This window comes from Bradyrhizobium sp. U531, assembly GCF_051710265.1.
Lineage (GTDB): Bacteria > Pseudomonadota > Alphaproteobacteria > Rhizobiales > Xanthobacteraceae > Bradyrhizobium.
In genome coordinates, this window is record NZ_JASVEN010000005.1 from 1 (window position 1) to 57,671 (window position 57,671).

A 57,671-nucleotide genomic window follows, 5' to 3' on the forward strand; every position below is an offset into this window, starting at 1 on the left:
CTGTCCATAAGGGCTGTTACACAGCACTCCTCTTAACCCGGCAAGACGGCCCTCACCGGAGGGAGACGGATCAGCTCCCCCTCAAAAACACTTTCCTGGAGGCCGATGCCCGCGTTCTTGAAGCCACGTATCAAAAACGGATCGGGGACGCCCCTCTGCCCGACAACCATTCGGCGGACCAGCAGCCCGGGTCCTCCGCAACCGCTCTCCCCGACGAAGGCCCTGCGAACGATTCCAGCAACATCGACGGGGCTGTCGTCCCCGCTCGGCAAGCACAAGCCGGCCTTGCCTTCCCGAAAAAACCGCCTCGAAAGCGGAGCAAGGATCACCTCGCCTTCATTCGCAGCCAGGGGTGCCTCGTCTGCCAAAAGACTCCCGCCGATGCGCATCACCTTAAGTTCGCCCAACCACGCACCTTAGGACGCAAGGTCAGCGACGAGTTCACAGTACCGCTCTGCCGATCTCACCACCAATCCCTGCACCGGCACTGGAATGAAAGAGCTTGGTGGACCAATCTGCAAATTGCGCCCTTGCCGATCGCGAAGGGCCTTTGGGATGCCAGCCCCGTCCATCTGACGGCAGGCATACCGGTCGCTCTACCGCCGCGCCCGCCACTGGAGACGCAAGGTCAATGAATGGTCCGGTCGATCTGCGCAAACCGCACCCGGCGAGCGTCTTGCCACCTCAATATGAAGCGTTATGTCCTCCGCCCCAACTTCTGCCTGGAGAGAACATCGAGTGCTATCACTCTCTTCAAACCGCAATCTTCCGCGACCTCGATCCTCGATCTGCCATCGAGTGGCTGCTCGCGCGATCGATGCCGCTGAGTCGTCTTGGGAGATCCAACGGTACCGAGTATTACGTCATAGATTCTTAAACACGTCTCGCCACAAGGCTATTGAGACAATCCTTCGGCGCCTTGATGTCACGGGCAATTCATCCTCACTTCAAAGCCTTGCCGAATTCCATATTGTTCGGAATGCATTAGACTGGCAACTGGATCCGAATGCCGCAACCGAGATCGACGCCCGTCTTCAAGCCCACGGCTTCGATCAACACGCGGTAAGTATGGAAGCCTATGTCCAGGCGCGAGAGGTCCTCTCGCTATTCGAAGCACTGCTCAGTGGAGCCCAGTTGCGGCGGCTGACGCTGCTAAAAGACCTCAACTCATTTCGCCAGACTAAGTTGAGGGTCAACGTTGCAACGCGGCGTCGTTTCCCGATAACGGTCGTAGCGGAAACTCACCAAGGCACGTAAAAGGCGACAAAAATCACAACCAAAAGAAGAAATGCAAACCAGAGAAAACTTTTTGTATATGCAAAAACTTCACTTGCCCCGGCCCGACACTCCCCCGGTGGTCTTTGGGATTGCAATTGAAGATCGCCTTCCATCTGTACCTTTCGACTGGCCGTCCTTAAGAGCATGCTGGAATTGACAGCTAGCTCATATTGACCAGCGACTTCCAAAAAAGCATTCTTTTCAAGCTCTGTCGAGGCGGCTGACGCTTGTTCCAAGCAGACGAATTGCAACCGCCGGAATTCCCTAAGTTGCTTCTTCATTTGCGCAGGCCTCTTTGCAGATTGACACTTACACTGCTAAACGGGCAACGCCGATAAAATCTGACGGGGAATCTGCTAGAGCGGCTAAGGCGGATGAGGGCCGATTCTTACTCGAACACACATTGGCCCCGTAAGTTCCGTCGGTAGCGGCATTTTAGTCGCATGGATCCTTACGGCAGCTTATAGACATGAAAAGCTGTCTTGCTAGAGCGAGGTTTGGGCACATTAGCCGGGTCCAGGCGTCGAGCCCTTGCTGCACGTATCGCCGCTTGTGAGGCCGACCGAATGATCAGCTGAGCCCACGACACGCGCAAAATTGCTCCTATGGACTAGAACATCCCAAGCCGTCTATCGGCGGTCGAACTTATAAAGTCGTTCTCAGGACCTCGTATCGCCCTGGCTTGGAGGCTTTTGTGACGGCACTTTTGCGAGAAACCACAGGCCAGATGCTGCGGCGTCGTTTTCGCAGCCCAGCAGCGTGGGGCGAGACGGCCGATCTTTTTGCAGTTCTTACCGTCGCGTCGCTACCTTGGTCGACGTCCCTCACGGCCATCTTCAATGGCATGTTTTGCTTTGCATGGTACCGTTCCTTGAGCTCAGGGCGTTCCTGAAGTCGCTGACACGTCCGATCTGTGCGGCCCCTATCGCTCTCGTTTCGCTCGCACTGCTCGGCACACTCTGGTCGGACGCGGCTTCGAGCCAGCGCCTCCATGCCATCAGCCCGACCGTCAAGCTTCTAGTACTGCCCGTGTTGCTCTACCATTTCGAACGCTCGGAGCGCGGCCACTGGATGTTCATCGCCTTCCTCGCATCCTGCGCAATCCTATGTTTGATGTCCTGGCTGGTCGTCCTCTATCCGGGTCTATCGTTAAGACCTTATGATCCGCTTGAGCGCGGGATCTTTGTCAAAAACTACATCGACCAGAGCCAGGAATTCGCCTTGTGTGCGGTTGCACTCGCCTATCCTGTGATGACGTTGCGGCGCGACAAGCGCTATTGGTTTGCCGCTCTATTTACCGCGCTAGCACTGAGCTTCGTGGTCAACATGGCTTTCGTCGTCATCTCCCGCACCGCGTTGGTTACCATGCCGATCATGCTCGGTATGTTTGGTTTGCTTCATCTAAGGTGGCGCAGCATCGCTATCATCACCGTATCTCTGGTCGCCTTAGCCGCGATCGCATTGCAAGTCTCACCCCAACTGCGTAGGACGGCCGACACCTTTTCGCTGGACTACCAACTCTACATGCAAAAGAGTGTCCCCACATCTATGGGCGAGCGTCTAGAGTATTGGCGCCACGCCGTTCAGTTTTTGTGCAGGCTCCATTGAAAGGGCATGGCACCGGCTCCTCGCAAGGACTGTTCGAAAGGGCCTCGAAAGAGCCCTCTTGGGTTCCAGGCGTCAGAGTGTTTCCAAACCCGCATAGCCAAACGCTGCATGTCGCCGTGCAGTGGGGCATAATGAGCATTGTCGTTCTATACACGATCTGGATGCTACATTTCTTGCTGTTTCGCGGAGACGGGTTGGCCTGCTGGATCGGTCTGCTGGTGGTGGTGCAAAACATCTTCACCTCCCTACTCAACTCCCATCTCTTCGACTTCCACGAGGGCTGGATGTACGTTATTGGCGTGGGTGTCGCGGGGGGCACGGTGATGCGAGCCAACAATTAGGGCATCCGAAAGCGAGAAGGGTCGTTTCTGAATATCGCGAGGATGATAATCGCGCCTGAGTGACCTGTGAGACCGACTGGCATTTTAGCAGCAAGTTCCGTCGCGCGAAGGCGATCCGCAGAGCGTTGGTGCTTGCCCGAAGCGCACGCTGGATGATGTCTCCCAGCGGCGCCCCGAGAAAGGACTCCAGTCAAGGTGAAAGCCAAATGCGCTGAAAAATCGAAGCGCGCGAGCCGCAATCAAGTTTCAGGTCGCGCACCTTGCTCTATCAGAAAAGCCTCGTATGCGAGCCTTAAGCCGTCGTGAAGTGAGGTCGTTGCGCGCCAACCGAGCCAGGCTAGTCGGCTAACGTCAAGTCGCTTGCGCGGCGTGCCATCAGGGCGCGAGATGTCAAAACTAAACTCGCCGCGATAGCCGACGATATCAGCGACCGCGCGTGCGAACTCGGAAATCGCGACGTCCTCCCCGGTGCCGATGTTGATCGGCTCCACTCCCGAATAAGTCTTCATGAGATGCACGCAAGCATCCGCCATGTCGTCGACATATAAGAACTCGCGGCGCGGTGTGCCGGTGCCCCACACAGCGACGGTCTTTGCACTCGACAGCTTGGCTTCATGAAAGCGGCGGATTAGGGCAGCAACGACGTGACTCAGCTCGGGGTGATAATTATCGCCGGGACCGTAGAGATTGGTCGGCATTACGCTGATGAAATCGCAGCCAAACTGGCTTCGATAGGCTTCCGCCATCTTGATGCCGGCGATCTTGGCGATGGCATAGGGTTCGTTGGTCGGCTCCAGCGGGCCTGTCAGCATCGAGTCTTCACGCAGCGGCTGCGGCGCGAGTTTCGGATAGATGCAGGACGAGCCGAGGAACATGAGCTTCTGGACGCCGTTCAGATGCGCAGCCTGGATCACGTTCGCCGCGATCGCGATGTTCTCGTAGATGAACTCGGCGCGGAGCGTGTTGTTGGCGACGATGCCGCCGACCTTGGCGGCCGCCATGAACACGACCTGCGGCCGCACCCTGGCGAACCAGTCGAACACGGCGGCCTGGTTGCAGAGATCGAGATCGCGCCGGCCCGCCGTGATGATCTCAACGTCCTCCTGTGCCAGCCGGCGCGCGATCGCGCTGCCGACCATGCCGCGATGGCCGGCGACGTAGACGCTCTTGTCCTTCAGCTCAAACGCTGCGTTTGCCATGGGTCGCGTCCCGCTTCGCCTCCGCTAGATCGCTCGCCATCATCTCCTCGACCAGCTGGGCAAAGGTCCGCTTGGGCTTCCAGCCCAGCACCTGCTGCGCCTTGCTGGCGTCGCCGATGAGGAGGTCGACCTCGGTCGGGCGGAAATAGGTCGGATCGACTTTCACCACGGTCTTGCCGCTGACGACATCGATGCCGGTCTCGTCCACGCCCGTGCCGCGCCATTCGATGCGACGACCGACATGCGCGAAGGACAGCTCGATCATCTCGCGCACCGAGTGCATCTCGCCGGTCGCGAGCACGAAATCGTCGGGCTTGTCGGCCTGCAGGATCCTGTGCATGCCCTCGACGTAGTCCTTCGCATGGCCCCAGTCGCGCTTGGCTTCGAGATTGCCGAGATAGAGCGTCTGTTCGAGACCGACCTCGATGCGCGACACGCCACGGGTGATCTTGCGGGTGACGAAGGTCTCGCCGCGGATCGGGCTCTCATGGTTGAACAGGATGCCGTTGGACGCGAACATGCCGTAGGCTTCGCGGTAGTTCACCGTGATCCAGTAGCCGTAGAGTTTGGCCACGCCATAGGGCGAGCGCGGATAGAACGGCGTGGTTTCCTTCTGTGGAATCTCCTGCACGAGGCCATAGAGCTCGGAGGTCGAGGCCTGGTAGAACCGCGTCTCCTTCTCCATGCCGAGGATGCGGATCGCTTCCAGCAGGCGCAGCACGCCGATCGCATCGGCATTCGCGGTGTATTCCGGGCTCTCGAAGCTGACGGCGACATGGCTCTGGGCCGCGAGATTGTAGATCTCGGTCGGCCTGATCTGCTGCACCAGGCGGATCAGATTGGTCGAGTCCGTCATGTCGCCGTAGTGCATCAGGAACGGCACGTTACCGGCATGCGGGTCCTGGTAGAGATGATCGACGCGCGCCGTGTTGAACGAGGACGAACGCCGCTTGATGCCGTGCACGACATAGCCGAGCGACAGCAGATATTCGGCCAGATAAGCGCCGTCCTGACCGGTCACGCCAGTAATCAGAGCAACACGTTGAGTCATGGCCGACCTTGTTCCCGCAGCATTTGAAATGGGTGGATGCACACAAAGTGCCGAACGAAGCACGTTTCCACGCTCCTTCTTGGCCACATCGTCCCGTACGGGTCAACCCCGGGAACGGCTCGGGGCCGGCCAGCGAGAGGCGCCGAGACGGATTGGACCTGGAACACAATCGTGATACTGAGCGCACAAGGCGACCGGGCCGCGGCGGCGGTTTCGCGCCTTCCTACAGAGACCACGAACTCGAGCCGAAATGTCCCGCGACAGAGAGAGCCCCGCGATCGACCGGACGCTGCGCCCGGCTGTTTTCTTCGATCGCGACGGCGTCTTGAATGTCGACACCGACTACCTGTTCGAGATCGACAAATTCGTCTGGATCGACGGAGCGATCGACGCGGTCAAGGCGGCCAACGATGCCGGCTATTTCGTCTTCGTCATCACCAACCAGTCGGGCGTGGCCAGGGGCTTCTACGAAGAGACCGACGTCCATCGGCTGCACGACTGGATGGCGCGCGAGCTGGAGGCCAGCGGCGCCCGCATCGACGCCTTCGAGTATTGCCCCTTTCATCCTGAAGGGCAGATCGAACGTTATCGACTCGTCAGCGAGCGGCGCAAGCCGCAACCCGGCATGATCGTTGACCTCCTGAGCAGGTTTCCCGTCGATACGAACAGGAGCTTCGTGGTCGGCGACAGGCCATCGGACATCGAGGCGGCGCGCGCCGCGGGCTTGCCGGGTCACGCCTTTCCAGGTGGAAACCTCCGCGACTTCATCCTGCCGCTTCTGGCAAGCGGATAACGACGTGACGAAAGCTCCCAGCTTCATCCTCGCGACGGAGTTCTATCCGCCGGACCCGAGCACGACGGCGACCTATCTCGGCGCGATTGCAGACGCGATCGCCCTCGACGTGCAGACACTTGTCCTCTCGGGAACGCCGAGTTCCGCAAAGTCGGCGAGTTCGGGGAACGACACGCCCGAGGTGATCGAAATCTCGAAGCGGCCGTACTACTGGCATCGAGGGCTGGATGGGCCGCGCCAACCGGACCAAAGGTCAAGGGCATGTTCATTCGCCCAGAGCAGGTCGCCGAGTCGGCAAGCGCCATTCAGCGCTCCGCTGCCTGCGCCTCATCGTTAAGCGACAGGACGAAGCCGACGCGATGACGCTGAAAGCCGAGACGAGTGCATCAAGCGATGCACTGCGGGAGGGGATCGCCGGTACACTGCGCGCGGTGACGAAACTTGGCCGCAATGTCGAACTGGTCAGCCCCGGGCGCGCTGCCGAACGACGGGAAAGTGGGCCTGACGAACGGTAAGCGCCCCATTGCAACAGGAATTCGCGCAGAACGAGTACGGACGGGACGGCGCAGCGGCATCCGTTCTTGCACCCCATGGCCGCACGGACGCGCATATGTGTTTATTGGCCGCGGGAAATCAAGGGACGCAGAATCCGAGTCCTGATGCACGCTCTTCCGTCAGGCAGAGAAATCGCCTGTCCTGGTGCCCCGCCAGGCAATTCCTGTACATCCGCTTCTCAAGCGCAAGGTCGAGAAGGCCGAAAAAGGTGATTAGGACGAGCACGACCCCGCCGGGCCATCCCGACTGAATAGATTGCCACACGTCGAACCTTCGACGTATGGAGATAGTCCTTCCACCGATTATTCAAAACGATCCAAAAACGACTATTGCAAGTTGCCATTACCGTCATAGACCACCATTCAGGTCAATCAAGAAGTAAGGGCTTGCGGGGTGGATTGATTCGTCCGCCCAGATAGCGCAAAGCAAGCTCCCATGACAGACTACATCCTCGAGGCATTCCGGGGCCTGGGGCATCCTTCGGTCACATCGGGTGCCATTCTCGCACTATTCTTCGTATTGGCGGCGCTGATCGTCTTTCCTCGGACGATCCTTATCGTGGCGGCGGGCGCATCGTTCGGGATCGGTGCGGCTCCCATCATCTTGGTGGCCGGCACGGCGGGAGGAACGCTGGCGTTTCTGCTTGCCCGCTATATCGCGTCCGAATGGTTTCGGCAAAAGCTTGAACGACGATCCAAACTGGAAGCGATAGCCCAAGCGGTCGACAAGGAAGGATGGCGCATTGTCGCTCTCATGCGACTGGGTGCCCCGCTGCCGAGCGCGTTACAGAACTATCTCTTCGGGCTTACAAAGATCCGCTTGGTGTCGTTCATCCTGGCTACCCTGGTGTTCAGCGCCCCGCAGGTTTTCCTGTTCACCTTCCTCGGCGCGACCGGACGAGCGTCGCTACTCGATGACAAACCCATCGAGCTCGCAATCCTGCCAATCATCCTGACAGTCGCGATCATCGCCCTCATTTCGTGGCGCGTCCAAAAACTGTTGAGATTTCGCCGCGGATCGCTCGACCGCAACGTGACCTCTCATCCGCTCCACCAGCATCAAAGGGGCGAACGCCCGCGTCCTTGACCAACCACTTGCATGGAAAGATCAGAACTCATAGGGGCAACAGATGACAGCGACAACGGCGCGCCGCCCGGCCGTCCTTTTTCGACCGCGACGGCGTGCCCGATCTAGATCGAGGCTACGTCTGCGAGGCAAGCAAGTTCGAGTGGACCGAAGGCGCTCGTGAAGCAGTCAACTCGCCAACGACGCCGGCTAATTTGCCTTAATCCTCATCAACCAGCCAGGTGTGGCTCGCGGATTCTACGAAGAGAGCGACGTCCAAACTCTCCATCGTTTGATTAACGCGGAGCTTGCATGGATCGGCGCGCATATCGATGCGTTTGAATAGTGCCCAACCATCCCGATGCGGTGATCGAGCGCTATCGGCGCTTTAGCGACCGCCTCAAGCCGGCGGTCGGCATGATTACCGACCTCATCAATCGCTTCCCGGTGCCCCCACAGAAGCATCCTGATCGGCGACAAGCCAAGCGACCTCGATGCGGCCGAGGCTGCCGGCATTCAGGGCCTATCGTTTCAGGACGGACTTTTCCAAACATTTGTGCGGCAGGCCCTCTCCTTGGACCAAACGTGAGTGGCTCAATCCAATTCTGACTCGCTCATTTTCGGCGAGGGATGCTCGTCATCCATGTCAGCGCACGTATTGTGACAAGCGGGGCGATCAACCAAACCAGACCGTAACTATCCAGCAGCGTCGCCGTAAGAGGAACCTGCGTTACGTAATACGCGTAAAGGCAGGCCGCCACCTGCATGGCAATGCTCATGGGATCGTTGCCTCTCGCCAAGACTGAAATCAAACCAATCAGCGAACCAGCAATCACGGTCGCCAAAACAGCGTAAAAAAGCCCTCCTTCCGCATAGCCCGATAGACTCACACCGGCTGGCTGCGAACCCGTCGTGTACGTGATGACGGGATAGATTGCCGCGAACACTTTGGTGGCCGGATAGCAAGGCTGCGGAGCAAGAATTCCTCTCACGACCGGCCGCACTATTCCGCAACGTTGATCGGGGTCCGAAAAGATCTGCACATAGTATGGAATTCCGACCGCCATCCTGAAGATACTGGCTCTCAATATCTCGGTCGCCTTCCGCACCACTTCATGAATTTCGCGTTCCCTCGACTTTCCGTCGGAGGTCGACTGCGAGCGGGGCTCGGACGTTTGCGGACCGAGCGTGGATGAATTGTCGGGGCCGGCAAGCGGCATCGAGTGCGGCTGTATTTGCGGACTCGCGAGTGGCGCCGGCGGCCGGACGGGCTTTTCCGGCTCTGGCACTACGCAAAATTGACTAAGCGCGAGGGCCAGGTAGATCGTTCCTCCCGCCGCGACCGTCACGATCGCGGTGCGCACGAGGCCGAATCCGGAAAGCGCCAACGTCAATCCGAGCACCAGCACATAGAGAAGCGCGGGCGCCTTCTGAATGGTTGCGACATCAAGCCAAAGAACGACCAAACTCAGCGCCGCGCAGGCTCCAAGGCTGAGCTTTTCGCGCTTAAGCAATCCACGCGCCAGAAGATAGCAACCGACGATGGGTAGGCTCGAATAGACGAACGAATAGTACTTGTTGCCAAGCAGCTTGAATAATTCGACCCGCCTCAGGATCTTCTGTTCGTAACACATGCTCTGATTCCACGCCTCACTTGCGGACAAGCCGCCGGCCTGGGCAAGCTTGTAGACACAGAAAGCTATCATGGCGCCCGCCAGCGCGAGTGGAATCCACAAAGGGACCTCATCGGAGAACGAGATGCCTGCTGACGAAAAGGCCCTCTCGGTGGCAATCGCGGCTATCGGCACGACTACGGGGGTCAACAAAAATAAGAACCAGTAGGTCACAGATCCGAGCGAGGTCATCCACGCGTAAGGAACCTTTTCAGGAAAGAACAATAGGCCGAGTTGCTCTTGTCCAACCGGAAACGGAATGAGAGCGGCTGCACCCGAGGTCATGATGTAGGCGGCGACCGCCACACCGACGGCGAGACTGACCCGTCGTGTTCCGCTGAAGTTCATGAAAACGCTCTGATGCTGTATTCGTCGGACAAACGCTCTCAGATCCTTCACCAACTCGGGCAATTCACGATTAGCTCTGACACAAACGGCGAACTGCGTCATCGGTCCGTGCAGCCATCGGTCGGACCGATTCTTTTGTCTAGCGTGGCTTTGACAGCCGGTAGTTACCGAGGTACAGCACGTCCAGCCCCGAGCAGAAATAGGTGTGCAGCGCTTCCAGTGGTGCGTTCACGGTCGGCTGCTCGTTGATGTTGAGGCTGGTGTTGATCAGGACCGGCAGTGAGGTCGCCTTCGCGAACTCGCCGATCAGGCGGCTGTAGAGTGGGTTGCTGTCGGGGTGGACGCTCTGGATACGCGCGGTGTTGTCGACATGGACCACCGCGGGCATGGTCTCGGCGACCTTCTCGTTGACCGGAAACGTCACGACCATGAACGGCGCGTCGAACGTGTCCTCGAAATACTCGGCCTGGCGCTCGTACAGCACCGACGGACAGAACGGACGGAATTCCTCGCGGTACTTGATCGTGAGGTTGATGCGGTCCTTCATGCCGGCCTGGCGCGGATCGGCCAGGATCGAACGGTTGCCGAGCGCACGCGGACCGTATTCCATCCGCCCCTGGAACCAGCCCACGGTCTTCTGGTCCGTCAGGTCGCTGACACAGCGCGCCACCGGATCGTCGAGTAGCTCGAACTTCGCACCGATCTTGTCCAGCGTCTCCCGGATCGTGTCGTTGGAATATTCCGGCCCCCAATAGGCGTGGTTCAGCGGCGCAATCGTATGGCCGGCCTCGGCGCATTTCATCATGGCGCCCCCCAGCGCCACGCCCGCATCGTGCGGCACCGGCGGAACGTAGAGGCGCTTGACGGACGGCTCGGCCGCGATCTCCATGTTCATCTTGCAGTTCAGCCCGACGCCGCCGGCGATGCAAACGTCGCCGCAGCCCGTCTCGGCGATCGCGGAGCGGATCACCTCGGTGGCGACGATCTCAAGCTGCTTCTGGCCGCTCGCGGCGATGTTGGTCAGCCGCTGGTCGAGCGGCGCGCCACGCAGGCGCCGCGGACCCAGGATTTCCTCCATCTTCTCGGTGAAGATGCGTTCCTGTCGCGTCGAGAAATCGCTGGTGAATATCTCGGCGTCACGCCTGCGCTTGTCGAGCTCGGGATCGAGTTCGTAATTGATGCCGTTGGGACACAGGAGTTTGGCGAAATTGTCCAAATATTCGGGATTACCGTAGGACGATAGGCCCATGACCTTGTACTCGTCATTGGTCATTTGATAGCCGAGATACTGCGTCAGCATCCCGTAATAGAGCCCAAGACTGTTGTGACGAGCGAAGCGCGTCAGCACGCGGAAGTCGTTGCCGCGCACATGGGCGACGAGGCCCGCGCTGGAATCCCCGGAGAAGTCGAAGCAGGCAACTGTCGCCTCGGAAAAGCCGGAGCCATAGAACGAGCTCGCAGCGTGACAGAGGTGATGGTCGTAAAGTTCGATCTTCGGGCTGTGGCCGAACTGGTAGCGGAAATATTCGGTCAGGCGCTGGGCGTAATTGGTGTAGGTCTTCAGCGGCGAGCAGATCCAGTCGACATCGCGCATGGTGATGCCGGCCTGCTTCAGGCAGAAGCCGATTGCGCCACGCGGCAGCTCGCCGCGCGCATGCTTGGCCAGCGTGAAGCGCTCCTCCTCGGCGGCAGCGATCAACTCCCCGTCGCGCAACAGCACAGCCGCGCCATCGTGGTGGCCGTGCTTGATGCCAGAGCTGATACCGATCACGTACATTCGTTCACACCTAGAAAACGCGCCGCCGCTTCGAAATTCTCAAACTCAAGCGGGGCATACATCAATCCTTCGACGATGTCCGAGCACCACGACAGAACGAGCCCCCTTACTCGGTGAGCTGCTTTTCGACCGCGAAACTGACCCGCGTCGCAGACACCTGATCGGCCAGCGAGATCGGCCATTTGCCGCCCGGATGGAAGGCCTCGGCGAGTGCCGCCAACTCCTCGAGCTGCCCCTTTTCAATGGTCATGCCCTTCCAGCCCCCCTTTGCGCCGGTGACATCCAATCGCTTGTAGTCGTCGAGCACGAGAACTTTCCCGTCCACGAAGATATCGAAGCGCTCCTTGGGGAACTCCTTCGAGCCCAGCGAGGTATAGGTCAGCGTGCACAGCGAGCCATCGGCGTAGCGCACCGTGGCGACGAAATTGTCGTTACGCCGCCAATGGCCGCTGGCAGGTACAATGGACCGGGCCTGAACCTCGACGGGCTGGCTGCCGGTGAGCGCGTTGAAGAGATCGTAGATGTGGCATGCTTCGCCGATGTTGCGGCCTCCGCCATGTGGGCCATGCACCCAATGGTCTGCGGGAATGTACCCCGCATTCATGCGGTAGTTCACGATCATCGGCGACAAACGGGCCTTGAGCACTTCGCACGCCGCAGCGACAGCCGGCGCGAACCGCCGGTTGAAACCCGTCATCAGAAGCGGTCCGTTCGGGTTGGCCGTGTAGAATGCCTCGATCGCGTCCAGCCCCTCTTCGGTCATCGACGTCGGCTTCTCGACGAAGACGTGTTTGCCAGCCTTCAATGCCGCCAGCGTCATCTCGGCGTGCAGGTCGTGTCGGGTCGCGATGAGGACCAGATCGATCTGCGGGTCGTCGAGAACAGCCTGAAAATCGGTGCTCGCAGTGCCGAAGCCGAAACGCTCGGCGGCCGTTCGCGCAGAGAGGCCGGTGCGGCTCACGACGCTGCGAAGTTCGAACTTGTCGCCGAGCTTCTTCAGGTTGGGCAGATGCATGCCCTGCGCAAAGCTGCCAGCGCCGACAACCGCGATCTTGATGCGGCCATCGACGGGCTTCGGAGGCGCGATCTGCAGGACGGACCGTATGGCCACTTCACGGTGCGGATACTGCAACAGGACCAGCAACGGCTTCTCGCCCTCGCCCGCCAGCCGGCTATACGCCTCTTCGGCACGGTCGATCGCATAAGGCTCCTGCAACATGTTGTCGAGCCGAATGCGGCCGGCTGCAATCAGCCGCAGATATTCGCCCATGTTGCGGTTCTCGGTCCAGCGGACATAGGCGAGCGGATAGTCTGTGCCCTCCTCCTCGTAGACGGGATCGTAGCGCCCGGGTCCGTAGGAGCAGGAGATCAAGACATCGAGCTCCTTGGTGTAGATGTCCGATCGCGCCATGTTCAGGCCGACGTCGCCGACAATCACCACGCGCGCCTTCTTGCGACAGGACTGAAAAGCCTGGGCGAGAATGTCGCTGGATGCGGCCGCTGCCGTGATGATTGCAACGTCGGCACCGAAACCATCGGTCAGCTTGACGATATTATCGACCAGATTGCCGTCGTTCGGATTGATGCCGTAATCAAGGCCGTTTTCCAGTGCGGTCGCAATGCGCTTGTTGTCCACGTCAGTGCCGATGACGCGGCAGCCATTGGCGGTCAGGAGCTGCGCCGTGATCTGCCCGAGAATTCCGAGCCCGATCACCACGGCGGTCTCTCCGAGCGTGGGCTGCGCGCGGCGCACGCCCTGCATCGCGATGGCCCCCAGCGTCACCGTGGCAGCGGCATCGAACGAAACCTGCTGCGGGACGGGAACGCAGAGATTGACCGGGACGTCGATGACCTCGGCGTGGTTAGCGACACCTGCGCCGGCGCAGGCAACGCGATCGCCGACCGCGATCCCGTCGACCTCCGATCCGACGGCAATGACGGTGCCGGCGGCCGAGTACCCGGTCGGCAATCCCGCATCGAGCTTGCCCTTGACCTGCTTGTAGACGCGCGCCACGCCCTGATCGCGCATGAGCTGAAGCACGCGCTTGACGTGGTGCGGCTGCTTGAGGGCGCGGCGATACAGCGGGAGGCCCGACATCTTGACGCCGGCCATCTCGGTGCCGACGCTCACGCAGGAACGCTCCACCCGGACCAGCACGTTCTTCGGACCGGCGACGGGCGCCGGGACATCCTGCAAGAAGACCTTGCCCGACCGGACCAGAAGCTGCTTCACGACCATACTCCGCGCGTGTCGATTACTACCTTGCCGTTCAATTCGGCCGGCGCGATTTCATTGTAGGCACGATGGTTGACCAGCATGACGACAATATGCGCCTCGGCGATCGCCTGAGTGATGTCATGAACCATGCGGACGTTCTTGTGCGTGGCGAGCTTTCCCGGCAACAGCTCGGCGAAGGGCTCCGATATCAGCAGCTCGCAGCTGTTCCACTCAGCCACTTCTTCGGCGATCTCAAGCGCCGGACTTTCGCGAAAATCGTCGACGTCGGGCTTGAAGGCAAGGCCGAGCGTCAGCACCTTCGGAAAGGCGCCGAGCGACCGCGCGCCTGCGATGGCAGTCTTGATCTTCTCGACGACGTATGTCGGCTTGCCGTCGTTGACTTCGCGCGCAGTACGGATCAGGCGGGACTCCTGCGGAGCCGCCTCGACAATGAACCAGGGATCCACCGCGATACAATGGCCGCCGACGCCAGGGCCCGGCTGCAGAATATTAACGCGCGGATGATGGTTGGCGAGCCGGATCAGCTCCCAGACGTTGATGTCGAGCTTGTCGCAGACGATCGACAGCTCGTTCGCAAAGGCAATGCCGACGTCGCGGAACGAGTTTTCGGTCAGCTTGCACATTTCCGCCGTGCGGACGTTGGTCTTGAGCAGGCTGCCGGTGCAGAAGATGCGATAGAGTTCCTCGGCGCGCGCCGAGCATTTGGCGGTGATGCCGCCGATTACACGGTCATTCTCGACCAGCTCGACCAGCACGCGTCCCGGCAAAACGCGCTCAGGGCAATAGGCGACGTGAACGTCGCAATCGTCGTCCTCCGACACAGGCGTGCGCAGATCGGGCCGCAACGCCGCAAGCTGAGCTGCCATCCGTTCCGTCGTGCCCGGCGGGGAGGTCGATTCCAGCACGACGAGATCGCCGCTCTTCAGGACCGGCGCGATGGATGCCGCGGCGGCCTCGACATAGCTGAGGTCCGCCTTTCCATTATGGAATGGCGTGGGCACGGCAATGATGAAGGCATCCGCCGGTGCGGGCTTCGTGGCCGCGCGCAACTTTCCGACCTGAACCGCGCGCGCGGTCACCGCGTCGAGGTCGGGCTCCACGATGTGGACCTGGCCGCGGTTGATCTTGGCGACGACCGCCTCGCTGACGTCGACACCCACGATCGACACACCCCGCGAGGCGAGTACGACCGCGGTTGGGAGCCCGATATAGCCGAGCCCGACGACACAAATCGTTTTTAGCTTTACGTCGCTCACAGTTGATCCTCGATCACCTTGCGAATTCGCTTTGCGGCGACGCCGTCGCCGTAAGGATTAATCGATTGCGCCATCCGCTCGTAGTGATCGCGGTCGGTCAACAACCTGGTCGTCTCTTCGACAATTCGCTCGCGGGACGTGCCCACGAGAATCACGGTCCCGGCGTCGACAGCCTCGGGACGCTCGGTGGTTTCGCGCATCACCAGGACCGGCTTGCCCAACGACGGCGCCTCTTCCTGCACGCCGCCGGAGTCGGTGATGATGAGACGCGAACGCTCCATCAGATGGACGAACGGTTCGTAGTCCAGAGGAGCGATCAAGTGAATCCGCTTCTGGGCTCCGAGCAGGCGCTGGACCGGCGCCAGGACGTTGGGATTGGGGTGGACAGGATAGACGATCTGCACGTCGTGCCGTGTGACAATGTCAAGCAGCGCATTGCAGATATTTTCGAACCCGTCACCGAAGTTCTCCCGCCGATGTCCGGTCACGAGGATCAGAGGAAGATCGGGATCGAGGTAGCTGAACCGTCCGCGCAATTCCGCGCCGGCCGAGGGCGAACTCCTCAGCCGCTCCACCGTCTCCATCAGCGCATCGATGACGGTGTTACCGGTCAGATGGATGTGCGAAGGATCGACCGCTTCAGCGAGGAGATTCTGCCGCGACCGCTCGGTTGGCGCGAAGTGAAACCGGGTCGCAAGAGTTGTGACCCGGCGGTTCATCTCTTCCGGCCAGGGCGCGGACAACGAGCCGGATCGCAGACCCGCTTCCACATGCCCCACGGCCAGCCTGCGATAGAACGCAGCCAGCGAACCGGCGAGCGTGGTCGAGGTGTCGCCGTGGACCAGGACCAGGTTCGGCTTCTCCTGATCCAGCACCTGTCCGATTCCTACGAGAAGCTTGGCCGTAAGTTGGTCCAACGCCTGGTTCGGCGACATCAGGTTGAGGTCGTGGTCGGGCTTGATTGCGAAGAGATCCAGCACCTGATCGAGCATGCCCCGATGCTGACCTGTCACACAGACCCGCAGATCGAGGCTCTGGCTGCGCCGCAGCTCAGTCACGACCGGCGCCATCTTGATGGCCTCCGGACGCGTTCCAAATATTGCAATGACTTTTCGCATCTTCGGGTTTGCTGTCCGCTCACGCTCACCCGGGGAGCCCCGGCGGCGCTGTGTAACCAGTCGCGCTGAAATATACAAACTCAAATGAGAGGGGAACCCGGCGAAACGCCGGGAATTGGCCACTCCAAAAAGTTGTTAAATTCCAGATAGTTGGAAGCATTTTGCGGCGACTTGCCCAGCTAGTTCGTCCCGTCTTGAGCGAGACCGCGATCCGACCGGCCCGATTCTTCGGGTTTCCCGGGGCACAGCCGTTGCAGGGCTTCCAGCATGCTGTCGGCCAGCGCCCTGCGCTCGTAGCGCTTGCCCCCGGTAGCGGCGTTAGCTGCAAGCAAATGCCGGCGCGCCGGATCCCCTGCGAGTTCGCCAATGGCGTCCACCAATGCTTCGACACTATCCGGCTCGATGATCTCCGCGGCGCCCAGCGGCTCCAACAGACGTTCCAGCTCACCGAGCACATTGGTTATGATCGGTGTGCCGGTCGCCAGGGCCTCGAAGACTTTCGATGGCAACACCGTCCTGAACAGCGGGGTGTTTTTCAGCAAGACCAGCGTGACGTCGCTCAGACGCCAATAGTCGATCGTCTCGTCGTGCGAAACGCGACCGACAAACACCACGTTCCGCAGTCCCCGGCGTTCGGCCTGTTGCTGCAGCTCCTCGCGCTCCGCACCGGATCCGACGATGATAAATTGAGCCTCGGGAACGCGGCTCAGACACGCGTCTGCCGCGTCCAGGATGAGCTGCAACCCGTGCGCCATGCCGACAGTGCCTATGTACGAAAAGACGACCTTGTTCTCGACTCCGAGCTTCTGGCGCAACGACGTTGGCGCGCCCCCAGGGGCGAGCTTCGCGGTGTCTGCGCCGTTGGTGATGACGACGATCTTGTCGGCGTCGATTCCCCGCGCCACCAGCACATCGCGGGTCGCGTGAGTGACCGTAACGATGAGATCCGAGCGTCTATAGAGAAAGCGCTCCACACGCCGGACAAAATTCACCACCCGCCCTTCCTTCATGGCGCCGACGGCGACAATCGAGTCCGGCCAAAGATCGCGCACTTCGAACACGAACGGTCTGCGGTGAACCCGGCTCACGATCCAACCAGCGATCGCGGCAAAGATGTGCGGCGACGTCGCAATGACGACGTCGGGCCGCGCAACGAAGGCCGACGCAAGGCTCGCCGTCACGACGAAGCTCAAATAGTCGAGTATTCGCAGGATGGAACCACGATTCGGAAATACCAGCGTAGGTATGCGCAGGACGTCCACGGTTTCGTACATCTCGCGCTTGTAGAGCGATTGCCGATAGCCGCCGAACACCTTGCCATCCGGGTAATTCGGAAAATTGGTCAGCATCGTGACCTGATGCCCCCGCTCGATCCAACGCTTCGCGTGCGTGCTGCAGCGGATGGACGCTGCACTCGCCTCGGGGGGATAGTGATCAGTGACGAAAAGTATGCGCAAATCAGAGCTCGAACCGGGTTTCGACGTCCATCGGTAGCCCCCCCGTATAGCGCCATGCGAGGACCGGTCGCAAGATTCGCTGGCCAAAGCTCGGAGCATAGTACCCTTCGTTCAGCGAGAATTGCGACGCTCCGCTGGCTGACACACGAATTCGCTGTCCGCCCGGCAACTCGATTGACCAACCCGGCCCGTCCGGAAGAACGCGACCGACCAGGGGGTGCAGCGGAAAGCGACCGACGATCGCGTGGTTTCCGTCGCCCGTGACACGATCCCGAATGACCAGCGAAGTCGGAGACACCGTCACGCTGCGATAATGGACGGGGTGGCCGGGCAGCCAGCGATACCCGTCGTGGCTCGCAGAAGCCGACTGGATTTCACCGGTCGCAGATACCGATCTGCCAAGCGGATGCGCACGCCGCCCGACGCGGAAGCTCGCCCACACTTCGGTGGAATTTTCTCCATCAATCTCGACGGTCGCGTGCGCGCCAGTCGATCGCTCTTCGTCGCGAATAGCATCGTGGGCATAGGACGACGTTCCGGAGTTGGTGATCAGGCGCTGACCGTCAAACGACACTTCGAGCGAGAGCGTGTCCGCGTGTGCATGTCCAGGCAGGTAGGACGGACCGACTTCAGCCGCATCGACGATCGCGAGCCAGGGACCGGAGCACAGCCGCACGTAACCGCTGTCAGCCAGCAAACGACCTGCCCCCTCGCCCGCGCTTCGTGCGACGTTCAACGACGCTGCATAGTCGGCAAGCTCCCCTCGCGTCCTCGCGATGCCGAACGCTGCGTCATTGAAGAAGGCGATCTCCCCGTCCGGATGGACCATTTCACCAAGCCACGCCAGCATGCGCGCGGCCAGCATCGGCCACTGCGACGCCGCTTCAGCAAGCTCCTGCGGGTAGATCCTCGAAAGCTGAATGAGATCCAGCACATCCTCGAGCAGGATGGCGTGATACATCGGACTGAGTTCAAAGTGGCCGCCGTCCGAAAGCACCTGTTCACGCCACTCCCGTTGCAGCAGATCGAGGCCAGTGCGCCGCCATCGGTCGGCTTCGGCTCCCGAGAAATAGCAACCCGCGAACACAAGAGCCTTCGCGTTCGCGAGCAGATGGTTGCCCAGCAAATGATACTCGAGCGACGCGTTCAGCGCGCGCGCCTGCGTTGCCAGACTGTCGCGTGCGGCAGAGCCCAGGTCATTGCCCGAAAGCGCCCATGCGACCCAGTTCACGATGCGCAGCGATACCGGATACGGCTCCCAGCCGTTTCCCGTCATGGGACGATTTTCGGCGATCCAGGCGTCGATCAGGTCGCGATGCCATGAAGCACGAGCCTCGCAGGCCTCGGCGCGCAAATCGTCGAAATAGTGCAGGTTGTACAACCACAGCTTCGGCATTGCCGGATTGTTCCAGCCGGCACCGTCCCGCAGCTCCGCCACCTGCCCAAGAATCCGGAAGCGCCGGGGGGACAGCATGCTGACCGGCCGTCCGGCAGCGTTCCGCCATGTCACGGTCGGCATGCGAAAAACGGGCGCGGGTCCATGCGAGATTCTGGGCGGAAAAATTCGCCGTTTGATGCGATTGACGATCTGTTCGGAACGCAAATGGCGCACCGTACGGACGAGGCGCGCGGGATCCTCCCATAGTTTCCCAAACATTCCACATTCCGGCTTGATTTCGCCCTGCGCTGATAGCATTTCCGGCGCCGAGTTCAATAGCGCGGCCGGCGGGAGACAGCGCGCCTGTGGCTTACCGATCGATCTCGAAGGCCGACGGTCCCCGGGGCTGCCGGCGCGGAGGCTTCGGAACTCCGCCAAGCCAGCAGGTCGCTGGTGGCCTTTCTTGTGCCAGGCTCGTGGCGGGGATACAGTTGCGCCATGATGAGAGCGCTCCCATGAACAATCGAGTTGTCCGCGATTTCTGGAACGAGGCGGCCTGCGGCGAGACCGCCTATGCCGTCGGCGTCGACGCTTCAAAGCGCTTCTCCAGCCAGCGCGAGACGAGGTACGAGCTCGAGCCCTTCATCAAGCCCTTCGCCCGCTTCGAAGAGGGGCACCAGCAAGCCGTGCTCGAAATCGGCGTTGGCATGGGTGCGGACCATGAACAATGGGCGCGCAGCGGGCCCGCTCGCCTTTGCGGCATCGACTTGACCCCGCGCGCCGTCGACCTGACACGCGAACGTCTCGCCCTCGCCCACCTTGAGTCCGAGCTCCAGGTGGCCGACGGCGAACGGCTTCCCTTTCCGGATGCGACGTTTGATATCGTCTACAGCTGGGGCGTTCTGCACCACAGCGCCGATACAACGCAGGCGTTCAAGGAAGTTGCACGGGTGCTGAAGCCCGGGGGCACCGCGCGGATCATGATCTACCACAAATGGTCGATCGTCGGCCTCATGCTCTGGCTTCGCTATGGACGCTTGTCGTCGAGCCTTGCCTCGATCTATGCGAACCATCTTGAGAGCCCCGGCACCAAGGCCTACTCGACAAGGGAGACAGCCGCGATCGTCGAAGCCAGCGGCTTGCGGGTGGCCAAGATGCAGGTCGAGCTGAGCCCGGGTGACTTGCTCTCCGGCGCAACGGGCCAGCGTCATCGCGGAAGTCTGCTGTCGATCGCCCGGCGCCTTTGGCCGCGAAAGCTCCTGCTTGCTGTTGCGCGCCAGCTTGGCCTCTATCTCATGATCGAAGCGATCCGTCCGTCGGACTAGGTTGCTCGCGGCGCGGCTCCCGTCGGAGTGGGGCGCCTGCTTTGCAGGTCATCCGGAAAGCAGGACGGCGACGACGTGCTCCGCGTCAAATCGTTGCGTCAGGGATCGGCAGAAAGGCCAGACCTGAAGCTGTTGAGAAGCAGCCAGACACAGACGAATCCGGCACTCGCGCTCTGAATCCACGCCAGACCAACGGCACCGAACTGTCCGAACAGCGCAACCGAGAGCACGGCCTGCAGGCTCGCCCCGCAGAGCCAGGCCATGACCTGCGACCAGGGAAATCCGCTCGCCGACAGAAACTGGGAGGCTGCGGAGGCGACGCCGATGAAGAATACACCGGGAAGCAGCGGGAGAATGATGGCCACGGCCGGCTCGTACGCTTTCCCGAAAATGATCGTGACGATCGGGTTCGCCACCACGGCGCTGGCCATGCAGACCAGCGCCATCAGCAAGGTGATCTGTAGCAGCGCGACTTTGTACTGCTGCATGCGCGCCGGACCTCTGGCACGCACGAGCGCGGGAAACAGCAGAAGGCCGATCGTCGAGGGCAGGATCAGCAACGCGTCGGCAATCTGTGCCGCGATCGACCAGTAACCGATATCCGCAAACTCGCCGAATTCCCTGAGCACCATGACGCTCATGCGACCCATGACGAATCCCAGCAGAGTAGCGACATGAGCCCGCAGCGCAAATGCGATACCGTCCCGGAACAGCCCGAAGTCGAAACGCCACGGAATGTCGACGCCCTTCGCCAGGACAGCCCAGGCGACGATGCAGGCGACGAACGATGCGACGACCGCAGCAACGAGAAATCCCCCGAGTTGCGGAGCAAGCCAGGAGGCAAACAGCGCCGCACCGATGGCAGCGACACCATTGAGGATGATCAGACCGTTGAACGTCCGGGGGCGATTGAGAGCGACCGCGATGTTGGACAGATAGAGGAACAGGAGCAGCGACGGTGTCAGAGCCATCACGATGGCGACGAACATGAAGCTCTGCTCGAGACCGCCGATCGCCAGATCGAATGCGAGGACGCCCCCCGCGGCCGCAAGACCGGCCAGGACCGCAAGCCACAGCGAGTTGGCCATGGCCTGCGCGAGTAGCGACGGTGTCCGCGCAATCAGATAGGTGTTGCTCGACTGGATGCCGAGGGAGGCAATCTGCAGGGCAATCGCGGCAAGCGTCACGATGTAGTAATAGCGCCCGCGCTCGACGGGACCGAGCATGCGAGCGGTCATGATCGCCACACCGAACGAGCCGAGGATTGCGAGGCCTCGCGCCAGCAGCATCTCGGCGTAGGTATGGATCAGGGAGGGCACGAGGTATCGTTCCCGTCCGGCTGGATCGTTACCGCCAGCTTCGCCGGCAAGGCTCCCTGCCTCCGCCACACCAGCCGGTGGGACGGCTCGACAACGCCGTAGCTCGGCGAGATCGACGTGGGCTCGATCGTCAGTTCCCAGCCGTCATCGGATGCCGACAGGGAGAACAGGCGTCCCGCTGAGGAAAGGCGGATCGCAGCTCCGCTGCGGTCGACACTGACGGAAGGCGCCAGATGCAAGGGTACGGCGATCTCGTGCTCGCCCTGGCCATCAATGGTATCGACGATCTCAAGCCGGCCCGATCGCCTGTCAAGGCTGATTTCGCGCGTAACGTCGACGCCGAGGCGTCGGTAGCCCTGGTGCCTGCCCGCAAACAGGTCCTGCTCGTCGCCGGTCCGCCAGGTCGTGCATTCGGCCTGCGCATCGTTCTGGAGGTTCCAGAGATTGCCAGGATCGAAGCGGTTCATCTCCGCACCATCGAGTCCCGGCGTGTTGTGGGACGAGGTCGAACGAAACTCGTTTCGCTTCTCGAACGAGGCCGTATAGACGAACGAGCCGCGGTCGATGACGACTGGCACGCCGGCGAGCCAGGCTTCGAACGACAGCGCGTCGTTGTGTCCGTGGCCGCCACGGCCGGCGAGGCCAACCGGGCCGCAATCGATGAACACGTGATGATCCCCGGCGCGCATGACGTAGGCACCGCCGTCCGGGAAGGCCATGGACGACGCCGGCGAGCGAGCGGCTGGCGCGAATGATGCCGCTCGTTCGGGCCCGACCACCCAGACGAGTTCGGAGCGAGGCCCCTCTGCTTGCGCCACCAGATCGGTATCGCCGAATGCGAGCACGATCAGGCTGACCAGATAGCGATGGTCGCCTAGTTTCTGTCCGCCGAATGGCAGGGCTCTTGCGTCGTCGGCATCGCCCCATAGCGGGCTGGTGCCGTCGCGACGCGAATAGGCCGCGGCAAATCGCGCCATCGCGCGCAGCCGCTGGACGTAACTGTCCGACAGGCTGGCGCCACAGGCCTTGCGGAACAGTGCCGGCCACAGGAAGAGCTCGCAGACCAGCCGGTGATAGGGCACCGACGCCTCGAAATCGACCCCGTCGGCGAAGACCTGCTTTTCGATTTCCTCTTGCAGCCCGCGCCAGCCGACATCCTGCCAGCGACCGGCATTCCCAACGTCGCCGAAAAAATGGCCGGCCATCACCAGGCCAGCAAGATCCGCGGTGTAGTGGTTGCCGTTGACATCTGCTTTCTCGATGTGCCTGAGCGTGAAGTCGCCGTGGAGGTAAAGGCAGGCCAGAAACTTCGCACGAAAGTCCTCGTCGCGCCACGAGGGGCTGTTCGCGAAGACATGAAACAGCCAAGTCCAGGCAAAGAGCCGCATCGCGGCTTCCATCGTGCAGGACCAGTTCACAGTGTAGCCGAGCGGATTGCCGTCTATCCACTCCTGCAGGATATCGCGGGCGGCGACGGCATATTGCTCGTCGGCGTCCAGAAGGTAGGCCTGTCCCGCCGGGATCAGCCATTGCAACCGCGAAATCTCCCAGGGCACCTTGACGTCGCTGGGACGATCGCGGTTCACGTAATCGATCGATCGCGCGAAGCCTCCCGGCCACCCCATCGCCACCCGGTAATCGCGGGCCCAGTCGATCGGACTGCCGAGCACGACCGGTCCAGTCCCAAGCAGGTCGACCGTTCGTGCGCAAGCAAGGCGGGCGGCGTCGCGAATCCGCGCGCTCTCGCCGGGCTCGACGCGGTCGAGCGCGGTGGGATCCATCGCCGAAGTCCAGGCCGGATACGGGCGCTGGCGCAGCCGTGTCCACAATTCATCAATGGAGGAGGCCCGCGCCATCGCAAGCAGCCGCCCGCGTGAGAGGCTTCGCTCCCGCATCGGCGCAAGCCAGCGGTCGAGCTCGCGCTCCCCCTCCTGCCAGGCGCGGCTGGCAACGTAGGCCGGAGATTTGCCGAGAATCCTCCTGGCGCGGCGCGCCGCGTCAAGCAACCGCATCGGACAACTGCGACGTATCGACTGCCTTGCGATCGATCCACAGATCATACCAGGCGGTCAGATTGTAGATCGCCCAGAGATACAGGCTGGTATCGGTCCGCCCCGTGAAGTGCCAGTCGAACAGCTTCTCAATATAGGAGGCATTCAGGAAGCCGCGCCGCATCAACCCGGAAGAGAACACCGACGTCCGGACCGCACGGCCGAAATCGCTGCGCATCCAGTCACTCATCGGTGCGCCGAAGCCCATCTTCTTCCGATAGATGATGTTGTCGGGGATCAGGCCCTCGACGGCCTTCTTCAGAAGATATTTCGGCTCGCCACCCTTGGTCTTCCATTCCTCGGGAATGTCCATCGAGAACTCGACGAGCTTGTGGTCGAGGAAGGGGACGCGCGCTTCCAGCGATTCCGACATGCCGATCTTGTCGACCCGCATCAGCAGCAGCTCGGGCAAGCGCAGCCTAAACTCGCTGTGGATCATGCGCGTCAGCGGATCAAGGTTGGGAAACTTGGCATCCAGAGGATCCATGAAACTGCGGACGATGTTGAAGCTGTCGAGCTTCAGATATTCGGGATCGAGCAACCCCGCCGCATCCGGGTGATCGTCGTTGGCGGCTGCGATGGCGGCGGATTCAACGAGTTGGCTCTTCATCAGGTCGGGGAACACCATCGCACCGGACCAGAAATGCTCGCGGCTTCGGGCCGCGCGATCGATGACGTCGGCATAGACCGGCAGCTTCGGATGAATCCCCGAAAGCAGATTGGCGGTGCCCGCCGCCAGGCGCTGCGCCGGCTGCGGCAGGTACTTGCGGAATGGCGCCCAGTATTTGTGATACATCTTCAGGTACGTCATGTAGCCCGAATAGCCGCAAAACTGCTCGTCCGAGCCTTCGCCGACCTGGACCACCTTCATGCCGTTGTCGTGCGCGAGCTTGGAGACGAAATAGAGCGGGATGCAGACCCAGTCGGCGATCGGCTCGTCCTGCGAGTGCAACATCTGCGGCAGGTAGTTGATCATGTCCTTCTTGCTGATCCCAATCTCATGATGATTGGTGCCGAACTGACGCGCGATCTGATTGGCCTGCTCGTATTCGTTCAGATGCTTGTAGTCGCTGAATCCGATCGTGAAGGTCTCGACCGGGCGGCTGGAGAATTCGCTCATCAACGCCACGTTGGTGGATGAATCGACGCCTCCCGACAGGAACACGCCCATCGGCACGTCCGACATCATCCGCTTCTCCACGCTGGCGCGGAGCCGGTCGCGAATGCCGCTGACGTAGAACTCCTCGAGCGCAGCCGCCGAAAGATTGGCGGTCTCGCCCGGGTCGATGCCGCGTCCGGGCACCGCGTCCCAGTATCGCGAAATCGTCGCCTTGCCGGAACGATCGATCGTCATGCTGCATCCGGCCGGCAGCTTGTAGATGCCGCGCATCATCGTCAGCGGCGCCGGCGTCGTCAGGAACGACAGGTAATGATACATCGCGGCGGTGTCGATCTCGCGCACGAAGTCGGGATGCTCGACCAGCGCCTTCATCTCCGAGGCGAAGGCGAAGCACCCCTTGATCCGGGCGAAATAGAGCGGCTTGACGCCGATGCGGTCCCGCGCCAGCGACAGCAGCCCCTTGCGCTCGTCCCAGATCCCGAACGCGTAATCGCCTTCGATCCGCTCGAGCAGGCCGTCGAGTCCCCACTCCTCGTAGCCGTGGACCAGCACCTCGGTGTCGCTGTGATCGGTGCGAAACTTGTGCCCGCGGGCGACGAGCTCGGGCCTGAGCTTGGCGTGATTGTAGATTTCACCGTTGAAGGTGATGATGACGGCGCCGTCCTCGTTGCGCATCGGCTGCGTCGCGGCGACGTTGAGGTCGACGATCGAGAGACGGCGGTGGCCGAGCCCGATTCTGCGGTCGTCCGAAACCCAGCCGTCTCCGCCGTCCGGCCCGCGATGCGCCATCGCGTCGCGCATACGGTCCACGACGCTACGATCGACCCTGCCGGCGTCGCCGTAGGATAGCAAACCCACTATTCCGCACATTCAGAACAATCCCCTTGGTTCGGAGACGAGATCATGCCGCGTCGCGATCCGGCCGGCGCGCGAGCAACCCGTTACGGGCCATCGCGGCGAGAATAGCATCGACATGCCGCTTCCAGGTATAGCGATTCAGGACCTCGACGCGGGCCGTCCTCGCCACCCCGGCTGCCGCCGGCATGTCGTCCACGACCCGCCGCAACGTGTCCTTGAAGGCCTGCGCATTGCCCGGCTCGTAAAGGAATCCGCAAGGCGCCCCCGCCCCCGCCGGCAACGCCCCCAGCCGCGTGGCGCCGCGTCCGGCGATGACATCCTCGATCTGGCCGAGCGCCGACGCGACGATCGGCTTTTCCATCGCCATATACTCGAACAATTTGGTCGGCGATCCGAAGAATCCGGAGCCGTCCGCGTTCGGCGCGTGAGGCGAGAGCAGCAGGTCCGCGCAGGCCAGATATCGGGGCGCCTCCGGTTGCGCCACCAGGCCGGTCAGCGTGACAAAGCGTGCAACCTCGGGTGGTCCGACCAGCCGACGCACCTCGGGCATCTTCAGACCGTCGCCCACCAGCATGAAATGCAACTTGCTCCGCTCGAGCCATGCGGCATCGTTGCGCGCGAGGTCACTGATGCATTCGGCGAGAAACTCGATGCCGTGCCACTGCCCGAACGTTCCGATGAACCCAGCGACCAGCGCATCTTTCGGGATGCCATGGTGCCGCTTCAGCTCGGCGAGATCGTCCGCCGAGAATCTCGTGGAATCAAAGGCGGCCGGATCGACACAGTTGGGATAGACGAGAATCCTGCTATCGGGAATTCCTCTCCGCGTCAGTTCATCCCCCAGCTCATCCGAAACGGTGACGATCAAATCCGCAGCTTCCAGCGCGACTGATTCCGCCCTCTCTGCGGCCCCGTGCAGGCGAAGCCGCGTCCCCCAATTCGCGGACGCCCAGGCCTCGGACCCGTTGAATTCGACGACGACCGGGACGTTCAAGCGGCGCCCCAGGTAAGGCCCGGTGAAATCGTGCAGAGAAAATCGTTGATAGATGAACGACCATGGATTGGAGCTATGCAGCGGAGCTATCGTCTTCCCAATCGCCTCCGCATACGGATAGAAATTCAGCTCTGCCGGCATCGCAAGCAGCGAATCGGGCTGCAGCTTCAGCCAGCGCGCGCCCGCGCGATGCGTAGGCAGCGACTTGAGACTTGCGTAATCCACCTCGAAGGCGTTGTCGAGAAATCCTCCGATGACGCCCGCCGTGTGACCGACCGAGCCGCCGACGGCCGCACCAAGCGAGATGTTGGCATCGAGATAGAGAATCCGCGCACCGCGGCTGGGTGGGACCTGACGGGGCATTGGCAACCGTCTCATCGCCTCTCCCTCGCGCAAACGCCGGGCAAGAGCACGGCGGGACGATAGTGTGTCAACGCCGAGCTGCAGCAAGTTCTGCAGCCCGCCAAGCCGCCCGAGAGCCTCGACCCGCAAATCGGGCCAGACAACCGCAAGTGAGCCTACCCGGGTCAATGAAGCCGCGATCGAGAGCGGCGCAATCAGCGCCGTCGAGACCTCGCTTTCCAGAGCGATGACCAGCTTTTCGGCACGGAGACTGCGCAATTGCCGAAGCGCGGCGACGGGCGACAATTTGCGCAGGTTCGCCGCGTCATAGTAGCTGTCCACCGGTCCGCAGACCTCCGTGATTCGATCGGCAAACGATCTCGTCACGGGATGGAAGCTCATGACGATCAGCTTGGGTCTTGCGGAGAGGTCAGGACGCATCAGTTTCGTGGATGGGTTGGACATTTGGGGTCAGGCTATACAAGCAATACAGCGTCAAGACCAGCTCCCAGGGAGTCTGCGGTTCGCGCGCCGCAGTGCAAGGGCATTTAGTTCCCGCGACTTTGCCGGAACTCCGAAGACTGGATTGAACGACTGGCTGCCATCCGGCCCGCGTACCGCGACAGAATATAGCAACCTCGTCGGCCCGCCAAAGCGCCACCAATGCCGTCCGTGTGCTTGCCGGGCACCCGGGCCGCTGAGAAGTGCTGCGAGAAGCGTTGAACGGGGGCATTGGGACGACATCTTGAGCATCCCACGCGCGAGAGCGCTCCTTGAACGGCTGCCTCACACCATAGTTGGTGCGGGCGGGACGCCATATCAACCTGTCGAACGAGCAGCTGGACGCAAGCGCTCGAGTCTACCCGCTATTGCTCGGACATCGTGATGCGCGCCGGGACCAACTAAATAAGCCATGCTGCTTGGCAGGTCACGACCGCCGCGATCCCCGCTGAGTATCAGCAACTTTGTGCGGCTGCTGTCGACGCCTTGAGCAGACCAGCTTGATCCACCTCTGTGCGTTGAACTACACCTGTTCTCAGGGTACGGTGTTGGGGGTTGTTCAAGTGAGATCAGGAGTAATGGCCAAGTCCGTCAATGTCGTGCATCGCGGGCTTGCAGCCTTGTTCGATCGGGAGCCAAAGCAGCCGCTGCTGCTCGCACTCCTGATCAGTCTTCATCTCGTCATCTGCGCCGCCTCACTTCGCATGTCGTATCCGTTCTATCGATCGGAATATGTGATGTACGACCCTGCGGGCCTCGCAAACGCGATAGCGGCGACCGCGATCTTCTGCCTTATTGCACCGCTCTTCGTGTTTGCGCGCTTCAGCTTCGGTTATCTCTGCGGGTTCTACCTATTCACCATGGTGGCCGGCTTTCTCTGGCTGAACTCGTTCTCGAAGCTTCAGTACGATCATGTCGCTGCAGGTATCTCCGCGGGCTTGTCTTGCCTGACCTTCCTGCTGCCTGCCCTGCTCATCACTTCCTGGATCGGCCGCCCCATCGAGATCTCGGAGCGCAGCTTCGAACGCATCCTCTACGTCATCGTCGCGTTCTGTCTCGCGACGTCGATAGCAGCGGCCACATACGGCTTCCGCGTCGTCGCGATCAAGGACATCTACCGATATCGCAGCGAGTTGCAATTTCCCACCGCACTGAACTACGCCATTTCGTCGACCATGACCGTGCTACTGCCGTTCGCCTACGCATGCTTCGCTCTGCGACGCAGATACTGGCTGGCAGTGGCGATACTGGCCATCTCGATCTCATTTTATCCGAGCACACTGAGCAAAATCGCGCTGTTCACGCCAGCATGGCTGCTTTGCATGACGCTGCTTTCGATGTTGCGCGGACGGGTCGCGACGATCATGTCCCTGTTTCTGCCGGTTCTGATAGGCGTGCTTCTCATCAGCACAATCGGTGAACCGATTAGGCGCTATTTCGATATCGTTAATGCTCGAATGCTGGCCGTTCCGTCGGTGGCCATGGATGTCTACAACGAGTACTTCGCCCAGCACGAACTGACCCATTTCTGCCAGATTTGGCTAGTGAAGCCCTTCATAGCCTGCGCACTGAAACAACCACTCTCCGTGGAGATGAACAGCAACTACCCCCTAGGCTTTCTCAACGCTTCCCTGTTTGCCACGGAGGGGATCGCATCCGTCGGTCTTTGGGCAGCCCCACTCGCGACGTTCGCCTGCGGGTTGGTCATCGGCTTGGGCAACCGGCTCTCGGCAGGCCTGTCGACCCGTTTCATCCTGATATCTGCGGCTATCATGCCACAGGTCATTACGAACGTACCATTCTCGACACTGACGCTGACCCACGGCCTCTGGCTTCTGTTCTTGCTTTGGTACGTGACCCCTCGAACGCAGTTCGGTAGCCCTGCAAACAATGAAGCATGGTCGTCGCGGTAATATTTTACTACCAAAAGATGGAAGCTTGGGGTGTCCGCTGACGAGATGGAACTCGCCCCGGCAAGCTGTTGGAGGGCTCAGGCGAAGATTCGGTACCTTCGAATCATGCATTGATGCTTGAAGGACCGGGTTTCCAACGATTGCATTAGACTGGATCAAGCTCGGTTCGGTATGGCGAAATCGGTGACACCAGAAGAATTTTCATTACTGTCTAGCCTGGCCGGCTCGCCGGGAGGCATTGGCCGGCTCTTGCTAGAGCCAAAAGAAGCTCAAACGCGACGCCAGACAGCAAGAGAAGAAAAATCTTGACCGGAGCAAGATAGAGTTCCGTGTAATGAAAAAGGCCCGCTTGCCCGAGAAAGGCGGCAACAAATACGGCGCTCACGGCGAATACTGCGTCGTAGGGCGACCAGCCTGGAGAGGTGCGCACAAGTGACCGCCGCGCCCAAGCGAAGACTGCAGAGACGACTATGAGGAGGTAGATCATATTATAGGTGGCGAGCGCCTTCATCACCTTCTTCAGATAGATCGCGGCCACTTCGATCGGGTGGTGAAGGACAATTTCGAAATATTTGCGCTTCAGTATCGAATAATATTCAGTCGACAGATAGATCGTTGTGGGGCTTGCCTCCTTGACGGCTCGTATTCCGTCGTCATCGTTCCACACGATTCCGAACGGGTTCTCGACGACCCCCAGCCCGATATACAGATTGTGCCACGCCCCGTGCTGCTCCATCCGGCTGGACGGCGCGATATCGAAGACAGCATCGCGAGCGCGAAGGATGGAGTAAGGCGCCCAGATCGTCAGAACTGTTGCAGTGGCAACGGCGAGGTGGGCCAGCCCCACAAGCCGCATCTTCATGAGAGAACAAAAAAAACTGACGCCAAGGGCAAGAAGCGCAATCAAAACCGCCATAAGCCCGATCGCCTCGCGGAAGACCATTCCGACAGCGAGACCAAACAGACCGGCGATCATCCATAGCCACCAACTTGAGCGCGACGGGCCGCTGGCTGAAATTCCGAGAATCGCCAACGGCAGCAATGCGACCAGACAGGCGACACCAAGGTGCCCTGGATGCGGCCCAAGCGAATGAAGTATATTGGCAATCACGGTTCCGACTGTCAGGACGAGAAACGAGAGAAACGGCAAACGCAGACGAAAAAGCAGACCTGCCAGACTTACAATCCCGATATAGTTCAAGATGGTATTCACTCGCGAAACGTCAGTGTCGGTTACGACCGCACCGCTGAGGGCCGCATAGAGATCCAAAACAAGAGGCAGCCCCGGATCGTCACCGGCTGAGACGTCCGCGATAGGTAAGAGACGGTCTCCCTGACAAATCGCCAGGATGGCCTTCGTTGTTCGCGCGCAATCGGCGCTTTTCACCCAAACGGCGGCGGAGGACCAGGAATGCTCGAGCTTGCCGGCCTTGCTCAAGGAAAGAACAAAGCTCGGAACGGAAAATAGCACCAGAGCCGCCAAAAGCAGCACGACCTGAATGCGATCCAGTCGTTCAATAAGCTCGCGCAACGATCCGGCCCTCTCCGTTCGGAATATTAGTCGTGACTAGCGCCGCACTCTGGCTCACGGCTGCTTTGACGATAGACGTAGGCGGTAACGCCTCCCGCGCTGCCTTCCGCAACGTACTGATTGTCGATACGCGGCCCAGGCGTGATCTCGCGCGGCGGTCGCGTTCGCACCAGCAGTGCGGGACGTTCAAAAACCTTGCACCGTGCAGGAGACGAGAGATAACCCCGATAGCGTTCGATGATAGGAGCGACACTTTGCTCGAGTTCTGCCTGACGCACCTTGCGGTTGTCGCTTGCCGGATACCATGCATCGCGAAAGCTGAACAGGTAGCTCAGATTTGGTCCAGCCCGTTGCTGGATTTCTGCGCCCAGCAACTTCTCTGCCATCTCGGGGCTCGCATCTGTTCGGAACCAGTGCTCGAAGAGCTCATTCTCGTAACGGCTGGGATCGGCGCTCTTGGCCTCCGGCGCCATGTTCGGAATGAAGTCCATGGCAACCCGGTAGAAAGTCAGAACGACGTTGTAACGGTTGTTCGTTCTGACCTGCAGCATCGGCGCAATGCCCGCGTTATCCAGTACCAGGCTCGCCTGGCTCGCGGTATTGGCGTCGACAGCCTGCAATGCGCGGAGAATGGCGATGGACTCCAGGTTGTTGGCCCGCCATGCCAAGAACGAGGTCTTCTCCGCCTGCACAACGACGACAGCAATGAGGGCCGAACATATCCACAACACCGGTGCAGGAATCGACAGGCGCGTGGTGTAGGACGGCGCCGTGACGGAAAGGGCCGTGACAACGCCGAACAGAAGTACCGGATAGCTGACCGTGCGTTCCCAATCCCTCGCACTGAACATCACTCCGGTTACGATCTGCTGATTGCTCAACACCAGGGGCATCACCAGACAACCGAAGGCCAGGAACGCCAATGGCTCCCTGCATCCTCGCAAGATCATCCAGATACCAAAGGCGACGCTGAAGGTGAGGCTGCCGATGACGGCAGGCGTTATGATCGGCAGACGCGTTGGGTAGGTAAGGCCGGCGAGCATCCCCGTCGTTGTCTGACCGCCATTGTGATCCCAATAAACGGCGCTGAGCGACACCAATGCGGCTCCCAGCAGCCCGACTGCAATCGGGATCGCCGAGATCTGCCGGAAATACCCCTGCACCAGCAGGAATCCGCCGGCAATAGCCGCCACCGGAAGCGTCACGAAGGTGTACCCGATCGGAAGCAGAGCGATGGTGATGACCGCTGCCGCAAGAGCTGCCCGTTCTCGAATTCCGATGACGACGGCGAATCGCGCGAGAAGCCCGAGAGTCAGGAACATGAGCACAAAGCTCACCTGCGGCTCCGGCGTCCTGAAAACTGCGAGAAAGCTCGTCTCATAGGACGGGACAAGCTTGGGGTGAACCAACCCTACGATCTGGGAAAACCGCGAAATATTGAACTGGCCCGATGTCCAAAGAATCAGATTGCCCAGAGAAAACAGATCATTCGCGAAAACGAGCATCAGGGCCGCCAAAATCCTTGCGGATCGGCGGGATACCACCTGACTGACAGCGAAATATGCTGCGCAGCTCGCAAGGAATGGAAAGACGAAATCCGATGCGGCCAGCGTCGCGTCCAGTGAGGATGCGCAGATGCGATAGATGGTAACGAGCGCAAAGCCGGACAGCGCGCGCGTCGACCTCAGCGTTCCCAGCAACCAGCTCAGAACATAAGTGTCCTCGTCATAGGCACCCTGAAAATATCGAAACTCGCCAATCTCTCCGGCGAATTGCAGATGCGGCCAGAGCCCCAGGATTCCGACGAAGGTCGCTACCAGGCCGGCTGCCAGCAGGTCAGCTCGGGACCAAGCGTAAGGCAATGGACAGTTCTTTGTCACGTCGACTTTCAGTTGAAGGCAAGAGCGTTGGAGGCGAATGTAAACTGCCGCTCAGTTCGCCTTTTCTGCGGGATCGCCTCGTGCATAGGCCCTTTCACCGAACTTAGCACACCTGCATCCATGGACCGCAAGCCGTGGAGCGGAGCACCAATCAAGTCCCGGCCGTTGCGAGCGCCCGTTTCAGGTCCTCCTGCACCGCTAGCAAGCCCGAAACGTCCCACTCCAGAAACGCCGCGTCTGTCGCACCCGTTACCTGAGACAAGAACGCTCCAAGCTCAAGTCGCAAGGTGCTCTCCATCGCCAACATGCGCTGATCAAGCGCGTGCGGCTGGCTGTTGATCGTCATCAGCCCGTGGACGCCACTGAAGTCGACCGACGCATGACCGGATTTGGTCCGGATATCCAGAAACCTTCGACGCGCCTTTGCCTTGGTGTGACAGCAAAATTCGTGGCGCCCTCCCCGATCGTCGCGGAATTCGATGCGTCCCTGACGACCATCCGGGCTCTCCAGTGCTGCGCCAATCCGAAGCCCGGCGTTTGGGACAAAGACCCCGAAGATCGAAAAGGCATGGGGCAACAGGTCGTACAGCAACCCTGTCTCCTCGTGCCGGGTCTTTGTCGCACCATGTCGCACTTCGTTTTCGACGTCTTCCCATATCAGCGTCATATCCGCGGTACCGGCGCCGACGAGTTCCTCGGACAATTGATGGAAGGCTGGAAGGTAGGCGAATTCCGTGCCCACCACGAGAATACGCTTCATCTGCTGGGTTGCAGCCACAAGCGTCCGGCCGCTTTCCGGATCGACACCGATCGGCTTTTCGACAAGAATGTGCAGACCATGGCCGAGCGCGTCCATTCCGTCGCGTACATGATCGCGTGGCCGGCTCGATATGATCGCCGCTTGCGGCTGCCGATCGACAAGCATGGCCTCGGCAACCGTCGACACGACCGTCAGGCCTGCAAGCTCGGCGCGCGCAGCGGCCCATGTCAGCACCTCGTCGGGCCGGCTGCGGGCAGCCAAGACGACGCCTTCCGCAGAGCCGCGCGCGGCGACGACGACCGAAAGCCAGGTCCGGCCCCAACGACCGCCGCCGACGATCACAAGCGGAATAGGCAAGGCCGCCGCGCGCCAGAAGTCAGCCAGCTCCAAAGCGATCGCGGTCAGGTGCGTTCCTCCCGCTTCAGGACGACGGTTTCACGCCGCTGAGGTAATATTGGGCGCCGAACGGAAGATACCCCAAAAACGAGTCGAGGCGGCTGAGGTATGGGCCGGCCGGCGGCACCGAAATGATCGTCTTGGTTTCGACCTCGGCAAAGCCGGCGTCCGCGAACATCCGCCGCAGCGTCCCGGGCCGCAACAACACCGCGTCCTTGTCGATGTCGCAGGTCTTCACGATGTACTGGGTCGCCGGGTTATAGGGATTGTGCTCGAACACGAGCACCAGCCCGCCGGGCTTCGTCACGCGATACATGTCCGCGACGAACTGCGTCCATTGCGGCGGCGGCACATGGTGCATGACGCAGACGGTGAACACGATGGAGAATTGCTCATCGCGATAAGGCAGCCGCACTCCGTCAAATGTCGAATAGTGCACGAAAGGATGCCGCGCCGCTGCGAGCTCGACGCTTTGCGCCGACACGTCGATGCCATGCAGTTCGCGGAACTTGCCTTCCAGGCCGGAATGATACGCGCCGAGCCCGCAGCCAAGGTCCAGAACATCCAGCTCTGTCAGATCAGAAAAATGCTCTCTGCCGAGCCGCAAGATGTGCTCGCGCTTGACGTCGATGTAGAACGAGTGCTCACGCCCGGCAAAGGCAAGTGCCGAATTGATTTTTTCCTCGTAGTCGCCGGCGACGTTGTCGAAATCCGCCGCGACCTGTTCCTGCGTCACTTGAGGATTCTTCTGTTCGCTCATTCCGACTCTCCAGTCGCAACAATACGCTCGCGGCTGCCGCGGGTGCCAAACACCCAGCCGCGCATCAGGAAGAAATTCAGCGCGGGTATGGTCACGCAAACGCCGATCGCACCGGTCAGGTAGGGCCAATGCAGCATGTCGACGGTCAGCGCCATCACGCACCAGGAAACCACGAGCCCAGCAAGGGACATGACCATAAAGCGCACAACCTGATCAAGGGAATCGCCATTGACCCGAAAGGTTAAGCGACTCTGCATCAGGTACGAGATGGCGACCGATATGACGTACGCGCACACCGACGAGAGGACCGACGTCATCATGCGCGAGAGCACGAACACATTCGTGAGCACGAAGTACGCGAGCGTGGTCGTCAAGCCCGACACGCCAAAGCGCAGGATAAGGCGCATGGAGGATGACGTGACCAGTGCGAATAAGCCGGATGTGGCGCCGGTGCCGTTCATCGGAGCAGATTCCGTTCGACGCTGTCGATTTGTTCATTGAAATTGATCAGGTCCGAAATGATCGTCGGCGGCCGCATGCGAACCTGATCGTAAATTCGCCCGACATAGATACCCAGCACACCGAGGAAAAGGCTATTCAACCCTATCCCGAACAGAATGAGAATCTGTGTGGTCGTAAATCCCGGCGGAACGACCTGGTGAGAAAACAACCTGACTATGAGATAAAAGCTCGCAAGCAAGACGGCGGCCAGCGCGATCACCAGGCCGATATAAAACGACACCCGCAAAGGCAGGCTTGAGTGCGCGATGATGCCGTCCATGGCGAGGCGCACCAGGCTTCCAAATCGAAACTTGCTTTCGTTGTGCAACCGCGCGGCGCGGTCGAAGGGAATGCCGGTCTGGCGTCTGGCGAGCGAGGAGATGAGACCGCGCAGATACATATGCGGCTCGTGAATCGGACGGAGCCGCTCGATCACGGATCGGTCGATCAGCCGGAAATCGCCGCCATCCGGAATGAGATGAGGCCCGCCAATCCGCCGCATGAAGCGGTAATAGGTCCGCCTGGCGCGCCGCAGGAGCAGGCTCTCTTTCCGGCTTCTCCGCACGCCGACCACGACGTCGAAACCCTCGCGCCATTTCTGCAGGAAGGGAGCGAACATCGATGGCGGATCCTGAAGATCCGCGTCGATCTGGATTGCCGCCGCTCCGCGCGCCAACCGATAGCCGGTCAGAACGGACTGCTGAAAACCGAAATTCCTTGCAAAGCGGGCGACCCGCACGGCCGGATCGAGGGCGGCAATGCCGGAGAGCTTCTTGAAGGTGGTATCGGTGGAGTGATTGTCGGTAAACAGAAACTCGAACTGATAATCCTTCAGCTCTCCCGTAACCCGCTTCAGCTCCGCATATGTGCGGTCGACGTTGTCTTCTTCATTGAACACGGGAACGATGATCGAGATGAGAGGCCTGCTCGAGGACTCAGGTCTCCCGTTCGCGGATTCGGCGTTCTCTCCTGACGTCGTTTCAGCCATCAAAGCCATTCCCGTCGCGCGCAGCACTAGGCCCGCTCAAACTCCTCTGGCGAAAATAGATCGATGATCTGGCCGTCATATCCCTGCTTGCGCATGTACCCGTGAATTTCACCGGAGATGTGCCAGGCCAGATTGAGAAGCGGCACATCCCGGTTCGGGCGCTTGTCGAAATCGTTGTCGGAAAGAATCGGGATGCGGGTGCCCGGGATGTAGTTTCCGATCTTCATCGAGCCCGGCTTCTCGTAGACCCCTTGCAGGATGGACTGATCGAGATCGAGCAACTTCACCAGGATCGCCGCACGACCCGGAAAGGCCTTGCCGACGAGTGGGCCATGGCGAGAAACAGCCGCTTCGATTTCGGCGCGCTTGCTCTTCTGCCACGCAGGTATCCGCTTCGCCATGTCGAGCAGGCGCTGCTCGAAGCCGCCTTCCGCGGCGTCCATCTTGGCGAGTTCGGGAGCAGCCTGCTCCTCACCGTCGCCTCGCCGCATCATGACGCGGATGTTGCCGCCATAGCGTGCCGGGAACTCCAGCGCCTCGATCCGCGCCTGAAGCGATTTGGCGATGTACCGGAAGGACGTCAGGCTATAGGTGCGCGGATGCTCGTGATAGAACGTATCGAATTGATAGCGATCGAGCACGGAGCCGAGATAGTGGTTCTCGATGACCAGCAGCGTGTTCGGCCCCATCAACGCGCCGACGGCCGAGAGAACGCTGCGCAGATCCTCGATATGCGCGAAAACATTTGTGAACGTGATGATATCAGGCAGACCACCGCTCGCCGCAATCTTTTCAGCCAGCGAAGGCGCGAAGTAGTCCTGATAAACCGTGTGGCCGGCCTGCTTCGCGTCTGCGGCGGCGCCGGTCGGCTCTACGCCAACGGTTCTCGCGCCTCGTTCCCTGAAGATCGACAACAGGCTGCCGTCATTGCACCCCACGTCGAGCACCAACAGATCTTTCAGTGAGCCGACCTGCTTTTCGCATCGCTCCACCAACTGTCGCATTCCGTTCATCACGTCTGCGGTGTGCCGTGCCCTGTAGTGGTACGTACTCGGAAACAACGTCCGTTTCGGAACCTGATACGCCTGGTGCGCCGTCTTGCAGGTCGGACAGAATACGATATCTATCGGATATGTTTCAGGAATCGCCGGATTCCCGACCGGCACGAGATCGTCGCACAGCGGATGGCGTCCAAGATCCAGAACATCCTTGAGTTCGGATCCGCCGCACACCTCACAGCCTTTGATTGTACGCGCCATCTACAGTTCCAAATCGGGGAGGGGAAGTAGGTCGCCTTATAAGTGAAGTCCGCGACATTGCAAATATCTTCGCCACCCCGGTGAAACCAGCGTTTCTCGCGACAGGACCGGTGGTCAAGTACAGGCCACGCTTCTCCGTGCCCCTATCGTCGCCACGCATGTTAGGGCTATAAGAATCGGCAGCAGCAACGTTGAGATTATGACGATATACCGTCCCGACATCGATGGGTTACGCGCGGTCGCCGTATTCCTGGTCCTTGGTTTTCATGCCTTTCCGGAAGTTGTCCCCGCCGGTTTTGTCGGAGTTGACGTCTTCTTTGTCATTTCTGGATTCTTGATCACGGGCATCATTCTCGCAAATGACTTTTCGTTTGCGGGCTTTTACGCGCGCAGGGCGCGTCGTCTGTTTCCGGCGTTGCTGTTAGTGACCACGACCGCGCTGAGCTTCGGCTGGGTCTTTTTGACGCCCAGTCTTTTCGAAGCGCTCGGGAAACAAGTGGCCGCCGCAGCCTTATTCCTACCCAACGTGCTGTTCTGGTCTGAAACGGGCTATTTCGATCTTGCCGCATCGACAAAGCCGCTCCTGCACCTCTGGTCGCTCGGGGTCGAAGAACAGTTCTATCTGGTCTGGCCGGTATTGATGCTTGTCGGCGTAAGATTCCGTCTCCGAATGGAATGGATGCTTCTCGCCATTACTCTGCTGTCACTTCTGCACTGCTGGAGTCTCAGCCATTTCGGCCACACCTCTGCAGCTTTCTACTCGCCGCTTGCGCGGGCTTGGGAATTGTCGGCGGGGGGCGTGTTGGCGGTGATGAAAACGGGAAGCGCCAAGCCTGCCAACTCTACAATCGGTCTCATCGCGGGGTTGGCGATGATCGCGCTCGTCGCCTTCTTTGGCGGCGGCGAAGCGGCTTGGCCGAACAAGTTCGCGCTGGTGGTCGTTGCCGGATCGATGCTTGCGATCGGTTTCGGCGCAACATCGAGATTTGCGATGCGGACGCTGGGTAGCGGCTTGATGGTTTTCCTGGGCAGGATCAGCTACCCGCTCTATTTATGGCATTGGCCGATCCTGGTTTTCGCCTACATCAAGAATGGAACTACACTGGCGCTGTGGCAGGCATCGGCGTGTTTGGTCGCAAGCATCTGCCTTGCAATCCTGACTTACCTGGCGGTCGAAGTGCCGCTCAAGAAGCATCTTCGACTTTCGCCTCTCGCGCGGGGCGCTGTCGCCTCGCTTGCCGTTGTCGGACTGGCCGGCTTTTCAATTGCATTTGCGCATGGAGTCCCCGGCCGGCTACCCGACGCATTGCAAGCCGCCCTCGCCTACGAGCGCTATGATTTCAAGACGGATGCCTACAATCCAGGGTGCTGGCTCGGAAATGAGGAGGATACTTCCAAGCTGCTGCCGGTATGCCTGAATACAAATCGAAGCGACTCCATCGTGATCTGGGGAGACTCGCATGCTGCGCGACTCTCGCCAGGTCTTCGAGAGGTCTTCGGTGCGGACCGTATTTCGCAACTCACGCGGAATGGTTGCGCGCCCCTGCTCGGACTTGGCGAACCCGCGTCGTCGGGATGTCGCGACGGCAATGCGGCGGTCTTCGAGCTAATTCGGAAACATCCTGCCCAGACTGTCATCTTATTTGGTGCCTGGCAGAATTATCCGAACGATTGGAAGACCGGCTCAGCATATGTAGCTATGCTTGAGGACACGATCGCGAAGATAAGGGCAGCCGGCGTAGCCGAAATACTCGTCCTTGGGCCTGCTCCGAGATTCGATCCGAGCCTTCCCTCGCGCCTGCTGCAATCTTGGCTGCAGCACAGGTCGGATATGTTGCCGGGCCGCTTGCAAATTGACCTCAGCAAGACACTTGCCATCGAGAACGGAATTGAACGCGTCGCCAGAGAGAACGGGACGCGGTACATTTCCCTGATCAAGCTGTTTTGCAACGACGAAGGTTGCCTCACCAAAATTCCAGGCTCAACCAGCGATCTGGTCACCTGGGACTACGGTCATCTGACAACGAATGGCGCAATCCTTGCTGCTCAGGCGATCCAGAAGATGGACACCGCACTATCGACGGCAAGGTGAATGGCGATCGCGTGGCGCGACCCCCCCTGCTGCCGCGATTTTGTCGTCGCTCGGGTCGAGCGCACCAAGACGTTCCGGTTCATGAACGCAGGACGCGAACGACGGTCAACTAGAAAAAGAACCCCGAATGCTGCTCCCCATTCAAGACTGCCCCGGGGTGAGCTCCAATAACACCGTCCCCGTCCAGGTCTTGATGGAAATTGCTCTCTAAAGCGGCCAACGAAGCTATTGAGCCCAGCACCCCACCAATCAGGTTGCCCGCCTGACCGTCCGCGGATGGCAAACCATCATGCTTCAGTTCCGGGCCAGCGCCGCCATTTCCAAGGTCGCCGAAATAGAACTTGGCAGAGGCCAGCTTGTTCGAACCAAAAGCTTCGATCCCCGCCGTCGGTGCTGGCGACGCACCAATGACCCCGTCTCCGTTTAAGTCTTGATGAAAACTGCTCTCGAAGGACACCAACGAAGCGCTCGTCCCTGACACACCACCGATCAAGTTGGAAATGTAGTTGCCATTGCTGTCGGTGCTCCATACCGAGTAGTTATCGGCGCCGTCCACTTTCCACGCTACCTGATATCCGGAGCCGACCTGCTCGACCCCGATAGGACGCCAACCGCCCGCCTGGCCCGCCACAAACGGAGAACCGTTGTATTTCAGTTCTGGGCCCGCGCCGCTACTAATGTTGTCGAGATAGAAATTACTGCCGACCTGGACCAGCTTGGTCGAACCGAAAGATTCGATCACCGCCGTCGGTGCTGCCGCCGCTCCAATTACTCCGTCTCCGTTCAAGTCCTGATGAAAACCGCTCTCGAATGACACCAACGAGGCGCTTGAGCCCGACACGCCGCCGATCAGGTTAGAAATGTAATTGCCATTGCTGTCGGTGCTCCACACCGAATAGTTGTCAGCGCCGCCCACTTTCCAAGCGACCTGATAGCCGGAGCCGACCTGCTCGACGCCGATCGGGGTCCATCCGCCCGCCTGCCCGTCCACGAATGGCGAACCGTTGTATGTCAACTCCGGGCCTACGCTGCCGCTGCTGACGTCGCCAAAATAGAAATTAGAACCCACCTTGACCAACTCTGTTGATCCGAAGGACTCAATCACCGTGCTCGGTGGTGAACCAATGATGCCGTCCCCATTCAGGTCTTGGTGAAAAGCGCTTTCGAATGACGCCAACGAAGCACTTGAGCCAGAGACGCCACCGATCACGTTGGAGATGTAGTTGCCGTCGCTATCGGTGCTCCACACTGAATAGTTATTGACGCCAATCACCTTCCAGGCCACCTGATAGCCGGAGCCGATCTGCTCAACTCCGATCGGAGTCCAGCTGCCAAACTGCCCGGCCACATAAGCCGCGCCCTGATATTTCAGCGTTGGCCCTGTGCCGCCACCAACCGGGTTAAGATTATAGAGGCCGCCCGACTGGACGAGCGCAGTCGTGCCCATTGCTTCTATCGTGACGGGGATCAACGACGAGCTGGCGACCGTGCCATCCGCGAATTGAAGGTACTCAATGCCCGTGTCGGTATCCTGGCCATCGGGCGAGGCGCCACGCAAATCCGTGACGGTGAACGTCTGCGTGCTCGCATTGAACGAAATAGAATAGTTCGCCCTATTGCCCGAATACACCGCCGTATCGGTACCGGCGCCGCCAATAATGGTGTCGTTGCCGCCGCCGCCAGTGATCGTATCGTTGCCGGAGCCGCCGTTGAGTGCGTTGGCGATGACATTCCCGATGATCGTGTCATTGCCGGACCCGCCGGTGGCGTTGTCGATGTAGGAGCGCGCGTCGTTGTTGTAGAGATAGGCGTTGTAGACGTTGCCCGAGGCGGAATGGCCGTTGCCGAGATTGGCCAGTTGCACCGACGAGAACAGTGACGACGCACCGGGATTGAGATTGATGCTCAGGTTCGTCGTGTAGTTCGACAGATCGTAGGTATCGACACCGCCGCCGTCCCACACCGTCTCGTAGATGCGGTTGGCCGAGCCTCCGGCGCCACCGCCCGGCGCGAGCTGTCCGACGCCGTTGATGAACTCCTGCCCCGTGGTCGGGTTCCAGCTGTAGACCGTGCTGCCACTCTGGGTCGTGTAGTTCGCGCCGTACATCGTTTGTAGCGCGAGGATATCGTTGGCCATGTAAGTCTGCGGATATCCATACGCCTCGTTGGTGTACCCGCTCGTGGTCGAAGCACCGACATAGCTGCGATAGCTCATGACGGTATATTCGCTGTCGTCGTGGGCCGTGGGAACTGCGACGTTAGCGACGCCGCCAGTTTCCTGACTGTGCTTGAGGCCAAGGGCATGACCGAGTTCGTGCAACGCGGTCGTGAAATAGTAGTTACCGAGCTGGGCCAGCGAATAGTTATACTGCGTTCCAAACCACACATCGCCGCCGGATGCATAGTTGCCGGGGTAATAGGCATAGGAGGTCGGATTGGCCGACGGCGACTGCGCGATCATGATGTCGGCGCCGTTGGTCCCTGCGTACTGGATGCTGGCGTTGGTATAGCCAAGGATCAACCCGATCGCGTAGTTGATCGCGGCCTGCATCTGGCTGGGCGCTGAAGCAAAGCCTGAGGTCGTCGGCTCGCTGTCGCCTCCCGTGTACGGGTTCGCGTAGTCGCCAGGCGCGTCCGGAAAGCTGTAGGTGATGGTGCCCGACCATTTGTAGCCTGACAGCATACCGTCGATATCGCTGTTATTGGACTTGCTGATCGTGACTGCGGTGGCCATTGGACTCTCCAGAGCGGCTAGGCACGCTCGACGTTAGGCGCAGAATGCTCATTCTAGCCTCAGAGGTATACGTTCGGTTTAATTTTAGCGGTCGCGGCGCCACCTTGGTCATAATGCCTGCCATGTATCGAATTCCGTAATTATACGGACCATGGGTGGAAGCCAGATCTCGGTTTCGGCGTAGGGAAATCATGAGAATATACCTGTTCGCGGCCGGCCTTTGTGGGGCTCTGAACAGCGATGGCCGAGCTGCATCCGCCGCTCTTCGGAAGAAGAGTGCCTGTCACGGTCGGAAAAGCCCGTGCTGATGGGAGCAGCAAGGCTGATTCAATGCGTCGGTGAAGGCGCAAACGGCGGGGTCGGGCCGAACCGGTCTCGCGTCCGATATCGAGCGCGCCATCCTCGCGCTCGTCGTCCTGCTCAAATCTTGTCTCGCGGTCCGCAAGGATCTCCTGCGCATTCGCGCCACCGCAAGACCGGTCGAGACGCGGCGGTCCGCTTTCTTCGGCCCCGGCCGCCGCGAGCCGTCACATCACGCGACCGTCCTCGACGACGCGCCGACGACCTGATCGAGCTGGTCGAGCGAGATTTTGCGCAGGTCCCGGCCCTCGCGCAGCGCCTGGTACCAGTCGACGGTGAGACGCAGACCCTGGGCCAGATCGAGCCGCGGCGTCCAGCCGAGCTCGCCACGCGCCTTGGCGCAGTCGAGCCTGAGATAGGCGGCCTCGTGCGGATGCGGGCCGGCATCCACCGTCCAGCGTGCGCCGTCGCCCCACAGCGCGATCAGATGCTCGACCACGGTCCCGACCGGCACTTCGCTTGCCGCATCGGGCCCGAAATTCCAGCCGCCGACGAAATGATCATCGCCCGCGAGCCGCTCGACCAACGTGAGATAGCCGAGCACCGGATCGAGCGCGTGCTGCCAGGGCCGCACCGAATTGGGATTGCGGATGCGCAAGGCCTCGCCCGCAAGGAACGCCTGCATTGCGTCAGGCACTAGACGGGCGCGCGCAAAATCGCCGCCGCCGAAGACGTTGCCCGCGCGCGCGGTCGCGACACGCGCCGCGCCCTTCGCGTTGAAGAAGCTGCGGCGATAGGAGTGCGTCACGAGCTCGGCGCAGGCCTTGCTGTTGCTGTAGGGATCGTCGCCGCCGAGACGGTCGCTCTCGCGGAAGGCCTCGCCGGTGCCGTTGTTCTCGTAGCATTTGTCGGTGGTGACGATCAGCATCGCCTGAAGCGAGCGCAGATGCCGTGCCGCCTCCAGCACGTGCACCGTGCCCATCACGTTCGCCGCAAACGTCTCGACCGGCTCCTCATAGGACGGGCGCACCAGCGCCTGCGCGGCCATATGGATGACGATGTCGGGGTCCGCCTCCGCCATCGCGGCGCGCAAGGCCGAGAGATCACGGATGTCGGCAATGCGATGCTTGATGTCGTCGGCGATGCGTGCCGTCACGAACAGCGCGGATTGATGCGTCGGCGGCAGGGCGTAGCCGTAGACGCTGGCCCCGAGGCGACGCAGCAGCAGCGAGGCCCAAGCGCCCTTGAAGCCGGTATGCCCGGTCAGGAAGACCTTCTTGCCGCGCCAGAATGCCGGATCCGTCACCAGACCCTCCATTTGGCGCGGTTGCCCGCCCACTCGGCCTCGAGGAAGTTGCGATCGCGCAGTGAATCCATCGGGTGCCAGAAGCCGGGATGCACATAGGCGCGCAAATCGTCGCCGCGCACGAGCTGCTCCATCGGCTCGCGCTCCCAGATCGTCTTTTCGCCCGCGATCAGCTCGCCAACCGACGGCGACAGCAGGAAGAAGCCGCCATTGATCCAGCCGCCATCGTCGTTGGGCTTCTCCTCGAAATTGACCACCCGGTCGCCTTCGATCGCAACTGCGCCGAACCGTTTTGCGGGCCGCACCACCGAGACGGTGGCCCTCCGCCCATGCGCCTTGTGGAAGGCGATCTCGGCGGCGAGGTCGATGTCGGCGACGCCGTCGCCATAGGTCAGGGCAAAGAATGGCTCGTCCGCGACATAGGGCAGCACCCGCTTCAGACGGCCGCCGGTCTGGGTCTCCTCGCCGGTGTCGACCAGAGTGACCCGCCACGGCTCGGCGGTTTCGCGATGCACCTCCATGCGGTTTTCGGCCATATGAAAGGTCACGTCGGACATGTGCAGGAAGTAGTTCGCGAAGTACTCCTTGATCATGTAGCCGCGGTAACCGAGACAGATCACGAAATCATTGAAGCCGTAATGGCTGTAGATCTTCATGATGTGCCAGAGGATGGGACGGCCGCCGATCTCGACCATCGGCTTCGGCCGCGTGCTGGTCTCTTCGGCAATTCGGGTTCCCAGACCTCCCGCAAGAATTACGACCTTCATCAACCTGCTCCGAACGAGAGGCGCTCCCGCGCATTCCAAGCGGCTTCTATACGAACCCGCGCTGGCTGGAAAATCGTCCCAGCACGAACCCCACGGATTTTAACGGTATTTTATTACCTAAATCAGCGCTATTGGCGTTTATGGCCATAGCCGATACCACTCTGCGGGCCGTGCCCCCGGCAACGTGCCGCGCCCGGTCACCATGCTCACCCATGTCACCGCGATCCTGGTCCTGCTCTGGTACGTGACGCCCCGCAGCCTGTTCGAACCGAAGCCGTGACCCCGTGCGCATCCTGATCCTCAACGCCGACTATCCGCGCTTTCTCTCCTGGCTCTACCGGCGCCATCCTGGCCTCGAGAACGAGTCCTACGCCGTGCAGATGGCGGCGCGGAACGCCAGCCTGTTCGGCGTCGCAGATTTCTACTCGCGCAATTTCGCCGGCCTCGGGCACATCGCCGCCGACATCCATGTCAACAATCCCTGGATGCGGGCGGCCTGGGCGCGCGAACATGGCCTTGCCGTCACCGAGCCGCCGCCGCCCGGCGCGCCGGCCGCGCGCGATACCGTTCCCGGCTGGCTGCAACGCACGGTCGCGCCGTTCAAGCCGGTGCTGAGGCCGCTCGCGCGCAAGGTCGGACTCAGCCCGCGGCTCGATGCGGAAGCTGAAAATATCCTGCTGGCGCAGATCGAGGACTTCAAACCCGATCTCGTCCTCAACCAGGATCTGTTTCACGTCGACACGCTCCTGGCGCGCCGGATCAAGCAGATCGGCCGCCCGGTCCTGGTCGGCCAGGTCGGCATCTCGCCCTCGCGCGGCGAGGACTGGTCGGTCTACGACCTCATGATCTCGCAGATGGCCGCGGTGGTGGATTTCTTCCGCGCCCACGGCGCACGCGCCGAGGTCGTCCATCTCGCTTTCGAGCCCGGCATCCTCGACATCCTGCCTCCGCCGCCGTCGCAGAATTTCGACGTCACCTTCGTCGGCGCGGTCTCGGCGGATCACCAGCTCCGCGTCGCGCAGCTCGAAGCGGTGGCACGACGCTACGATCTCAAACTGTTCGGTAGCGGCCTGCAATCCCTTCCCGCCTCCTCGCCCCTGCATCGCTGCTATCAGGGCGAGGTCTGGGGCATGGAGATGTATCAAGCCCTGCGCGCCTCGCGCGTCACGCTCAATTCGCACATCGACATGGCCGGCCGCGAGGCCGGCAATGCGCGGCTGTTCGAAGCGACGGGCGTCGGCGCATTCCTGCTCACCGACTTCAAGGACAATCTGCATACGCTGTTCGAGCCCGAACGCGAGGTCGCGGCCTGGCGCACGGTCGAGGACTGCCTCGCGCAGATCGAACGCTATCTCGGAGACGACACGGCGCGCAGGTCCATCGCGACGGCGGGACAAGCCAGGACATTTGCCGCCCATACCTTCCGCCGGCGCATCGAAGAGATCCTGGCTTTCGTCGGTTAAATCCCGCTCGCGCGCACGCCGTTTGTCATGTTCGGTCCGCCCTTGACGGTCCCGGCCAAAATGGCCAAAGTGCACGGCAGCGCAACTATGTCACTCTAATTACAGCATTTTTTGTCGAGGCTAAGGATGGAACACGTCGAACATGTTCGATTCGGCGACCAGCTCTACGCGATCATCGTGCGCGCCTCGTTCCGCGAGCCGGGTATTCACTTCTTTTCGTCGCCGGAACTGTCGCAGCAGCTCGCCTATATGAGCCATCCGAAGGGCAAGAGCATCGAGCCGCATCGCCACAACAAGGTGACGCGCGAAGTGCACTACACCCAGGAAGTCCTGCTGATCCAGAAGGGCAAGCTCCAGGTCGACTTCTACACCGTCGAGGAAGAATATCTCGAAAGCCGCGTGCTCGGCGGCGGCGACATCATCCTGTTGTGCAGCGGCGCCCACGGCTTCAAGGTGCTCGAACCGCTCGAGATGTTCGAGATCAAGCAGGGTCCCTATTCCGGCGAGAACGACAAGACCCGGTTCGCCGAAGTCTCCCCGTCCGAAATCCGGATCAAGGGTCCGGGCCAGTGACCGCGCCGTTCATTCCCGTCAACACGCCGCTGCTCGACGGCAACGAAGCCGACTATCTCGCCGAATGCGTCCGGACCGGATGGATCTCCTCGGAGGGACCGTTCATCAAGCGCTTCGAGCAGGCGATGGCCGAGGCCGCGGGACGGCGCCATGGCATCGCGGTGACCAACGGTTCGGTCGCGCTCGACATCGCCGTTCATGCGCTCGGGCTCGAGGAAGGCTCCGAGGTCATCATCCCGACCTTCACGATCATCAGCTGCGCCGCCGCCATCGTGCGAGCCGGCCTCGTGCCCGTCGGGGTCGACTGCGACGCCGCGACCTGGAACATGAGGGCAGAGGGCGTGGAAGCCGCGATCACGCCGCGCACGCGGGCGATCATGCTGGTTCACATCTACGGTCTGCCGGTCGATCTCGATCCGATCCTCGCGCTCGCCCGCAAGCACGATCTGAAAGTAATCGAGGACGCGGCCGAGATGCACGGCCAGACCTATCGCGGTGCGCCCTGCGGCGGTTTCGGCGACGTCTCGACGTTCAGCTTCTATCCCAACAAGCACGTCACCACCGGTGAAGGCGGCATGATCCTCACCGACGACGATGCGCTCGCCGATCGGCTCCAAGGCTATCGCAATCTCTGCTTCCAGCCGCAGCAGCGCTTCGTCCACGAGGAGCTCGGCTGGAACGCGCGCATGACCAACCTCCAGGCCGCGCTGGGCGTCGCCCAGATCGAGCGCCTGCCGCGCACGGTCGAGCTCAAGCGCCGGATCGGCCGGCTCTATGACGAGCATCTCGGCGGCCTCAACAGCATCCGCCGCCCGGTCGCCCGCACCTCCTACGCCGACAACATCTATTGGGTCTACGGCATCGTGCTGAACGACGACGTCCCGTTCGATGCCAAGGAAGCGATGCGCCGCCTCGGCGACAAGGGCATCGGAACGCGGCCGTTCTTCTGGTGCATGCACGAACAGCCGGTGCTGCGCCGGATGGGCCTGATGCTCGACGAAAGCCATCCGAACGCGGAATACATCGCCCGCCGCGGTTTTTACCTGCCGAGCGGACTTGCCTTGACCGACGACGAGATCGCTCGCTCCGCCCAGGCGCTGAAGGAGATTTTGGCGTGACGGTGTTCGCCGACTACGCGCCCTGGTACGACCTCCTCTATCAGGACAAGGACTACGGCGCAGAGACGGCGTTCGTCGAAGCGCGCCTGCGCGACCACGGCGTTTCCTCGGGCAGGCTGCTCGATCTCGGCTGCGGCACCGGCCTGCACGCGCTCGCCTTCGCACGACAGGGGTGGAGCGTTGCCGGCATCGACCTCAGCCATGAGATGATCGCGAGCGCCAAGGCGCGCGCCGAACAGGCCGGACTATCGATCCCGTTCCGGCAGGGCGATGCCTGCGAGAGGGGCCCTGAACGCGACTTCGACGCAGTGGTGTCGCTATTCCATGTCGCGAGCTACCAGACCAGCCGCGATGCGCTGACGGCCATGTTCCGCACCGCGCATGCTGCGCTGAAGCCTGATGGCACGTTCTTCTTCGACTATTGGTATGGTGGCGCCGTGCTCGCGCAGGGCGTCGAGACGCGGGTCAAGGTGATCGAGCAGAAGCCGCTGCGCCTCACCCGCATCGCGCAATCCGACCATGACGAGCAGGCCGCGACCGTCACCGTGAACTACACGCTGTTCTGCGAGGACACCGACCGCGCCACGATTCGTCGCGTCGATGAAGCGCACCACATGCGCTACTGGTTTCCGTTCGAGATCGACGCGGCGCTTGCCGCGAGCGGCTTCGAGCCCGCGCTTCAAGCCGCGTGGCTGACGCAGGACGCCCCACACACGAAGAGCTGGGCGGCCTACGCCGTCGCCAGAAAGAGCGGCACGCCGTGAGACCGCTGCGGCTCGCCGTCATGCTGGAACAGGCGCTCGAGGTCGGCGGCGGCTTCCAGCAGCCGCTCAACGATCTGCTCTGGCTGCGCGACTGGGCCGCCAAGTCCGGCAACGAGATCGTGGTGTACTCGCCCTATCCGAAGACGCTGGAGATCCTGAAGGAGTTCGGCGTCGCGGCCAGCCTGCGCAAGTTCGGCGTGCTCGACTATGTCTTCCTGTTCCTGAAATATTGCGGGCCGTTCGATCTCGTCCAGATCGCGCTGAAGCTGAAATCGCCGTTCGAACGCGCGCTGATCCGCGACGGCATCGACGTCGTGCACTTCACTTCGACCTCGAAGCGGCACTTGCTGCTCTACGAGCTACCCTTCATCATCACGATCTTCGACGGCTGCCATCGCGACGCGCCGGAGTTTCCGGAAGCGAGGACCTTCGGCGAGTTCGAGCGCCGCGAGATGCTGTTTGGTCTTGCCAGCACCAAGGCGGCGGTGGTGATCGTCAACGCGCCCGAGCTGATCCACGACCTCTCGCGCCGCTACGCCATGGAACGGGATCGCGCGGTCTGCATCCCGTTCTCGCCCTCGGCCTACGTCGGCCAGTCCGCGCCTGCCGCTGCTGATGACGCGGCGGTGCTGGCGAAGTACCGGCTCGAGCCCGGCTACCTGTTCTATCCGGCGCAGTTTTGGCCGCACAAGAACCACATGACGCTGCTCGCAGCCCTCGCAAGCTTGCGCGAACGGGGCATCACCGAACGGCTGGTGCTGTGCGGTTCGGACCGCGGCGGCCGCGACAAGATCAATGCGGCGATCCGTACCTTTGGCCTGTCGAACCAGATCTCCATCATCGGCTTCGTCGAGTCCGCCGAGCTCGGCGCTCTCTATCGCGGCGCCGCAGCGCTGGTGATGCCGAGCTATTTCGGCCCGACCAATCTTCCGCCGCTGGAAGCCTGGGCGGTCGGCACGCCGGTGATCTATCCCGAAGCCTTCAGGGCCCAGGTCGGCGACGCCGCGATCCTGTTCGACTATGACGATCCGCGCTCACTCGCTGATGCGATCGTCACCCTCCGCACCGACGGCACGCGCGAGCAGCTGTTGGCAGCCGGCCATCTCCGGCTCGCGCGATTTGCTGAGGAAACCAAGGCCGGCCATCAGCAATTCGCCTGCCATTTGGAACGGCTGAAGCACCGGCTGGCGCTGACGCCGCGTTGACCCTAGATTTCTAGACACTTTCTTGGCCGAAAACGAGGTCAATTTCCGAATGCGGCCGCAATCATCATGTCACACAGACATCGCTGCGACCTTTCGTCCAGAAAAATATATGCCCGGCCCAGTTAAAAGCATCCTTCACAACTCCGGCGGGATTCGAATGATGGTCACCATCATGCCCTGCAAGCCATCCGAGCCACCCGTATACAAGCGAGTATTGAGGCATTCAACTTCTGACGCTTGTTGAAATGGATCGTGCCGCTGCCAAGGAACCCTTTCAGGGCCTGCCGCGGCTCCGGCGCAAGCTCCTCCGCATAGCTCAGCGGCGCATCCTTGTACTTCTTAAGGAAGCCGCCTCGGAGATGGTGGGGTCGCCATGTTTCGATCCGGCCCCTCATCGCATGGAGCCCGACTTCGATGGAGTTTGGCTACCCCTCGGTCGGTCGAACAGCGACGTGCCATCGCTCAATTTCGCCTGCGCCCGGAAACCTTTGTCGTTATGGTTCTGCAACGACTGTAGCAGATCCGACAGCTTGAAGGCGGGAACCTAGTCGTTCTGCGCACGTGCCAAAAAATGCTTTGAATGATTTGAAAGATCAACCTTGTCCACCGGATCGCTCGAAGAGCCGGATGCTGCGGCTGTCAATACGGAAACCTGCATCATCGCTCACGTCGCGGCTTCCGCAAGACATGACGCTACGGTGTCGGCGGCAGCAATTGTCCCGCTAATCGCACTCATGGTGGGTATCCTGCTATCTCGTCACGAACACGAGGGTTCCGTCAATCTTCGAATGTGGCAATCAAGGATTGCGTTACTTCCCGCGGCAACAGTGTGCGACGAATTAAAAAGACTAGCCGCGCTTCCAGTCGTGCGTAATTGGAACCAGTGGGCATTGAATTCTGCAAGAGCTGCCCGGCAGAGCTGGGCAGCAGGCTCACAGAGCTTGGTCAGACCAAGTTCTTGCTCGTAGTCGTGCGTTGGGGAAACCTGCTTCGCCTGCCGAACGGAGACGCAAATGAATACCGACCTGCTGCCATTGAGCACTAAGTGGGAATCAGCGCCCGCATTCGCTCGCGCAGGGTCGCATTCAACAACGGGCAGGCGAGCATGCCGATCGCAGCTAGCCAAATCGCGCACTCCACGACAAAATGGAAAGGCCCGCTTCCCGGCACGAGCGCAATGATGGCGAGGCCGATCAGCCAGCCTGACGTGACGATGACGACGGCCATGAGCAGTAGAAACGCGACGTGCCTGAAGGGCTGACGCAGGGTCTGCCGCATGACCATCAGCGCGAGCATACCGAACTGAACCAGCATGTCGCTTGCGACGACGGCGAGCGCCGCGCCGAGCGGTCCGAGCCGCGGAATAAGGATGAAGGACAGCACGAGGAAGACGACGAGCTGCAGTCCCTTGGTACGGAGCAGCAAATCACTGCGATTGCTGTGGTTGGCAAAGCCCAATGCCAACAGCGACGGCGCGACCACCGCCGAACCGAGCAGCATCGTCACCGTGAGCGGCTCGTCGTAAGGAATGCTGCCATGGGTCCACAGCGCGAAGAAATCAGGCCAAAACGGTAGCAGGCCTGCGACGATCAGGCAGGCAAGACCGGTCACGAACACGGAGCCATGGGCATAAAGCCAGCTCAGCCGCTCCTTGTCGCCAACCGCATAATCATGGCCGAGTTCGGCGGCGATTGGCAGCGTGACCTGGAGACAGAGACCGCGCACGAGACTCGCGATCACGCGCGTTAGGCCCCACTGCGCCACGGCGACGCGGTTCGTGACCAGCGCCGAGACCAACAGCACCGGGACATTGACCAGCGCAAGCTCGGTTATGTTGGCGACAGCAAACGGCAGCGCACGAATGAGCTGCCCGGCGCCCCAGCGCAGCGAAGGCATTGCGGCCTGCCGCCTGACGCCGCGGCGCAGGAACGGAAACAGTCGCGGCGCGTCGAAGGCGGCGAGGAAGATCGTGAACACCAGCTGCATCGACACGAAGGCGGTCACCACCGCGAGCAGGCTGCCGAACATCGCGAGCGCCGTAAGCTGCGCGATCTGGCCAAGCAGGAGTGCGCCGTTTTGCAGCCAAACCGTCCGGCCGTACTGGCCACGCACACGATAGAGGCCGGAGGCGAGATTGGCAGGCAAGGTAAGGAGCATGCCAAGCGTCATCACCAGCATCGCGGTATCGAAGGTCGGCGCCGCATCAAAGCCGAGCACCGTTGACGGCGGCGCAAAGTAGATCGCCGCGCACAACAGGATACCCAGCACCGTGACGACGGCAAGATAGATCCGCAGCATAGCCGAATAGAAATTCGCCGTGCGGCCGTTGCAATCGACGCAGGCCCCGAACGCAAGGAAGCGGTTGATCGCGCGCAGTTGCAGTCCGGCGTCCGCCACCACGACGAGATTGCCGGCCGCATAGATCGCGAGCCACGCCGCAAGCAGATCACCGGTCCAGACATGCAGAAAGGCGGGGAGGAGAAGCAGTTGCTGGGTCAGCCCTAGCACCATCTGGACCAGGTTCGCCGACCAGCCCTTACGCAGCCGGCGGCCGCGACCTGCGCCACCAAGACCGCTCGAACTGCCAGCTTCAGCGGGCGCGTCAATTTGCGTGTCGGACAAGCCGCATCCTTCCCGGCAAGCAATCGGCCCGGCGCGTACGAGCGCCAGTTAATTTCCGCAATGAAAGCGGCCAATTTGGCGCAATCGGAGTAGGACGTTGAAGGCACGTTTTAAGGCGGTTACAGGCAACACAAGCGTGCGGCGTGCTACGAAGATTGCTCTTAGAGCCCATCCGCCTCGCCGTTCTTCGGCGTCGAGCGCGGCACGAAAGGCGCGAACGACGTGTCGGTCGTGGTCGGCATGGTCAGCTTACCGCCAGCATTGGGCGGACCTGCCGGCGCACCGACCGGCGGAGCAGCGGGGGTTTCGTCCGGCCTCGGAAGCGCCAACACCTCGTTGCGTTCGCCCTGCTTGAGCGTCACCCCTCGCGGCTGAACATCGGTCAGCGACCAGCCGTCGAGCGATTCGCCCTGGCGCAGGCGCACGACCTTCTGGTCGTTGCGGTTGACGAAGATCGCAATAGCGTCACCCTCGCCCAAGACAGCCCCGACCAGCAGCAGCGGCGGCGGGGCATCGACCGGCTTCGGCGGTGCCGGCACATTGACCTCCTCGATCGGAGACGCGGCGACCGCGCGCGGCGGCGGCCGGCGCATGGCCGAAAAGATCGGGCGCTCCTGGGTCACGGTCAGTGCCGACAGTGGCACCGACCACAGCGGGTTGCCGCGGGCGACGGGCTTGTTGGGGGCCTGCTGCGCGGGCCGTGCGAACGGCCGCGTCGTGCCGACTTCGACGCTTTCGGCGGGGCCGCCCGCGGCATCGTCGGGCAGGATGTCCATGCGCGAGGACGTGGCGGCCGAGGTCGCGGCAATGCCATGCACCGCGCACAGCGCGGCCAATCCCATCGCTCTCAGCCAGCTGGGCATCGAAGTTCCCTTGCGGCCGCCAGCATCCGGCAAGCCTTGCGCAGCAAACTAGTTCCGATACGCCGCGCCATCAACCCGCTCCGTAGCCGGCGAACGGCGCGTTTTTCCGAGCGTCCATGTTGCGATGCATGAAATTGTTGCCCAATGGCCACGATCGCTGAAATTGCAAGCAAAACAGGCAGGAACCCTGCGCAAATCGACCGCCGTTCATTGCAGGAGATTGCGGCGCCGTGGAATTATCAAGCGCGCGGGGCTTCGGCCCGCGTCAAGTTGCGCGTTTTCCGACCAATTCCTTTGCTGATTTGAGAAGATCGATGGCTCGACCAACAATGGCGCGTGAAGGGATCGGACACTCGCTGCGGTCCGTGGTCCGCCACTCCCTGGCGACCTTGCTTGCAACCACCGCGCTCGGCATCGTCGCAGCTCATGCCGTCGACGGCACCTGGACCGGCGCGACGTCGACCGAGTGGACCGACGGCACGAACTGGAGTTCGACGCCCGACGTGCCCGACGGCACCGCCACCTTCACCAACACCGGCCCGAACACCGTCGACAGCAATGGTCTCGTCAACATCGGCGCCGTGGTGTTCTCGGCCGCACCGAACGCGCAGGCCTACACCGTCAACACCAACGACATCTTCGTGGTGAACGGCGCCGGCATCTCGAACAATTCGACCAACCCGCAGACGTTCAACGTCAGCTCGACCATGGTGTTCACGAATTCGAGCAGCGCAAGCGGCGGCAGCAATGTCGTGACGTACAACGTCAGCGGCGGCGGCATGAGCTTCAACGACACCTCGACCGCGGGCACGGCGTCGATCACCAATAACGGCGTCATCGAGTTCAACGGCAGCAGCAACGCCGGTACTGCGCAGATCACGAACAACGTCGTGTTGAACTTCAACGACACGAGCTCGGCGGGCGGGTCCACCATCACCAACGCTGCGACCGGCTTCGTGGCGTTCAATGCCTCGTCCACCGCGGGCACCTCGACGATCTCGAACAGCGGCTCGCTGTCGTTCGGCAATTCCGCCACCGCCGGCAGCTCGACCATCACCACCGAGCTCTTCGCCACCACGACCTTCACCGGCACGGCGACCGGCGGCAGCGCCCGCTTCATCACCAATACCGGCGGCACGGTCGACATCTCCGGCCTCACCAGCAGTGGCATGACCGCGGGCTCGATCGAAGGCGCCGGCAACTACGAGCTCGGCGCCAAGACGCTGACCACCGGCAGCAACAACCTCTCGACCCAGGTCGACGGCGTGATCTCCGGCGCGGGCGGCAGCCTGACCAAGGTCGGCACCGGCACGCTGACGCTCACGGGCGGCAACAACTACGGCGGCGCGACGACGGTCTCGGGCGGAACGCTGGCGCTGTCGGGCTTCGGCATCATCTCGGGCTCCAACCTCGTCACCGTGAACGCCACGCTCGACATTTCCGCGATCACCCCCTCCTTTACCTCCATCTCGACGCTCGCCGGAAATTCGGGCGGCGTCGTGAATCTCGGCACCAAGGGGCTCTTCGTCTTCAACGGCTCGACCGAGTTTGCCGGCGTCATTCAGGGCACCGGCGGCCTGGAAGTCGGCGGCGGCACGCAGACGCTGTCCGGCGCGAACACCTACAGCAATGTCACCCAGATCGACACCGGCGCGACGCTGGCGCTGAAGGGCGGCGGATCGATCGCGAACTCCCTCTACGTCGCATTCTCCGGCGCGGGTGCAACGCTCGACATTTCGCAGACGACGTCCGGGGCGCCGGTGACGCAGCTGTTCTCGTTTGGCACCAATGGCGTCGTGGCACTGGGATCGAAGACGCTCACGCTCACGGCGGGCAGCGGCACTGCGTTCGGCGGCGTGATCCAGGACGGCGGCATCGCCGGCGGCACCGGGGGCAACCTCGTCATCGCCAACGGAGCATTGCAGCAGCTCTACGGCACTAACACCTATACCGGCACGACGACCATCGCGTCCGGCGGCGAGCTCGACCTCGTCAATTTAGGCGGCAGCGACGGCAGCATCGCGACGTCGAGCAACGTCATTGCCAACGGCGTCTTCGACATCCAGAACCTAACCGCCGGCACCTCGATCAAGTCGCTGGCGGGCTCGGGCAACGTCAATCTCGGCGCCAACACGCTGACGATCACGGCGGGTAACGGCACCTTCGCGGGCGTCATCGACGATGCCGGCTTCGGCGGCGGCTTGACCGTGGCCGGCGGCACGCAGACGCTGTCCGGCGCCAACACCTATACCGGCGCCACCAATGTGAACGGGGGCACGCTGGTGGTGGACGGCTCGATCCTGAGCCCGACCAGCGTCGCCGCCGGCGGCACGCTCGCCGGCAGCGGCACGGTCGGCAACGTCGCCGTGAACGGCGGCACGCTCGCGCCCGGCAGCGCCGCGAGCCCGTTCGGCCCGCTGACGGTCAACGGACCGCTGACCTTCACCGCCGCCTCGACCTATCTGGTGCAGGTCTCCGCGACCAATGCCGGCCGCACCAACGTCGTGGGCGCGGCGGCGGATCTCGGCGGCGCGACGGTGCGCGCGAACTTCGCCTCGGGCACGCTCCTGAAGCAGTACACGATCTTGAACGCGACCGGCGGCCTCGGCGGCACCACGTTCAATGCGGCCGTCGTCTCCAACATGCCGACGGTCAGCGCGACGCTGAGCTACGATCCCAACAACGTCTTCCTCAACGTCAACGTCAATTTCGCGCAAGCCGGTGGCCTCAACGTCAACCAGCAGAACGTCGCGAACACGCTGACCAATTTCTTCAACACCACCGGCGGCATCCCGGCCGCCTTCGCCGCGCTGTCGCCGGCCGGGCTGACCACTGCCTCGGGCGAGCTCGGCACCGGCATCATCCAGTCCGCGATCAACGCCGACGGCCAGTTCCTCAACCTGATGCTCGACCCGACCGTGATCGGCCGCTCGGGCGGCTTCGCCAAGGCGGGCAGCGTGGCGCAGTTCGCCGAGAGCGACGATCTGAGCGCCTACGCCAAGATGCGGCCGGCCAATGCCCGCGAGCGCGAAGCCTATGCAATGGCGACCAAGGCGCCTTCGCTGTTGTCCGCGCAGCCGAGCAGCCGCTGGAGTGTCTGGGCTGCCGGCTATGGCGGCGCGGCGGACGTCGGCGGCAACGCCGCGGTCGGCTCGCAGGATCTCACCGCGCGGGTGTGGGGTGGCGCGGCCGGCGCCGACTACAGGCTTTCGGTGGACACGCTGGTCGGCTTCGCGCTCGGCGGCGGCGGGCTGAATTACTCGCTCGCCAACACGATGGGCTCGGGCTCGGCCGATCTGTTCCAGGCCGGCGTCTACGGCCGGCACAATTTCGGCCCGGCCTACATCTCGGCCGCGCTCGCCTATGGCTGGCACGACGTCACCACCAACCGCACCGTGGCACTCGCCGGTGCCGACCAGCTCCAGGCCCGCTTCAAGGCCGACACCTTCTCGGCCCGCTTCGAGGGCGGCTATCGTTTCGCAACGCCCTTGATCGGCATCACGCCCTACGCGGCCGCGCAGGTGACGAACTTCAACCTGCCGAACTATTCAGAAGCCAGCCTCAATGGTGGCGGACTGTTCGCGCTGAACTACGCCTCGCAGTCGCTCACCGACACCCGCTCCGAACTCGGCCTGCGCGCCGACAAGGCCTATGCGATGCAGAACGGTGTACTGACGCTGCGCGGCCGCGCCGCCTGGGCGCACGACTACAATCCGAGCCGCGCCGTCACCGCGCTGTTCCAGACCCTGCCCGGCACCTCGTTCGTCGTGAACGGCGCCAGGGTCGATGCCGACTCCGCGCTGCTCAGCGCCAGCGCCGAGATGAAATGGCTGAGCGGCTTCTCGATCGCCGGCACCTTCGACGGCGAGTTCTCCGGCAACGTCACCAGCTATTCCGGCAAGGGCGTGTTCAAGTACAGCTGGTGAGCGGGCGAACCCTGCCTATTTCGCTGCCTGCCACTGGCCGGAGACACCCAGAATCACCCTGACGCGGCCGGTGCCGGCCTCGTTCAGCGCGGTGGTCTGCGGCACCTGCACGTCGAGCTGATCGACGAACAGGAACGGCATCCCGGCTTCGAGATCGTAGAGCACCTTCTGCAGCGCGGGCTGGTCCAGCTCGCAGCTCACGACGAGCCCGACGAAGCCGTCCTTGGTTTGCGCGCCCGACACGTCGACCTGCGAGGACTGCACCGAGCCGCCGACATTGCCGACGGCAGCCGCGACCCGCTGC

At 61.6% G+C, this 57,671-nt stretch carries 42 protein-coding genes and 2 pseudogenes (1 of these 44 running past the window's edge); 17 read left to right on the forward strand and 27 right to left on the reverse strand.

All coding sequences use genetic code 11. The features are described 5' to 3' along the window. A partial coding sequence (locus QRQ56_RS22540) for a DUF968 domain-containing protein (protein WP_438743032.1) occupies nucleotides 1-635 on the forward strand: 635 nt, incomplete at its 5' end. A 606-nt stretch (nucleotides 636-1,241) separates the two neighbouring features. Here QRQ56_RS22540 and QRQ56_RS22545 read toward each other — a convergent pair. Next, the gene (locus tag QRQ56_RS22545; RefSeq protein ID WP_438743033.1) at nucleotides 1,242-1,559 is read right to left on the reverse strand and encodes a hypothetical protein; all 318 of its coding nucleotides are present in this window, start codon (nucleotides 1,557-1,559) and stop codon (nucleotides 1,242-1,244) included. A gap of 413 nt (nucleotides 1,560-1,972) precedes the next feature. On the opposite strand from QRQ56_RS22545, the pseudogene QRQ56_RS22550 reads away from it, so the two are divergent. Next, a pseudogene (locus QRQ56_RS22550) lies at nucleotides 1,973-3,227 on the forward strand (O-antigen ligase family protein). 239 nt (nucleotides 3,228-3,466) lie between these two features. On the opposite strand, the gene fcl reads toward QRQ56_RS22550, so the two are convergent. Further along, nucleotides 3,467-4,426 carry a GDP-L-fucose synthase gene (gene fcl / locus QRQ56_RS22555; RefSeq protein WP_438743035.1) on the reverse strand — a complete coding sequence of 320 codons (960 nt, stop codon included), beginning with the start codon at nucleotides 4,424-4,426 and terminating at the stop codon, nucleotides 3,467-3,469. Further along, a complete protein-coding gene (gene gmd / locus QRQ56_RS22560; protein WP_438743037.1) occupies nucleotides 4,407-5,477 on the reverse strand; it encodes a GDP-mannose 4,6-dehydratase in 1,071 nt (356 codons plus the stop codon). The genes fcl and gmd overlap by 20 nt, the downstream gene beginning before the upstream one ends. A gap of 250 nt (nucleotides 5,478-5,727) precedes the next feature. Here gmd and QRQ56_RS22565 point away from each other — a divergent pair, with 250 nt between their 5' ends. The 4 genes and pseudogenes from QRQ56_RS22565 (at nucleotide 5,728) to QRQ56_RS22580 (ending at nucleotide 8,479) form a co-directional block, all read left to right on the forward strand. Next, nucleotides 5,728-6,270, forward strand: a complete 543-nt coding sequence (locus QRQ56_RS22565; RefSeq protein WP_438743038.1) for a D-glycero-alpha-D-manno-heptose-1,7-bisphosphate 7-phosphatase — start codon at nucleotides 5,728-5,730, stop codon at nucleotides 6,268-6,270. 191 nt (nucleotides 6,271-6,461) lie between these two features. Then, a pseudogene (locus tag QRQ56_RS22570) lies at nucleotides 6,462-6,768 on the forward strand (phenylacetate--CoA ligase family protein); the annotation flags it as partial. A 492-nt stretch (nucleotides 6,769-7,260) separates the two neighbouring features. Beyond that, nucleotides 7,261-7,911 (forward strand): TVP38/TMEM64 family protein, encoded by a 651-nt coding sequence (locus tag QRQ56_RS22575; RefSeq protein WP_438743040.1) that lies wholly within the window; start codon nucleotides 7,261-7,263, stop codon nucleotides 7,909-7,911. Nucleotides 7,912-8,359: 448 nt separating this feature from the next. After that, complete coding sequence (locus tag QRQ56_RS22580; RefSeq protein WP_438743724.1) at nucleotides 8,360-8,479, forward strand: hypothetical protein; 120 nt, start codon at nucleotides 8,360-8,362, stop codon at nucleotides 8,477-8,479. A gap of 25 nt (nucleotides 8,480-8,504) precedes the next feature. Here the strand turns inward: QRQ56_RS22580 and QRQ56_RS22585 are convergent, their stop codons facing one another. The 7 genes from QRQ56_RS22585 to QRQ56_RS22615 all read right to left on the reverse strand — a co-directional run bounded on the left by QRQ56_RS22585 (nucleotide 8,505) and on the right by QRQ56_RS22615 (nucleotide 19,415). Next, nucleotides 8,505-10,013, reverse strand: coding sequence for a hypothetical protein (locus QRQ56_RS22585; RefSeq protein ID WP_438743041.1), 1,509 nt, complete (start codon nucleotides 10,011-10,013; stop codon nucleotides 8,505-8,507). A gap of 37 nt (nucleotides 10,014-10,050) precedes the next feature. Further along, nucleotides 10,051-11,688: a carbamoyltransferase family protein gene (locus tag QRQ56_RS22590; protein ID WP_438743043.1), complete on the reverse strand. Its 1,638-nt coding sequence runs from the start codon at nucleotides 11,686-11,688 to the stop codon at nucleotides 10,051-10,053. A gap of 106 nt (nucleotides 11,689-11,794) precedes the next feature. After that, on the reverse strand, nucleotides 11,795-13,921 hold the full coding sequence (locus tag QRQ56_RS22595) for a bi-domain-containing oxidoreductase (protein WP_438743045.1): 2,127 nt from the start codon (nucleotides 13,919-13,921) through the stop codon (nucleotides 11,795-11,797). After that, nucleotides 13,918-15,183 (reverse strand): UDP-N-acetyl-D-mannosamine dehydrogenase, encoded by a 1,266-nt coding sequence (gene wecC / locus QRQ56_RS22600; protein ID WP_438743047.1) that lies wholly within the window; start codon nucleotides 15,181-15,183, stop codon nucleotides 13,918-13,920. Before wecC ends, QRQ56_RS22595 begins: the two co-directional genes overlap by 4 nt. Next, the gene (gene wecB / locus QRQ56_RS22605; protein ID WP_438743049.1) at nucleotides 15,180-16,301 is read right to left on the reverse strand and encodes a non-hydrolyzing UDP-N-acetylglucosamine 2-epimerase; all 1,122 of its coding nucleotides are present in this window, start codon (nucleotides 16,299-16,301) and stop codon (nucleotides 15,180-15,182) included. Before wecB ends, wecC begins: the two co-directional genes overlap by 4 nt. 179 nt (nucleotides 16,302-16,480) lie before the next feature. Then, nucleotides 16,481-17,857 carry a glycosyltransferase family 4 protein gene (locus tag QRQ56_RS22610; RefSeq protein ID WP_438743050.1) on the reverse strand — a complete coding sequence of 459 codons (1,377 nt, stop codon included), beginning with the start codon at nucleotides 17,855-17,857 and terminating at the stop codon, nucleotides 16,481-16,483. Further along, on the reverse strand, nucleotides 17,760-19,415 hold the full coding sequence (locus QRQ56_RS22615; protein ID WP_438743052.1) for a heparinase II/III family protein: 1,656 nt from the start codon (nucleotides 19,413-19,415) through the stop codon (nucleotides 17,760-17,762). Before QRQ56_RS22615 ends, QRQ56_RS22610 begins: the two co-directional genes overlap by 98 nt. Before the next feature lie 86 nt (nucleotides 19,416-19,501). On the opposite strand from QRQ56_RS22615, the gene QRQ56_RS22620 reads away from it, so the two are divergent. Beyond that, a complete protein-coding gene (locus tag QRQ56_RS22620) occupies nucleotides 19,502-20,461 on the forward strand; it encodes a class I SAM-dependent methyltransferase (protein WP_438743053.1) in 960 nt (319 codons plus the stop codon). A 98-nt stretch (nucleotides 20,462-20,559) separates the two neighbouring features. Here the strand turns inward: QRQ56_RS22620 and QRQ56_RS22625 are convergent, their stop codons facing one another. Genes QRQ56_RS22625 through QRQ56_RS22640 form a run of 4 tightly spaced genes read right to left on the reverse strand, consistent with a single transcriptional unit; the run spans nucleotide 20,560 to nucleotide 27,586 of the window. Beyond that, on the reverse strand, nucleotides 20,560-21,780 hold the full coding sequence (locus tag QRQ56_RS22625; protein ID WP_438743054.1) for an oligosaccharide flippase family protein: 1,221 nt from the start codon (nucleotides 21,778-21,780) through the stop codon (nucleotides 20,560-20,562). Continuing rightward, complete coding sequence (locus QRQ56_RS22630; protein ID WP_438743056.1) at nucleotides 21,768-23,786, reverse strand: heparinase II/III domain-containing protein; 2,019 nt, start codon at nucleotides 23,784-23,786, stop codon at nucleotides 21,768-21,770. Before QRQ56_RS22630 ends, QRQ56_RS22625 begins: the two co-directional genes overlap by 13 nt. After that, nucleotides 23,779-25,821 carry an asparagine synthase (glutamine-hydrolyzing) gene (gene asnB / locus QRQ56_RS22635; protein ID WP_438743058.1) on the reverse strand — a complete coding sequence of 681 codons (2,043 nt, stop codon included), beginning with the start codon at nucleotides 25,819-25,821 and terminating at the stop codon, nucleotides 23,779-23,781. The genes QRQ56_RS22630 and asnB overlap by 8 nt, the downstream gene beginning before the upstream one ends. 31 nt (nucleotides 25,822-25,852) lie before the next feature. Further along, nucleotides 25,853-27,586 carry a glycosyltransferase gene (locus QRQ56_RS22640; RefSeq protein ID WP_438743060.1) on the reverse strand — a complete coding sequence of 578 codons (1,734 nt, stop codon included), beginning with the start codon at nucleotides 27,584-27,586 and terminating at the stop codon, nucleotides 25,853-25,855. Nucleotides 27,587-28,224: 638 nt separating this feature from the next. On the opposite strand from QRQ56_RS22640, the gene QRQ56_RS22645 reads away from it, so the two are divergent. Then, nucleotides 28,225-29,559 (forward strand): hypothetical protein, encoded by a 1,335-nt coding sequence (locus QRQ56_RS22645; protein ID WP_438743061.1) that lies wholly within the window; start codon nucleotides 28,225-28,227, stop codon nucleotides 29,557-29,559. Between the two features lie 211 nt (nucleotides 29,560-29,770). Here QRQ56_RS22645 and QRQ56_RS22650 read toward each other — a convergent pair whose 3' ends face one another. The 7 genes from QRQ56_RS22650 to QRQ56_RS22680 all read right to left on the reverse strand — a co-directional run bounded on the left by QRQ56_RS22650 (nucleotide 29,771) and on the right by QRQ56_RS22680 (nucleotide 37,634). Further along, a complete protein-coding gene (locus QRQ56_RS22650) occupies nucleotides 29,771-31,090 on the reverse strand; it encodes a hypothetical protein (RefSeq protein WP_438743063.1) in 1,320 nt (439 codons plus the stop codon). A gap of 26 nt (nucleotides 31,091-31,116) precedes the next feature. Next, nucleotides 31,117-32,970, reverse strand: a complete 1,854-nt coding sequence (locus QRQ56_RS22655) for a hypothetical protein (RefSeq protein ID WP_438743064.1) — start codon at nucleotides 32,968-32,970, stop codon at nucleotides 31,117-31,119. A gap of 151 nt (nucleotides 32,971-33,121) precedes the next feature. Further along, nucleotides 33,122-34,120 carry a Gfo/Idh/MocA family protein gene (locus tag QRQ56_RS22660; RefSeq protein ID WP_438743066.1) on the reverse strand — a complete coding sequence of 333 codons (999 nt, stop codon included), beginning with the start codon at nucleotides 34,118-34,120 and terminating at the stop codon, nucleotides 33,122-33,124. Between the two features lie 31 nt (nucleotides 34,121-34,151). Further along, nucleotides 34,152-34,886: a class I SAM-dependent methyltransferase gene (locus QRQ56_RS22665; RefSeq protein ID WP_438743068.1), complete on the reverse strand. Its 735-nt coding sequence runs from the start codon at nucleotides 34,884-34,886 to the stop codon at nucleotides 34,152-34,154. Next, complete coding sequence (locus tag QRQ56_RS22670) at nucleotides 34,883-35,347, reverse strand: GtrA family protein (RefSeq protein WP_438743069.1); 465 nt, start codon at nucleotides 35,345-35,347, stop codon at nucleotides 34,883-34,885. Before QRQ56_RS22670 ends, QRQ56_RS22665 begins: the two co-directional genes overlap by 4 nt. Next, a complete protein-coding gene (locus QRQ56_RS22675) occupies nucleotides 35,344-36,375 on the reverse strand; it encodes a glycosyltransferase family 2 protein (protein WP_438743070.1) in 1,032 nt (343 codons plus the stop codon). The genes QRQ56_RS22670 and QRQ56_RS22675 overlap by 4 nt, the downstream gene beginning before the upstream one ends. Nucleotides 36,376-36,401: 26 nt before the next feature. Then, nucleotides 36,402-37,634: a class I SAM-dependent methyltransferase gene (locus tag QRQ56_RS22680; RefSeq protein ID WP_438743072.1), complete on the reverse strand. Its 1,233-nt coding sequence runs from the start codon at nucleotides 37,632-37,634 to the stop codon at nucleotides 36,402-36,404. A 199-nt stretch (nucleotides 37,635-37,833) separates the two neighbouring features. Between QRQ56_RS22680 and QRQ56_RS22685 the strand changes: the two genes are divergently transcribed. Then, nucleotides 37,834-39,726, forward strand: a complete 1,893-nt coding sequence (locus QRQ56_RS22685; RefSeq protein WP_438743074.1) for an acyltransferase family protein — start codon at nucleotides 37,834-37,836, stop codon at nucleotides 39,724-39,726. A gap of 109 nt (nucleotides 39,727-39,835) precedes the next feature. Here the strand turns inward: QRQ56_RS22685 and QRQ56_RS22690 are convergent, their stop codons facing one another. Then, the gene (locus tag QRQ56_RS22690) at nucleotides 39,836-42,460 is read right to left on the reverse strand and encodes a M10 family metallopeptidase C-terminal domain-containing protein (RefSeq protein WP_438743075.1); all 2,625 of its coding nucleotides are present in this window, start codon (nucleotides 42,458-42,460) and stop codon (nucleotides 39,836-39,838) included. Nucleotides 42,461-42,798: 338 nt separating this feature from the next. On the opposite strand from QRQ56_RS22690, the gene QRQ56_RS22695 reads away from it, so the two are divergent. Further along, a complete protein-coding gene (locus QRQ56_RS22695) occupies nucleotides 42,799-43,029 on the forward strand; it encodes a hypothetical protein (protein WP_438743077.1) in 231 nt (76 codons plus the stop codon). Here the strand turns inward: QRQ56_RS22695 and rfbG are convergent. Beyond that, nucleotides 42,993-44,066: a CDP-glucose 4,6-dehydratase gene (rfbG, locus tag QRQ56_RS22700; protein ID WP_438743079.1), complete on the reverse strand. Its 1,074-nt coding sequence runs from the start codon at nucleotides 44,064-44,066 to the stop codon at nucleotides 42,993-42,995. The genes QRQ56_RS22695 and rfbG overlap by 37 nt on opposite strands. Beyond that, entirely contained in the window at nucleotides 44,063-44,833 is a 771-nt protein-coding gene (gene rfbF, locus QRQ56_RS22705) for a glucose-1-phosphate cytidylyltransferase (RefSeq protein ID WP_438743081.1), read from the reverse strand. The genes rfbG and rfbF overlap by 4 nt, the downstream gene beginning before the upstream one ends. Nucleotides 44,834-45,117: 284 nt before the next feature. Between rfbF and QRQ56_RS22710 the strand changes: the two genes are divergently transcribed. The 5 genes from QRQ56_RS22710 to QRQ56_RS22730 all read left to right on the forward strand — a co-directional run bounded on the left by QRQ56_RS22710 (nucleotide 45,118) and on the right by QRQ56_RS22730 (nucleotide 49,956). Next, a complete protein-coding gene (locus QRQ56_RS22710; RefSeq protein WP_438743083.1) occupies nucleotides 45,118-46,296 on the forward strand; it encodes a CgeB family protein in 1,179 nt (392 codons plus the stop codon). A gap of 126 nt (nucleotides 46,297-46,422) precedes the next feature. Next, entirely contained in the window at nucleotides 46,423-46,869 is a 447-nt protein-coding gene (locus QRQ56_RS22715) for a hypothetical protein (protein WP_254121442.1), read from the forward strand. Continuing rightward, nucleotides 46,866-47,987, forward strand: coding sequence for a DegT/DnrJ/EryC1/StrS family aminotransferase (locus tag QRQ56_RS22720; RefSeq protein WP_438743085.1), 1,122 nt, complete (start codon nucleotides 46,866-46,868; stop codon nucleotides 47,985-47,987). Before QRQ56_RS22715 ends, QRQ56_RS22720 begins: the two co-directional genes overlap by 4 nt. Beyond that, entirely contained in the window at nucleotides 47,984-48,751 is a 768-nt protein-coding gene (locus QRQ56_RS22725; protein WP_438743087.1) for a class I SAM-dependent DNA methyltransferase, read from the forward strand. The genes QRQ56_RS22720 and QRQ56_RS22725 overlap by 4 nt, the downstream gene beginning before the upstream one ends. After that, nucleotides 48,748-49,956: a glycosyltransferase gene (locus QRQ56_RS22730; RefSeq protein WP_438743088.1), complete on the forward strand. Its 1,209-nt coding sequence runs from the start codon at nucleotides 48,748-48,750 to the stop codon at nucleotides 49,954-49,956. Before QRQ56_RS22725 ends, QRQ56_RS22730 begins: the two co-directional genes overlap by 4 nt. A gap of 1,041 nt (nucleotides 49,957-50,997) precedes the next feature. On the opposite strand, the gene QRQ56_RS22735 is transcribed toward QRQ56_RS22730, so the two are convergent. Continuing rightward, a complete protein-coding gene (locus QRQ56_RS22735) occupies nucleotides 50,998-52,578 on the reverse strand; it encodes a hypothetical protein (RefSeq protein WP_438743090.1) in 1,581 nt (526 codons plus the stop codon). 161 nt (nucleotides 52,579-52,739) lie between these two features. Further along, complete coding sequence (locus QRQ56_RS22740) at nucleotides 52,740-53,441, reverse strand: hypothetical protein (RefSeq protein WP_438743091.1); 702 nt, start codon at nucleotides 53,439-53,441, stop codon at nucleotides 52,740-52,742. A gap of 144 nt (nucleotides 53,442-53,585) precedes the next feature. Here QRQ56_RS22740 and QRQ56_RS22745 point away from each other — a divergent pair, with 144 nt between their 5' ends. Together QRQ56_RS22745 and QRQ56_RS22750 are read left to right on the forward strand one after the other, a co-directional pair. Continuing rightward, nucleotides 53,586-53,747 carry a hypothetical protein gene (locus tag QRQ56_RS22745; RefSeq protein WP_438743092.1) on the forward strand — a complete coding sequence of 54 codons (162 nt, stop codon included), beginning with the start codon at nucleotides 53,586-53,588 and terminating at the stop codon, nucleotides 53,745-53,747. 8 nt (nucleotides 53,748-53,755) lie between these two features. Further along, complete coding sequence (locus QRQ56_RS22750) at nucleotides 53,756-57,367, forward strand: autotransporter domain-containing protein (RefSeq protein ID WP_438743094.1); 3,612 nt, start codon at nucleotides 53,756-53,758, stop codon at nucleotides 57,365-57,367. A 15-nt stretch (nucleotides 57,368-57,382) separates the two neighbouring features. Here the strand turns inward: QRQ56_RS22750 and gspM are convergent, their stop codons facing one another. Then, nucleotides 57,383-57,671, reverse strand: partial view of a type II secretion system protein GspM gene (gene gspM, locus QRQ56_RS22755; RefSeq protein WP_438743095.1) — the 3' portion only. 305 nt of this gene lie beyond the right edge of the window; 289 of the gene's 594 nt are visible here — the last part of the coding sequence; its start codon lies off the right edge, out of view; its stop codon occupies nucleotides 57,383-57,385.

What these genes read in the sequence shown, in the direction of transcription:
- QRQ56_RS22545 (WP_438743033.1), bottom strand. Translation starts at nt 1,559, where the DNA reads ATGAAGAAGCAACTTAGGGAATTCCGGCGGTTGCAATTCGTCTGCTTG.
- fcl (WP_438743035.1), bottom strand. Translation starts at nt 4,426, where the DNA reads ATGGCAAACGCAGCGTTTGAGCTGAAGGACAAGAGCGTCTACGTCGCC.
- gmd (WP_438743037.1), bottom strand. Translation starts at nt 5,477, where the DNA reads ATGACTCAACGTGTTGCTCTGATTACTGGCGTGACCGGTCAGGACGGC.
- QRQ56_RS22565 (WP_438743038.1), top strand. Translation starts at nt 5,728, where the DNA reads ATGTCCCGCGACAGAGAGAGCCCCGCGATCGACCGGACGCTGCGCCCG.
- QRQ56_RS22575 (WP_438743040.1), top strand. Translation starts at nt 7,261, where the DNA reads ATGACAGACTACATCCTCGAGGCATTCCGGGGCCTGGGGCATCCTTCG.
- QRQ56_RS22585 (WP_438743041.1), bottom strand. Translation starts at nt 10,013, where the DNA reads ATGACGCAGTTCGCCGTTTGTGTCAGAGCTAATCGTGAATTGCCCGAG.
- QRQ56_RS22590 (WP_438743043.1), bottom strand. Translation starts at nt 11,688, where the DNA reads ATGTACGTGATCGGTATCAGCTCTGGCATCAAGCACGGCCACCACGAT.
- wecB (WP_438743049.1), bottom strand. Translation starts at nt 16,301, where the DNA reads ATGCGAAAAGTCATTGCAATATTTGGAACGCGTCCGGAGGCCATCAAG.
- QRQ56_RS22610 (WP_438743050.1), bottom strand. Translation starts at nt 17,857, where the DNA reads ATGCTCCGAGCTTTGGCCAGCGAATCTTGCGACCGGTCCTCGCATGGC.
- QRQ56_RS22615 (WP_438743052.1), bottom strand. Translation starts at nt 19,415, where the DNA reads ATGTTTGGGAAACTATGGGAGGATCCCGCGCGCCTCGTCCGTACGGTG.
- asnB (WP_438743058.1), bottom strand. Translation starts at nt 25,821, where the DNA reads ATGTGCGGAATAGTGGGTTTGCTATCCTACGGCGACGCCGGCAGGGTC.
- QRQ56_RS22640 (WP_438743060.1), bottom strand. Translation starts at nt 27,586, where the DNA reads ATGCGTCCTGACCTCTCCGCAAGACCCAAGCTGATCGTCATGAGCTTC.
- QRQ56_RS22645 (WP_438743061.1), top strand. Translation starts at nt 28,225, where the DNA reads ATGGCCAAGTCCGTCAATGTCGTGCATCGCGGGCTTGCAGCCTTGTTC.
- QRQ56_RS22665 (WP_438743068.1), bottom strand. Translation starts at nt 34,886, where the DNA reads ATGAGCGAACAGAAGAATCCTCAAGTGACGCAGGAACAGGTCGCGGCG.
- QRQ56_RS22670 (WP_438743069.1), bottom strand. Translation starts at nt 35,347, where the DNA reads ATGAACGGCACCGGCGCCACATCCGGCTTATTCGCACTGGTCACGTCA.
- QRQ56_RS22675 (WP_438743070.1), bottom strand. Translation starts at nt 36,375, where the DNA reads ATGGCTGAAACGACGTCAGGAGAGAACGCCGAATCCGCGAACGGGAGA.
- QRQ56_RS22680 (WP_438743072.1), bottom strand. Translation starts at nt 37,634, where the DNA reads ATGGCGCGTACAATCAAAGGCTGTGAGGTGTGCGGCGGATCCGAACTC.
- QRQ56_RS22685 (WP_438743074.1), top strand. Translation starts at nt 37,834, where the DNA reads ATGACGATATACCGTCCCGACATCGATGGGTTACGCGCGGTCGCCGTA.
- QRQ56_RS22690 (WP_438743075.1), bottom strand. Translation starts at nt 42,460, where the DNA reads ATGGCCACCGCAGTCACGATCAGCAAGTCCAATAACAGCGATATCGAC.
- rfbF (WP_438743081.1), bottom strand. Translation starts at nt 44,833, where the DNA reads ATGAAGGTCGTAATTCTTGCGGGAGGTCTGGGAACCCGAATTGCCGAA.
- QRQ56_RS22715 (WP_254121442.1), top strand. Translation starts at nt 46,423, where the DNA reads ATGGAACACGTCGAACATGTTCGATTCGGCGACCAGCTCTACGCGATC.
- QRQ56_RS22740 (WP_438743091.1), bottom strand. Translation starts at nt 53,441, where the DNA reads ATGCCCAGCTGGCTGAGAGCGATGGGATTGGCCGCGCTGTGCGCGGTG.
- QRQ56_RS22745 (WP_438743092.1), top strand. Translation starts at nt 53,586, where the DNA reads ATGGCCACGATCGCTGAAATTGCAAGCAAAACAGGCAGGAACCCTGCG.
- QRQ56_RS22750 (WP_438743094.1), top strand. Translation starts at nt 53,756, where the DNA reads ATGGCTCGACCAACAATGGCGCGTGAAGGGATCGGACACTCGCTGCGG.